This is a genomic window from Paenisporosarcina sp. OV554 (assembly GCF_003058165.1).
GTDB lineage: Bacteria > Bacillota > Bacilli > Bacillales_A > Planococcaceae > Paenisporosarcina.
Map to the genome: position 1 here is coordinate 1 of NZ_QBUC01000017.1, position 57,671 is coordinate 57,671.

The 57,671-nt window shown below is 35.8% G+C and carries 57 protein-coding genes and 5 pseudogenes (1 of these 62 running past the window's edge); 30 read left to right on the plus strand and 32 right to left on the minus strand.

Annotation, left to right across the window (positions count from 1 at the left end):
* Window positions 1-171 (plus strand): IS3 family transposase (locus tag C8K15_RS13810; RefSeq protein ID WP_146173659.1); only part of this gene is annotated, 171 nt, incomplete at its 5' end.
* A 55-nt stretch (window positions 172-226) separates the two neighbouring features.
* On the opposite strand, the gene mscL is transcribed toward C8K15_RS13810, so the two are convergent.
* Entirely contained in the window at window positions 227-610 is a 384-nt protein-coding gene (gene mscL, locus C8K15_RS13815; protein ID WP_108586981.1) for a large conductance mechanosensitive channel protein MscL, read from the minus strand.
* Window positions 611-824: 214 nt separating this feature from the next.
* On the opposite strand from mscL, the gene C8K15_RS13820 reads away from it, so the two are divergent.
* Window positions 825-1,511, plus strand: coding sequence for a lytic transglycosylase domain-containing protein (locus C8K15_RS13820; protein WP_108586982.1), 687 nt, complete (start codon window positions 825-827; stop codon window positions 1,509-1,511).
* Window positions 1,512-1,545: 34 nt separating this feature from the next.
* Here the strand turns inward: C8K15_RS13820 and C8K15_RS13825 are convergent, their stop codons facing one another.
* Window positions 1,546-1,791: a GlsB/YeaQ/YmgE family stress response membrane protein gene (locus tag C8K15_RS13825; protein WP_108586983.1), complete on the minus strand. Its 246-nt coding sequence runs from the start codon at window positions 1,789-1,791 to the stop codon at window positions 1,546-1,548.
* Window positions 1,792-2,251: 460 nt separating this feature from the next.
* Here C8K15_RS13825 and C8K15_RS13830 point away from each other — a divergent pair, with 460 nt between their 5' ends.
* From C8K15_RS13830 to C8K15_RS20880, 8 genes and pseudogenes are all read left to right on the plus strand, one after another.
* Window positions 2,252-2,926, plus strand: coding sequence for a DNA alkylation repair protein (locus C8K15_RS13830; RefSeq protein ID WP_108586984.1), 675 nt, complete (start codon window positions 2,252-2,254; stop codon window positions 2,924-2,926).
* 386 nt (window positions 2,927-3,312) lie between these two features.
* Window positions 3,313-3,837 (plus strand): cysteine hydrolase family protein, encoded by a 525-nt coding sequence (locus tag C8K15_RS13835; RefSeq protein WP_199224118.1) that lies wholly within the window; start codon window positions 3,313-3,315, stop codon window positions 3,835-3,837.
* A 176-nt stretch (window positions 3,838-4,013) separates the two neighbouring features.
* Entirely contained in the window at window positions 4,014-4,487 is a 474-nt protein-coding gene (locus tag C8K15_RS13840; RefSeq protein WP_108586986.1) for a DUF4306 domain-containing protein, read from the plus strand.
* A 152-nt stretch (window positions 4,488-4,639) separates the two neighbouring features.
* Window positions 4,640-5,263 carry an NUDIX hydrolase gene (locus C8K15_RS13845; RefSeq protein ID WP_108586987.1) on the plus strand — a complete coding sequence of 208 codons (624 nt, stop codon included), beginning with the start codon at window positions 4,640-4,642 and terminating at the stop codon, window positions 5,261-5,263.
* Window positions 5,264-5,350: 87 nt separating this feature from the next.
* A pseudogene (locus tag C8K15_RS21515) lies at window positions 5,351-5,656 on the plus strand (MafI2 family immunity protein).
* A 213-nt stretch (window positions 5,657-5,869) separates the two neighbouring features.
* The gene (locus C8K15_RS13850) at window positions 5,870-6,655 is read left to right on the plus strand and encodes a DUF817 domain-containing protein (RefSeq protein ID WP_108586988.1); all 786 of its coding nucleotides are present in this window, start codon (window positions 5,870-5,872) and stop codon (window positions 6,653-6,655) included.
* A 205-nt stretch (window positions 6,656-6,860) separates the two neighbouring features.
* A pseudogene (locus C8K15_RS13860) lies at window positions 6,861-7,187 on the plus strand (YnfA family protein).
* Between the two features lie 149 nt (window positions 7,188-7,336).
* Entirely contained in the window at window positions 7,337-7,477 is a 141-nt protein-coding gene (locus C8K15_RS20880) for a hypothetical protein (protein WP_233260498.1), read from the plus strand.
* A 160-nt stretch (window positions 7,478-7,637) separates the two neighbouring features.
* Here the strand turns inward: C8K15_RS20880 and C8K15_RS13865 are convergent, their stop codons facing one another.
* Complete coding sequence (locus C8K15_RS13865; protein WP_108586989.1) at window positions 7,638-7,886, minus strand: hypothetical protein; 249 nt, start codon at window positions 7,884-7,886, stop codon at window positions 7,638-7,640.
* Between the two features lie 520 nt (window positions 7,887-8,406).
* On the opposite strand from C8K15_RS13865, the gene C8K15_RS13870 reads away from it, so the two are divergent.
* The 3 genes from C8K15_RS13870 to C8K15_RS13880 all read left to right on the plus strand — a co-directional run bounded on the left by C8K15_RS13870 (window position 8,407) and on the right by C8K15_RS13880 (window position 9,643).
* Complete coding sequence (locus tag C8K15_RS13870) at window positions 8,407-8,640, plus strand: hypothetical protein (protein ID WP_108586990.1); 234 nt, start codon at window positions 8,407-8,409, stop codon at window positions 8,638-8,640.
* A gap of 113 nt (window positions 8,641-8,753) precedes the next feature.
* Window positions 8,754-9,032 (plus strand): hypothetical protein, encoded by a 279-nt coding sequence (locus C8K15_RS13875; protein ID WP_108586991.1) that lies wholly within the window; start codon window positions 8,754-8,756, stop codon window positions 9,030-9,032.
* 185 nt (window positions 9,033-9,217) lie between these two features.
* Entirely contained in the window at window positions 9,218-9,643 is a 426-nt protein-coding gene (locus C8K15_RS13880; protein ID WP_108586992.1) for a GNAT family N-acetyltransferase, read from the plus strand.
* Between the two features lie 118 nt (window positions 9,644-9,761).
* On the opposite strand, the gene xerA is transcribed toward C8K15_RS13880, so the two are convergent.
* Window positions 9,762-10,601: a site-specific tyrosine recombinase/integron integrase gene (gene xerA / locus C8K15_RS13885; protein ID WP_108586993.1), complete on the minus strand. Its 840-nt coding sequence runs from the start codon at window positions 10,599-10,601 to the stop codon at window positions 9,762-9,764.
* Window positions 10,602-10,809: 208 nt separating this feature from the next.
* On the opposite strand from xerA, the gene C8K15_RS13890 reads away from it, so the two are divergent.
* Window positions 10,810-11,355, plus strand: coding sequence for a VanZ family protein (locus C8K15_RS13890; RefSeq protein WP_108586994.1), 546 nt, complete (start codon window positions 10,810-10,812; stop codon window positions 11,353-11,355).
* Window positions 11,356-11,465: 110 nt separating this feature from the next.
* On the opposite strand, the gene C8K15_RS13895 is transcribed toward C8K15_RS13890, so the two are convergent.
* Window positions 11,466-12,689 carry a hypothetical protein gene (locus C8K15_RS13895; RefSeq protein ID WP_108586995.1) on the minus strand — a complete coding sequence of 408 codons (1,224 nt, stop codon included), beginning with the start codon at window positions 12,687-12,689 and terminating at the stop codon, window positions 11,466-11,468.
* A gap of 401 nt (window positions 12,690-13,090) precedes the next feature.
* The gene (yfkAB, locus tag C8K15_RS13900; RefSeq protein ID WP_108586996.1) at window positions 13,091-14,206 is read right to left on the minus strand and encodes a radical SAM/CxCxxxxC motif protein YfkAB; all 1,116 of its coding nucleotides are present in this window, start codon (window positions 14,204-14,206) and stop codon (window positions 13,091-13,093) included.
* Window positions 14,207-14,318: 112 nt separating this feature from the next.
* On the opposite strand from yfkAB, the gene C8K15_RS13905 reads away from it, so the two are divergent.
* The 6 genes and pseudogenes from C8K15_RS13905 (at window position 14,319) to C8K15_RS13930 (ending at window position 19,782) form a co-directional block, all read left to right on the plus strand.
* Window positions 14,319-14,720 (plus strand): thiol-disulfide oxidoreductase DCC family protein, encoded by a 402-nt coding sequence (locus C8K15_RS13905; protein WP_108586997.1) that lies wholly within the window; start codon window positions 14,319-14,321, stop codon window positions 14,718-14,720.
* Window positions 14,721-14,737: 17 nt separating this feature from the next.
* Window positions 14,738-15,226, plus strand: coding sequence for a DinB family protein (locus tag C8K15_RS13910; protein WP_108586998.1), 489 nt, complete (start codon window positions 14,738-14,740; stop codon window positions 15,224-15,226).
* Window positions 15,227-15,362: 136 nt separating this feature from the next.
* A complete protein-coding gene (gene acnA / locus C8K15_RS13915; RefSeq protein ID WP_108586999.1) occupies window positions 15,363-18,071 on the plus strand; it encodes an aconitate hydratase AcnA in 2,709 nt (902 codons plus the stop codon).
* Between the two features lie 184 nt (window positions 18,072-18,255).
* Window positions 18,256-18,981: pseudogene (locus tag C8K15_RS13920) on the plus strand (SDR family NAD(P)-dependent oxidoreductase).
* 73 nt (window positions 18,982-19,054) lie between these two features.
* Window positions 19,055-19,480, plus strand: a complete 426-nt coding sequence (locus tag C8K15_RS13925) for an acyl-CoA thioesterase (protein WP_108587000.1) — start codon at window positions 19,055-19,057, stop codon at window positions 19,478-19,480.
* Window positions 19,480-19,782, plus strand: coding sequence for a hypothetical protein (locus tag C8K15_RS13930; RefSeq protein WP_108587001.1), 303 nt, complete (start codon window positions 19,480-19,482; stop codon window positions 19,780-19,782). The genes C8K15_RS13925 and C8K15_RS13930 overlap by 1 nt, the downstream gene beginning before the upstream one ends.
* 40 nt (window positions 19,783-19,822) lie before the next feature.
* Here C8K15_RS13930 and C8K15_RS13935 read toward each other — a convergent pair whose 3' ends face one another.
* Both C8K15_RS13935 and plsY read right to left on the minus strand, forming a co-directional pair.
* Window positions 19,823-20,113, minus strand: coding sequence for a HesB/YadR/YfhF family protein (locus C8K15_RS13935; protein WP_108587002.1), 291 nt, complete (start codon window positions 20,111-20,113; stop codon window positions 19,823-19,825).
* 36 nt (window positions 20,114-20,149) lie between these two features.
* Window positions 20,150-20,755 carry a glycerol-3-phosphate 1-O-acyltransferase PlsY gene (gene plsY, locus C8K15_RS13940; protein ID WP_108587003.1) on the minus strand — a complete coding sequence of 202 codons (606 nt, stop codon included), beginning with the start codon at window positions 20,753-20,755 and terminating at the stop codon, window positions 20,150-20,152.
* 208 nt (window positions 20,756-20,963) lie between these two features.
* On the opposite strand from plsY, the gene parE reads away from it, so the two are divergent.
* From parE to C8K15_RS13970, 6 genes are all read left to right on the plus strand, one after another.
* Window positions 20,964-22,937 carry a DNA topoisomerase IV subunit B gene (gene parE / locus C8K15_RS13945; RefSeq protein ID WP_108587004.1) on the plus strand — a complete coding sequence of 658 codons (1,974 nt, stop codon included), beginning with the start codon at window positions 20,964-20,966 and terminating at the stop codon, window positions 22,935-22,937.
* Window positions 22,934-25,378 carry a DNA topoisomerase IV subunit A gene (gene parC / locus C8K15_RS13950; protein ID WP_108587005.1) on the plus strand — a complete coding sequence of 815 codons (2,445 nt, stop codon included), beginning with the start codon at window positions 22,934-22,936 and terminating at the stop codon, window positions 25,376-25,378. Before parE ends, parC begins: the two co-directional genes overlap by 4 nt.
* Before the next feature lie 54 nt (window positions 25,379-25,432).
* Window positions 25,433-26,653, plus strand: a complete 1,221-nt coding sequence (locus C8K15_RS13955) for an MFS transporter (RefSeq protein WP_108587006.1) — start codon at window positions 25,433-25,435, stop codon at window positions 26,651-26,653.
* 832 nt (window positions 26,654-27,485) lie between these two features.
* Window positions 27,486-27,734, plus strand: a complete 249-nt coding sequence (locus C8K15_RS13960) for a hypothetical protein (RefSeq protein WP_108587007.1) — start codon at window positions 27,486-27,488, stop codon at window positions 27,732-27,734.
* Window positions 27,735-27,942: 208 nt separating this feature from the next.
* The gene (locus C8K15_RS13965; RefSeq protein WP_146173660.1) at window positions 27,943-28,260 is read left to right on the plus strand and encodes a TVP38/TMEM64 family protein; all 318 of its coding nucleotides are present in this window, start codon (window positions 27,943-27,945) and stop codon (window positions 28,258-28,260) included.
* A gap of 473 nt (window positions 28,261-28,733) precedes the next feature.
* Window positions 28,734-29,318 carry a YdhK family protein gene (locus C8K15_RS13970; RefSeq protein ID WP_108587009.1) on the plus strand — a complete coding sequence of 195 codons (585 nt, stop codon included), beginning with the start codon at window positions 28,734-28,736 and terminating at the stop codon, window positions 29,316-29,318.
* Window positions 29,319-29,682: 364 nt separating this feature from the next.
* Here the strand turns inward: C8K15_RS13970 and C8K15_RS13975 are convergent, their stop codons facing one another.
* From C8K15_RS13975 to C8K15_RS14070, 20 genes are all read right to left on the minus strand, one after another.
* Window positions 29,683-29,949, minus strand: a complete 267-nt coding sequence (locus C8K15_RS13975) for a prolipoprotein diacylglyceryl transferase family protein (RefSeq protein ID WP_108587010.1) — start codon at window positions 29,947-29,949, stop codon at window positions 29,683-29,685.
* Window positions 29,950-29,989: 40 nt separating this feature from the next.
* Window positions 29,990-30,724, minus strand: coding sequence for an urease accessory protein UreH domain-containing protein (locus C8K15_RS13980; protein ID WP_108587011.1), 735 nt, complete (start codon window positions 30,722-30,724; stop codon window positions 29,990-29,992).
* Between the two features lie 22 nt (window positions 30,725-30,746).
* A complete protein-coding gene (locus tag C8K15_RS13985) occupies window positions 30,747-31,667 on the minus strand; it encodes a F510_1955 family glycosylhydrolase (protein ID WP_108587012.1) in 921 nt (306 codons plus the stop codon).
* Window positions 31,668-31,680: 13 nt separating this feature from the next.
* On the minus strand, window positions 31,681-32,358 hold the full coding sequence (locus C8K15_RS13990; RefSeq protein WP_108587013.1) for a response regulator transcription factor: 678 nt from the start codon (window positions 32,356-32,358) through the stop codon (window positions 31,681-31,683).
* Window positions 32,359-32,374: 16 nt separating this feature from the next.
* On the minus strand, window positions 32,375-33,736 hold the full coding sequence (locus C8K15_RS13995) for a sensor histidine kinase (RefSeq protein ID WP_108587014.1): 1,362 nt from the start codon (window positions 33,734-33,736) through the stop codon (window positions 32,375-32,377).
* A 595-nt stretch (window positions 33,737-34,331) separates the two neighbouring features.
* Complete coding sequence (locus tag C8K15_RS14000) at window positions 34,332-35,939, minus strand: multicopper oxidase family protein (RefSeq protein ID WP_108587015.1); 1,608 nt, start codon at window positions 35,937-35,939, stop codon at window positions 34,332-34,334.
* A gap of 457 nt (window positions 35,940-36,396) precedes the next feature.
* Window positions 36,397-38,766 (minus strand): heavy metal translocating P-type ATPase, encoded by a 2,370-nt coding sequence (locus C8K15_RS14005; RefSeq protein WP_233260505.1) that lies wholly within the window; start codon window positions 38,764-38,766, stop codon window positions 36,397-36,399.
* 115 nt (window positions 38,767-38,881) lie between these two features.
* A complete protein-coding gene (copZ, locus tag C8K15_RS14010; RefSeq protein ID WP_108587017.1) occupies window positions 38,882-39,091 on the minus strand; it encodes a copper chaperone CopZ in 210 nt (69 codons plus the stop codon).
* Between the two features lie 15 nt (window positions 39,092-39,106).
* On the minus strand, window positions 39,107-39,430 hold the full coding sequence (locus tag C8K15_RS14015; protein ID WP_108587052.1) for a metal-sensitive transcriptional regulator: 324 nt from the start codon (window positions 39,428-39,430) through the stop codon (window positions 39,107-39,109).
* 280 nt (window positions 39,431-39,710) lie between these two features.
* Window positions 39,711-40,319 (minus strand): NAD(P)/FAD-dependent oxidoreductase, encoded by a 609-nt coding sequence (locus C8K15_RS14020; RefSeq protein ID WP_108587018.1) that lies wholly within the window; start codon window positions 40,317-40,319, stop codon window positions 39,711-39,713.
* Window positions 40,316-41,341 carry an ABC transporter ATP-binding protein gene (locus tag C8K15_RS14025; protein WP_108587019.1) on the minus strand — a complete coding sequence of 342 codons (1,026 nt, stop codon included), beginning with the start codon at window positions 41,339-41,341 and terminating at the stop codon, window positions 40,316-40,318. Before C8K15_RS14025 ends, C8K15_RS14020 begins: the two co-directional genes overlap by 4 nt.
* On the minus strand, window positions 41,319-42,305 hold the full coding sequence (locus C8K15_RS14030) for an ABC transporter ATP-binding protein (protein WP_108587020.1): 987 nt from the start codon (window positions 42,303-42,305) through the stop codon (window positions 41,319-41,321). The genes C8K15_RS14025 and C8K15_RS14030 overlap by 23 nt, the downstream gene beginning before the upstream one ends.
* Window positions 42,306-42,308: 3 nt before the next feature.
* Complete coding sequence (locus C8K15_RS14035; protein ID WP_108587021.1) at window positions 42,309-43,166, minus strand: ABC transporter permease; 858 nt, start codon at window positions 43,164-43,166, stop codon at window positions 42,309-42,311.
* Window positions 43,156-44,136 carry an ABC transporter permease gene (locus tag C8K15_RS14040; protein ID WP_108587022.1) on the minus strand — a complete coding sequence of 327 codons (981 nt, stop codon included), beginning with the start codon at window positions 44,134-44,136 and terminating at the stop codon, window positions 43,156-43,158. Before C8K15_RS14040 ends, C8K15_RS14035 begins: the two co-directional genes overlap by 11 nt.
* 65 nt (window positions 44,137-44,201) lie before the next feature.
* Complete coding sequence (locus tag C8K15_RS14045; RefSeq protein WP_108587023.1) at window positions 44,202-45,998, minus strand: ABC transporter substrate-binding protein; 1,797 nt, start codon at window positions 45,996-45,998, stop codon at window positions 44,202-44,204.
* Window positions 45,999-46,017: 19 nt separating this feature from the next.
* Window positions 46,018-46,770 carry a PIG-L deacetylase family protein gene (locus C8K15_RS14050; RefSeq protein WP_233260500.1) on the minus strand — a complete coding sequence of 251 codons (753 nt, stop codon included), beginning with the start codon at window positions 46,768-46,770 and terminating at the stop codon, window positions 46,018-46,020.
* A 275-nt stretch (window positions 46,771-47,045) separates the two neighbouring features.
* Window positions 47,046-48,353 carry an MATE family efflux transporter gene (locus C8K15_RS14055; RefSeq protein ID WP_108587054.1) on the minus strand — a complete coding sequence of 436 codons (1,308 nt, stop codon included), beginning with the start codon at window positions 48,351-48,353 and terminating at the stop codon, window positions 47,046-47,048.
* Window positions 48,354-48,664: 311 nt separating this feature from the next.
* The gene (gene copZ / locus C8K15_RS14060; RefSeq protein ID WP_108587024.1) at window positions 48,665-48,874 is read right to left on the minus strand and encodes a copper chaperone CopZ; all 210 of its coding nucleotides are present in this window, start codon (window positions 48,872-48,874) and stop codon (window positions 48,665-48,667) included.
* 16 nt (window positions 48,875-48,890) lie between these two features.
* Window positions 48,891-49,226, minus strand: coding sequence for a metal-sensing transcriptional repressor (locus tag C8K15_RS14065; RefSeq protein WP_108587025.1), 336 nt, complete (start codon window positions 49,224-49,226; stop codon window positions 48,891-48,893).
* A gap of 97 nt (window positions 49,227-49,323) precedes the next feature.
* The gene (locus C8K15_RS14070; protein ID WP_108587026.1) at window positions 49,324-50,250 is read right to left on the minus strand and encodes a cupredoxin domain-containing protein; all 927 of its coding nucleotides are present in this window, start codon (window positions 50,248-50,250) and stop codon (window positions 49,324-49,326) included.
* Between the two features lie 180 nt (window positions 50,251-50,430).
* Here C8K15_RS14070 and asnB point away from each other — a divergent pair, with 180 nt between their 5' ends.
* Window positions 50,431-52,251, plus strand: coding sequence for an asparagine synthase (glutamine-hydrolyzing) (asnB, locus tag C8K15_RS14075; RefSeq protein WP_108587027.1), 1,821 nt, complete (start codon window positions 50,431-50,433; stop codon window positions 52,249-52,251).
* Between the two features lie 104 nt (window positions 52,252-52,355).
* Here the strand turns inward: asnB and C8K15_RS14080 are convergent, their stop codons facing one another.
* The gene (locus C8K15_RS14080; protein WP_108587028.1) at window positions 52,356-52,994 is read right to left on the minus strand and encodes a TraX family protein; all 639 of its coding nucleotides are present in this window, start codon (window positions 52,992-52,994) and stop codon (window positions 52,356-52,358) included.
* 404 nt (window positions 52,995-53,398) lie between these two features.
* Window positions 53,399-54,415, minus strand: a pseudogene (locus tag C8K15_RS14085) (metal ABC transporter solute-binding protein, Zn/Mn family).
* Window positions 54,416-54,537: 122 nt separating this feature from the next.
* On the opposite strand from C8K15_RS14085, the gene spoIIP reads away from it, so the two are divergent.
* Window positions 54,538-55,371, plus strand: coding sequence for a stage II sporulation protein P (gene spoIIP, locus C8K15_RS14090; RefSeq protein WP_108587029.1), 834 nt, complete (start codon window positions 54,538-54,540; stop codon window positions 55,369-55,371).
* A 420-nt stretch (window positions 55,372-55,791) separates the two neighbouring features.
* Complete coding sequence (locus C8K15_RS14095; RefSeq protein ID WP_233260501.1) at window positions 55,792-56,655, plus strand: C39 family peptidase; 864 nt, start codon at window positions 55,792-55,794, stop codon at window positions 56,653-56,655.
* A gap of 193 nt (window positions 56,656-56,848) precedes the next feature.
* Here C8K15_RS14095 and C8K15_RS20885 read toward each other — a convergent pair whose 3' ends face one another.
* A complete protein-coding gene (locus tag C8K15_RS20885) occupies window positions 56,849-56,977 on the minus strand; it encodes a TlpA family protein disulfide reductase (protein WP_233260502.1) in 129 nt (42 codons plus the stop codon).
* Window positions 56,978-56,993: 16 nt separating this feature from the next.
* Window positions 56,994-57,263, minus strand: a pseudogene (locus C8K15_RS14105) (stage II sporulation protein P); the annotation flags it as partial.
* Window positions 57,264-57,540: 277 nt separating this feature from the next.
* Here C8K15_RS14105 and C8K15_RS21200 point away from each other — a divergent pair.
* Window positions 57,541-57,671, plus strand: the 5' portion of a protein-coding gene (locus tag C8K15_RS21200) for a hypothetical protein (protein ID WP_255421120.1). The gene runs 4 nt beyond the window's last position; the window shows 131 of its 135 coding nt (coding positions 1-131); its start codon is at window positions 57,541-57,543; the stop codon falls past the right edge of the window.

Sequence of the window (57,671 nt, forward strand, 5' to 3'; positions counted from 1 at the left end):
TTTGGTTTATTGAAATCTGAGTTATTATATCTTAAAGAGTTTGAAAGTATCGATCATCTCAAGCAAGAATTAGAACAATATATTGATTACTACAACCACAAACGGATTAAGGCAAAATTAAAAGGCATGAGTCCGGTTCAATACCGAATTCATACCTCATCAGCCGCCTAATATTCGTGTCTAACTTTTTGGGTTCAGATCAAATGCAGTGCTTTTTATGTCTAATCTATAGAGGCTTTTGGTTTTTGAGTAAATCACGAATTTCAACAAGTAATGCTTCTTTAGCATCAATAACTGGACTTTCTTCAACCACTTCTTCTTTTTTACGCTGGAATTTCAGCATAATACGAATAACCATAAAGATTGCTAAAGCTACAATGATAAAGTCGAAGATTGATTGTATAAAGTTCCCGTACATAAATTTAGCTTTGCCAACTTGAAATACTAAACCAGAGAAATCCACTCCACCCATTAGGACGCCAATTAAAGGTGTGATAATGTCTGTTACAAGGGAAGTTACGATTTTACCGAAAGCTGCGCCGATTACTACTGCAATTGCCAAATCCATGACATTACCTTTAAATGCAAACTTCTTAAAGTCTTGCCACATAATTCCTCATCTCCTTTAACTAGTAAGTGTACAAAAAGAAAAACTTTCTGTATATGAAAAATTTGTTTTTATTCGTCGAAATCGCCCAGTTGGTTATAAATTTTTAAGTCTTCTTATATAAGATAGATTGGATCTCACCACAGAGCATTTTTAAAATGAAGTGACTGACTTAGAATATGTGTGATAAAATGAAGAAAAAACAGGATGCGACAACATGAAAATACAAAAGAAAAAGAAGCCCATATCCATTGTGACAAAAAGCCTTGTCATTATTCTTATGGTTCCAATCACGATGACGATTTTCGTCTTGGCAAGTGTGTACTGGGGAGATTTGAAAAGAATTCCAATCATCCACATAGTGAAAGATTCCATTCAAGATGCCCCAAACAAGATGATGGATATCAAAATTCCGGAAGAATATATACCCATTTATCAAGAAGCAGCAGATAAATATGAAATACCCTGGACATTATTAGCTGCACATCATCGTATTGAAACGAAATTTTCAACAATGGATCCACTTCTTTCTCCAGTAGGAGCTGAAGGACATATGCAATTCATGCCATGTACATTTGTTGGCTGGGAACATCCAAGTTGCTCAGGTAAAGGAAAAGGTGCTATCTCAGACGAAGATAAAACGAATCCAAAGATAATTGCTAAATACGGGGGATACGGTGTAGACGCTAATGAGGATGGTAAAGCAGATCCCTTTCAAATGGAAGATGCCATGCATAGTGCTGCAAAATATTTAGCCAGTAATGGTGCAGCATCCGGTAATATAGAAAAGGCTATCCATATGTACAATCATAGTGATGAATATGTAGAAGATGTTCTTTATTATTACAATAAATATGAAGAAGAACAGAGGACAGAGGGACAAGCTCTGTCTTCAACACAATAAAAAGAGTCGTTCGAATTTCGAACGACTCTTTTTATTATTTACGTAAAGCTTTTAAAATCATGCTTACGATGAATATTAAAATAACTGCTCCGATTAAAGCTGGAATGATTTGAATACCGGCAATTGCTGGTCCAAAACTGAATAACATCCCGCCAATCCAAGCGCCAATAATACCTGCAATAATGTTACCAATAATTCCGCCTGGTACATCTTTACCAAGAATCAGTCCAGCTAACCAACCAATAATACCACCGATAATAAGATATAAAATGAATTCCATGTTTGTCCATCTCCTGTTCAATAATTGTTTGTCTTGCTTACTTAATAGATAGCCTCAATTGAATAGGTTCAAACCACTTTTGAAAAATTATTTCATCAAGGTTAAGCCGATTTACCTATAAATAAATGAGCTATGTAAATATGATTTCCAAATGTTCATTTTTTATGTATTTCGACATAAAATAACAAAGTAAATACTCCTTTATTTATAAAGAAAGTTGTAAAAATATTTTGCGAATTCTAAATTTGAGGCGTATAATCTAAGAAAGGGAGATGGTTGAGATGGATCAAATCATGATGAAAAAACTAAATAAACAGGCACTATGGTTTGTAGTTATTCATACAGTATTTATCTTTAACCTCGTATTCGATGTAATTGAATTTTTATAAAAAAAGGTGGATAGGAAATCTATCCACCTTTTTTAGCAGATTAATAAGGTCAGTGTAAAAGGAGCAATAAAGTGAAACAACCATGGAATCGTCATACATATGTTCAATTATTTAAAAATCTTAGTAATGATCAATTAGCTGAGCCGATGAAAGCTTATATGAAACATCATTTTCCCTTTTTAGGTATTAAAAGCCCTGCTCGAACGGAAGCATTAAGAAATTACTTCTCAACACATGACATTCCTGAAAAACCTGAGTTGCTTGAGGAAGTTTGGAATATTTATCAATTGCCTGAGCGAGAGTATCAATATGTGGCGATCGCTTTACTTAGCAAAAAACTAAAAACATTATCTGTTGACGATTTGGGGTTTCTTGAGAAACTGATAACCAAAAAGTCATGGTGGGATAGTGTGGATTCCATTGCACCGACTATTGTTGGAGATATTGTCAAAAGAGACCGAAAGAATGGAGAGAAGGTCATGCTCCAGTGGTCAGATTCTGATAATATGTGGTTAAATCGTGCAGCCATCCTTCATCAATTAAAATATAAAAAAGACACAGATGAAAAAGTATTAATTGAAATTATAACAAAACATAAAAATTCTAATGAATTCTTTATACAAAAAGCTATTGGTTGGGTGTTAAGAGAATATGCAAAAACCAACCCTGTCTTCGTCCAACAATTTGTTGCATCACATGAATTAAAACCATTAAGTAAACGTGAAGCCTTAAAGCATCTAAAATGAAAAAGCGGCCAATATGGTAACGGGTTCTGTTTTCGAGTACAAAACATTAAATAGCAAACCAATTAGCAGACTAATTAGAATCTGATTTGAACTGCTTCTTTGTATTGATTTGACAGGGTTTATAAACTAAATAAAAGAAAATTAGCATATCAAATAGCACCTTATTTTGCAAGATGACAGAAGTTATTGTAGTGTTGCGAATTCATGTTAAAACACTTACGAGTTACTATGCCCAATAAAAGGATAAATGGATATTTATGTTAAAGTTAAGATGAACATTATTGAACTAAAACGGCAAGTTAGTGGAAGAATCTGTGTGATTTTCATTTGATTAGGCCTACAATTAGAAGAGAACATACGTCGTCTCTTGTTAGGGGGAGAAAATAATGAAAAAAGCATTATTGATTATTGACGTTCAAAATGGAATGTTTCCAGAAGTTAATGAAGTGTATAAAGGCGATTCGTTGCTTGAAAATTTAAACGAGTTAATAACCCAAGCACGTTCTACAAACACCTCAATTGTTTATGTACAACACAATGCAGCTGTTGGAGAATCTTTAGAATATGGAACAAAAGAATGGGAAATTCATTCCGATATTTCTCCACAAAATGAAGATGTTATAATACAAAAAACAACTCCAGATTCTTTTTTTAACACTCCTTTAGACGAGGAATTGAAAAAACGTGGTATTGAGCATGTATTTATAACAGGAATTCAAACAGAAGTATGTGTTGATACAACGTGTAGAAGGGCTTTTAGTATGGGATATAAAGTAACTTTAGTTACTGATACACATAGTACATGGAGTTCGGAGGAAATTACTGCTCAGCAAATTATTAACCATCACAATAGCGTATTACGTTGGTTTGCAGATGTTTTTCCGAGTCGTGAAATTATATTCTATTCATAGCTTGGTCATACAAATGTGAAAAATTTTTACATTAACTAAAGGGTGCTTTAGTTAATGATCAGTGAGCTACTAATGTAGCTCTTTTTTCTTCTTCGCTTATTCAATTTCACCTCCCCTTGTAAGTTTTCTGTAATGTAAATTAATGTTAATATTGAGTATATCTTGGAGGTGTAAAAATGTCTTTTAAAATTATTATCCAATTATCTTTAGCTTTAATGGCTTTTATATTTTCTGCTCTTGCTACGTGGTATGAGGGAAGTGCAATATTACATGTCACATGGGAATGGAAACATACTGCTATCTTTTCTGAGATAGTAAATGGTCCTGTGAAGCAAGCAAGCGATATTTTACCTATTGACTATTTTGTATATGCAGCTAAATTTTTACCTACATTTCCTTTAATTATGTTACTAAGTGGTACGTACCTTCTAATCCTTATAGGATATATTCTACTTAAACGTAACGATAAGATGTTTTCGTATTTCCTAACATCTATTGGCATATTATTCTTGGTATTAAGTGGTTTTGTATCAAATTCTCCAACTATTGGTTTGAAAATTTTTTTCATTAGTTTTTTATTAATAGGGATGATATCAATTCTTATTGCGTTGGTAAGAATTTTTAACAATAAGACTAAAGAAATATATTAAATTGTATTTCTTATTCAACTAACAGGTGCTTTAGTTAAAGATCATCGGGCTGCTTAAGCAGCCCTTTTTTATTGAACTAACGGGGCAGGTTAGTTCAATAAGGAATGTAAGCCAGATAAGGTGTATTTAAAAGTTTGAGGAGTAAAAAACGTATGGAAAAGGAACATTTAAAAATTTTTGATGAATGCAGAAACCAATTAGGCGTAGCCACTCGAGAAGAAGTACATAGAATTGGCTATTGGCATGAAGCTTTTCATTGTTGGTTCGTTAGTGAAGAACAGGGTACAAATTATATCTATTTGCAACTACGTAGTGACACTAAAAAAGACTATCCAAATTTATTTGACATTACTGCCGCTGGACATTTACTTGCTAATGAAACAGTTCAAGACGGTGTAAGAGAGATTAAAGAGGAAGTAGGAATTGATGTTCCTTTCCAAGAATTAGTACCGTTAGGTGTAATTGATTACTGTGTAATAAGAGAAAATTTTATAGATAGGGAATTAGCAAACGTATTTTTATATAAAAGTGACAAAACCTTTGATGACTTTATTCTTCAAGAGGAAGAAGTTTCGGGGATTGTGAAAGTTGAATTGAACGATTTTATTGATCTTTGGTTAGGTGAAAGAGAAACAATTAAATTAAAGGGCTTTAAAATAAATATAGATAGAAATAAAATCTTAATTGATGAGTATGTTGGAAAAAGTGAATTCGTACCTCACCAAATTTCATTTTATAAAACTGTTATCAAAAAAATAAAAGAACATATTAAATAGAACTAATCATATGCAATTAACCAGTTCAGCTAACGAGGTAAGGTACTGGTTTTCAATAACGAAGTTTAATGAAACTTTTTGGTTTAAGTGTCGTTTTATTTATTAATTTCCAAATATTATTTGACTATTTGTTGCCATTACGCCCTACTAGAGCCAATACCCTACAAATTAAGAGGACTTACAGTGAAATTAGAAAACGAAACGATGTACAGGAGAGGTTACTTTAACGAGGAACCAACTAAGGAAGAAAAAGAGATATTAAGCATAGCTTGAGCTGAGGTAATAGCCGATTTCCCTATAATTAAAACCGTTAATGAGGAATACTTGCATGTTCCATACCCTTTAAGAATGGAGAAGTTGCACTTTTGGGCTTTTTTAAGATGGGAAGATTAAAGGTAAACTCATTTTACCTAACGGGAGCTTCACATGAAAATATTTTGCTTCTAGTACAAAATGCTTTGCACCTAAAGATAACTCCTTTAAATAACCTTTTTAAATAAAAGAAATTAATCTACGGTAAACCTATGTACATACCCTAAATCTATTTAGCTACTATACTAAGCAGGACTTACATATATTCAGAAAAAACCTTTGGAGGCACAAATCATGAGAGCACTAAAACAACTCGTACGTTTTGGTTGGGATCAGGCTCTATCATGTTTGTTTCCTGTCGTTATTTTTGCCTCTTTGGCTTTTACACAAATCATGCCAATTCCCTTCCTACCACGTTATGACTGGCTGTTCATCATCTGCCTTCTGATGCAGTGGTGGATGGTGCGTTCTGGGCTTGAAACACGGAATGAACTAAAGGTTATCACATTGTTCCACCTTATTGGACTTGCTCTTGAACTTTTCAAGGTACATATGGGCTCCTGGTCTTATCCAGAGGAGGGATATTTCAAAATTTTTGGAGTTCCTTTGTATAGCGGATTCATGTACGCAAGTGTAGCGAGTTATCTTTGCCAGGCGTGGAGGAGGTTTAAGGTTGAACTGGTTAAGTGGCCACCGTTTTTGGTAGTTGTACCTCTTGCAGCTGCGATTTATTTAAATTTTTTCACCCACCATTATTGGATTGACGTTCGTTGGTGGTTATCTGGACTTGTAATTATCGTCTTTTGGCAATCATGGGTCACTTACGAGGTTGATGGAACTCGTTACCGTATGCCACTCGCTCTTTCTTTTGTGCTCATCGGATTTTTTATATGGATAGCCGAAAATATCGCAACGTTCTTCGGAGCTTGGGAATATCCAAACCAAATCGATGCATGGAGTCTCGTTCATCTAGGAAAGGTGAGTTCATGGCTCTTATTAGTGATTGTTAGCTTTCTTATAGTAGCGACGTTAAAGCAGGTTAAGGGAAAAACTCCACTAGGCCGTGCACCGAGGGAATAGACGTTTTTAGGGTATCTAGTGTATCTAAACTAATAGCAGATTTTCCAAGTGTTCTGAATTAGAGAAACAAAAGGAGCACATTAATGCTATGTTGGATGTATTAAAAAATGGATTGAAGTGTCACTGTCTTACGTGGTCAGAGTGTTTTACAAAGGTTAATTCAAATGCCACTGATAGTTAAAGAGCACGGAAAGGGTGAGGTATTTTGTTTACAGTAATCGTTCTTTTTTTATTTGCTGGCTTAGCTGAAATTATTGGCGGATACCTCATATGGCTTTGATTAAGGGAAGACAAGTCTGCTTATTTAGGAATATTTGGAGGAATTTCGTTAGCTCTATACGGGGGTATTGCTACTTATCAATCATTTCCATCTTTCGGCAGAGTTTACGCTGCTTATGGTGGTGTATTTATTATATTGTCTGTCCTTTGGGGATGGGGAATCGATAAAAAAATGCCTGATACATACGATTGGATAGGTGCTTTGATTTGCTTAACTGGGGTATCTATTATGTTATTTATTCCTCGTAATTAATTAATAAATCTGTGGCCATGTATCATCAGCATTAGTTCAACAAGGAGCATAGACGACTGGAACAAACAAACACAAACATTGGAAAAATTGGAAGCCAAAGATCTTTTATCCAATCACAAGCGTAGCCAGTAAGTAGAAGTTAAGGCATATTGGATGCAATGCTACAAGGTAGGGAACAAGCTAGCCGAGAAGCAAATAGACAACAAATGCAAAGACAGCAGCAACAGACTAAAGGAAAAAGGAAAAGCAGATTCAGATGGGATTCGATGGAAAGAGGGTACGAACGATAATAAAAAGCCACTACCAATTTTGGTATTGGCCGTTCTGTGTTTTATTGCTTGTTCATCATTAACAAATTTAAGGTGACTGGTACTTTTTTTTATTTAAGTGTAGTGTGATTCTTACTATATGTATTAAAAGCTAAGCTCTGCTGAGGTACCCCAAGTGGAGTTAAGGATGAAAGTGTATCTTTTTTGGGGTTTTAAATAGCAGGCAATGCGCATTCCCCACTTTTTCTTCTATATAGTCGAGTGAATAATCACCCAATGGATCTGATAAATCGCCGATTGCGCGGGATAGATTATCAATCACAAGTCTTAATGTATCAAATTGTCTTAGCTCTTTCCTTACATTCATCTCATCCATAATTTCATGAGCAAGATGTTGGATTCGCCGTAAGCGCATTTCTTTTGTTTGCATGATCTACTCATCCTCCTTATATTGTTTAAATATATGGCTAACAAAAGGGATTAATGAGTAGATGCTTTGAATGGAGTTCATCAAATATCCCGGTGCTCCGGTAGATTATCGTCTTATCTGGACGGTTGCCTTTTTTGACAACCCATTCGAACCGAAGGTGATCACATCCTAATCCGGATGTTATGTCAACCTATTATGTAGGCTATATAAAACCCGGTTCAGCGATTGAATAGATGTTTGACGGACGAATCATCCAGTTTCTTGTTCAACTAACGGGGCAGGTTAGTTGAATAAGAGAATGATGCTTTATGTAGCTTTTGACACAAGAAACTTAATAAGGAGGAATAGAAATTGAATAAAGACAATCGTAAAAATTAATGGGAGTTATATCATTTTATAGATGAAATAACTTACCGTTACACATATCGAAAATAATATGCAATAGAATATGCTTACTCAACTTAGTTGAAGAGTAGGTATCCAAAGAGTTAGGCTTTCAAAAGCTGAATGGAGGGTTAATGTGTATTTGCTTCTTTCAATAGTTTTGAGTGCGATTTTAGGACTTGTTTTATTTACTATGGGACCACTTGTAGGAGCGGTCATTGCTTTTGGAATAGTTATGGGTTGTATATTTAGAGGATTGCATTTACTAAATGACATACATATAAGTATTTTATCTACATCTCCCCAAAAAGATAAAGTCCAAAAGGCTTACGAAAATTATTTAATGGAACGAGATAAAGGTTCTAATTAAACTAATGGGGCAGATTAGTTGAACAAGAATGTTGATATGTCAAACCAAAAATTACCACTTTATATTATACTTAAAGAAAAAGGAATAAAATAAAATGAAGGTGGGGTTCTAAAATGGGATTATTTCCTGAAGAAAGTGAAAAAAAGAAAAGAACAAAACCATTTTTTATTATAAAAACTTTAATCAAAATAGCAATGATGTTCATGCTTGTAATGGGCTTTATCAGTGAAAATACTGATTTCTTTTTCGGTTGGTTATTCGTCTTATTAGGGGTTAATGCAATTATAGATGGGATTGAAAGTTATTTTCAAAAAGAAGATAAATGGGTCTATCTACGTGATTTAGGATTTGGGGTTATAGTGATTATTATATCTTCTCAAGTTTTTTACTAACGGGTGCTTTAGTTTAATAAACATAATTCAAGTCAACAGTGATCTGTTGGCTTTTTCTGACGCATTCCGAACTATAAATGCGCAGCTAATCTAGCGCTTTTTTATTGTCTGTGATAGCTTGTTAAATGGTGATACAATTGAACTATAAACACTAATTAATTGGTTTATAGGAGGTAATATTACAGATGGAAAACTTAAAACTTCATGTTGGATATGATAAAAAGGAAGCATTATATGTTAGAGAAAGTCTAATCAATTACAATAAGAAACAAGTTGCTTATACTGAAGAAGAAAAAATAAATATTATTATTAAAGATGACAATCACAACATATTAGGTGGAATATTAGGGAATATAGATTGGAAATGCTTTCACATTGAGATTCTTTGGATTGATGACGTGTTACGCGGACAAGGTCAAGGAAGAGAGTTAATGAAGGAAGCAGAGAAAGTAGCTATAGAAAAAGGGTGTAATTTAATTAGATTGGAGACTTATAGTTTTCAAGCCCCTGATTTTTATAAAAAACTTGGTTATGAAGTTTTAGGTAAACTTGAAAACTATCCAGAAGGTTTTGATCATTATTATTTATTTAAAAGATTGAACAGTCTTTGATCTGAAAGTTAAATTCATCTTCACTTTAGGACCATGATCGCATGACCTTAATGAACTAACGGGTGCTTTAGTCAAGGCAAGTAGGGCAACGTCATTTAAGACGTTGCCCTTTTTACATTTAAAAGTATTTCTGATAATACTCCTTCCTTAGTCTTCCACTTAGTTGAGCATAAATCCGGGTAGTTTCGCTCTTCTCGTGTCCTAGAAGACTTTGAATAACTTCAATTGGTGCTCCATTATTTAACAAATGAGTAGCATAGCTGTGTCTGAGTTGATGTGGATGGATCTCTTTATTAATTCCAGCACGATTTGAAATCCTCTTGATGATGTATCTCATTTGGGCGACACTCATTATATGTGGGTGCCTTTCAGTGACGAAGATGGCTGGATCATTGTCAGTGCGACTGTCCATATAGCGTTTCAGCCATATGTCGCAGCGTATATTAAAATAAACTTCTCTCTCCTTATCGCCTTTTCCTCTAACTATTGCAGATTGATTGGACCAATTAATATGGTTCTTTTCTAACGAAACGATTTCTCCGATTCGACAACCGGTAGAAAACATGAACTCAAAGATCGCTTTCTCTATTGGTAAATGACAGGCTTCACGCAAAAGTTCGATTTCCCTTTCGGTTAAATACTTAGGAATTCGCTTGCCCACTTTAGGTTCTTTAATTTTCGCAGCTGGATTCTTTCGTATGTTGCCTTCTTCATGGGACCAACGGAATAACGATTTCAGAAATCGGATTCTATGTGCAAGACTGGCTGGTTTTAAATGTTTCCCTGAAATTGCAAGGTATTCTTTCAATTGATTTGTGTCCAAAGTTGTTATTTCAACATCCTTAAAATAATCAATAAGTAATGATAATTGAAGCAGATAAGCCTTTAATGTCTGTGGAGAAAAGCCTTGGATCCTTTTATCCGATTCAAATGCTTCCCATGCTTTTGACAGTAGCAATTTTGTTCCCCCTCAAAAAAGTCTTGTTAAAGGAAATATTGCCATTTCTATCGAAATTAAGACATATTGATATTTTAATAACGAGGCAGGTTAGTTGAATAAGAATATGATAATTAACTTATATTTTAAAACGTAAAACGTTATCGGACTACTAATGGTATAATTTGTGTATTATGTAATTTTTAAGATAAAAAAAGGATGTGTAATTTTGAGAATTCATTTTCTCTACCCCGCGGTAGCTATCACGATTATATGGATAATTTTCAAGGTTTTTAACATTACCTATGTTAAAAAGAAATTTGATATTAAACGAGAAATTGTAAATCTTCTTTACTTTGTCAGTGTGATGGGAATCATAGGACTAACAATTTTCCCACTTGAAATAGCTTTTGGTCCTGAATACGATTCACCTAATAATTTTGTGCCGTTTGCAAGTATTAATGAATTATTAAATCACTTTTATTATATGGTTCCCTTAAGAAATATTTTAGGAAATATCATTTTATTTACGCCTTTAGGTTTCATTCTAGTATTAAAATTCAAGAGACTAAACAATATGATGAGTGTTGTTTTAGTCGGTTTATTAAGTTCAACGTCAATAGAGTTTATTCAACTACTACTCCCCAACAGGGCGTTCGATATTGATGATATTATATTAAATACTTTAGGTACTATGATAGGTTTTCTTATACTTAAAGCGACTAAAATTGAAAAAAAACTAACGGGGCAGGTTAGTAGAAGATATAACCATTAGTTGTGAATGGGAGAATTGGCGATAATATAAAAAAAGACACAGAGGAAGTGTCTTAAGTGTTTTCAAATTAGCTCACCGATTAATTGGGATTTAGTTTAATCTACTTGAATTCATTTTATATATGCTTCATTACTGGTTACAATTAATTCAAGACGTTTATTATAAGCAGTATCTATTTTATTTATTGCTTCAATTTGAAACTTCAAAGGTTCTAAATCAGAATAAGGTTTAATTACTAATTCCAATTCATCAATTATATCTGTTTTCTTAGCATTTTTTTTAGTTTTTTCGTGTTTATCTAATCCGTCTGCACTCATATCTAGAAAAATTCCGACACCCTTAAAAAATGGACTGCTCCCAGGACTATTTACAATTTCGCCTACATTTTTCATAACTTTCGCTGGTATATCATTAGTTTTTAATGCCTTCACTTCATCAATATATTTGTTAATTAAACCTTTAATAACGTCATATCCTTCTTGATACATATTAACAATCTTCTCCATTTCTAAAATTACTTTTTGTAAGAAAGAAGAATCAGTAATATTTGATAGATACACTTCCAAATGATATGCCATTACATATAAATAAACTGAATACCAATACTTAGGTAAATAACCTTTATATTTATTAAGTTTTTCTGTTGTTTCTTTGCTATTATCGTTTTGATTGAGCGTTGTTTTTAAATTTTGTAATTGCTCATAATATAATTTGATATTAGCTAGAGCTGTTCTCCTTATAGATTGGACATTTATAAGTGTTGCCTGACTATATGTTTCATTATTTAAAATATATTGAGCATTGTCTCGTACTTCTTTTAAGAATTCACCATCTGCCCATAGCTGACTTTCTTTATCAATCTCTAGAAACCTTTGAATTTCATTCACTTTTTTTTCGACTGATTCTAATTTGTTATCAATTCTTGCTAGGAAGTATTGGTTTGTAGCAATAGAAGCAACTGTAAAAGAAGCAATTGCTAAATTAGATAGTGTCATAATCTCGGGATTTAATTCTTGAAGCAATGCTTGCCCTGTAATATCATTATTTGTTCCAGGAGCAACAACATTAGCTCTAAATATGGTTGGATCTTTTGCTGACCTTTGCAACCCACCTAGTCCTTTGTCATATACAACTTTATATGTTCCAGAATAATAGTTAGCATCATAAAATTTTTTTAAGGCAAATGGAACATTTTGAAAGCAGGCATTAATTTTTGCAAAGTCATCATTACTAATCTTTAAATAGCTATCATATTTTTCAGTATCTTCTACAGGTGTAATTGATACACCGTATTTATCATCTAACACTTTCAATAAGTTAACTTTATTGTCCATATCAAAATCTCCTTTCTAAATTTCAAACTCACCGATAAATTGTAAAATATTTGCCTGTATAATATCATATGTTTGCAAGAAATAACACATAAACTACCAGGGGTTTTGATCCAAGAAGGATAGATGCCTTTTTATTGAACTTCTTAATGAAGTAAAGGGACAGCATCTTGTAAAATTGAAGAAGAGTTTCAAGTTTGTGAAGTTTAGCACTTAAACTAACGGGTGCTTTAGTTCAATAAGCCGAAAAATAAAAAAACTCAGAGCTTCTATGCTCTGAGTTTTTTAAAACCAAGTCTTGTGTTAATTGCTTGTTAATTCTGGTGTTAATTTTATTGCGACTACACTTGCTAATTGTGATTTTGTACTTCAAAACGGAACACGTTATCAAATTAGCTGTTTTTTCACTTTACAGAGCCACTTTCAAATATGTGGTCCTTGTAATACATGTTTTTCACTAATACGTTAGGACCTAAGCATTTGACGGCTGGACAATGGCAATTTAACTCTTTAGCAAGAGGGGAATCTAACCATTGATCGAATATAGCTGGCAAAGAATCATCTTTTAGATTGCCTAGTACAGGCGCGTCACCGAAGTCAGTGACAATGACTTCGCCAGAAAAGATATTGATATTTAAACGGGAACGGCCATCTGGATCATTTCGAACCGTTACATTCAACTCGTCTTTTAGTCTTGCTTGAAGGTTGCGATCCTCAGCACTTGAGCTACATGGATAAAATGGCAATGTACCAAACAGCATCCAAGTGTTTTTATCTCGAACATCAAGCAAATGATGAATTGCTTGTCGTGTTTCTTCAAGTGTCAAAGATGTCAAACTACTAGCGAAGTCAGATGGATACATAGGATGTATTTCGTGTCGAGCACATTTCATTTCTTCTACCACTTGTCGGTGTATATGTTCTAAATAAGGTAAGGTTTTTTTGTTTAACATAGTTTCTGCAGAAACCATGACACCAGCTTCAGATAACATACGACTATTTTCAATCATGCGATTAAAAAGTTTAGCACGTTGATCATAGGAAGGTTTACGTTCCATAACTGCAAAGCCCGTTTCAACAAACTCGTCCACCGTTCCCCAGTTATGAGAGATATGTAATACATCTAAATAAGGAGCAATTAACATATATCGCTCTGGGTCTAATGTTAAATTCGAGTTGATTTGTGTGCGAACACCGCGCGAATGTGCATATTTTAACAGTGGAAGGACATAATTTGTCACCGATTTTTTGGATAACATCGGTTCGCCACCAGTTATGCTGAGCGTCTGTAAATGCGGAATTTCATCTAAACGTTGACGTAAAAGATCAAAAGGCAATGCCTCTGGGTCTTTCGTTTGTAATGTATACCCTACTGCACAATGTGCACAGCGCATGTTACAAAGTGTCGTTGTTGTAAATTCAATATTAGAAAGTGTAAGCTTTCCGTGATTTTCTATATCTGAATAAGCTTCCCAAGGATCGTACGAAGGGGTAAGTTTTTGAAGAGTAGTGTTTATCATTAAGTAATCGTCCTTTCTACCAAATCATTGTCGCATACCAAGTGAAGATTGAAAACGTTATATTGTCGTTTATTTGTCGATTCAAGTAATATAAGAATAAAAGGTGAAATTTATGGAAACTAAATCCCCAGTTCTTTTTTATGATGGAAGCTGTGGTTTTTGTCAACAATCAGTCCAATTCATTTTACAACATGAACGGGCTGAAGAAATCTTTTTCGCAGCACTTGATAGTGAACTTGCCTATCAATTAAAAAAACAACACCCCAATCTAAAATCGATTGATTCAATTGTTGTTCTTAAGGGAAAAGAGCTATTAGTTGAATCTGATGCAGTGTTTGCACTTACAACTTATTTGAAAGCACCATACCGTTATGCAAAATACGCACACTTTGTACCAAGGACGTTATGCGACTATGTTTATCGATTGGTTGCAAAACATCGACATCGCTTAATTCGTCAAAACGAATCGTGCTTTTTGCCTTCACCACAACAAAGGAAACGCTTTTTGTATTAGTCAAAGGAGAGATAAAGATGTTTTTAGAAGATAATAATGAAATTCGTAAAGAGCTATTTCAAACCATTGATGGATTAACAGATGAGCAATTCAACAAGAATCCATCAAATGAAGGATGGTCTCCAAAACAAATATTTGAACATCTAGTTCGAATGGAAACAGTCATTGCAACCAATATTGCGAGGGAATTAAAAAACCCAGAGAGTCCTAAATCGATGAAAAAACCGATAGCACTTTCTACAAACCGCTTAATAAAAGTAGAGGCGCCAGGGTATACTGTGCCAACTGAAGATTACAAATTAAAATTAGAGATGAAAAAAGAGCTTCATGATTCACGTCTCTTCCTATTAGATGTATATGAATCAAGCACAAAAGAAGTATTCCGTGAAAAATCATTCAAACATCCTGTTTTTGGACACGTACCATTAATACAGTGGTTTCCATTCGTTGGACTTCATGAAAAAAGACATTTAAAGCAATTGAAAAAAACAATCGAAATGTTGTAAGGTCATAACAATTACTTATCACATCCTATAATTTTAATGTAATTTACTTATAAACTAGACTACGTTATGATTAGAACTGGAGAAAAGTCGCTACCAATAGATGAGAGCCTTTTCATAAATAAAAGGAGGAATAGACATGGCAAAAAGTAACTTGCATAATAGCCGTACTTCTTTCGACTTAAACGGGAAAACATATAACTATTACCGTTTAGCAGCGTTAGAAGAGGCAGGGATCGCAAATGTTTCCCGACTTCCTTATTCAATTAAAGTATTACTTGAGTCCGTTTTACGCCAACACGACGGATATGTCATCAAAGATGACCACGTAGAAAAATTGGCAAACTGGGGTAAAGACGTTGATCCGGAGGCGGAAGTTCCGTTCAAACCATCACGTGTTATCCTTCAAGATTTCACTGGTGTACCAGTAGTAGTAGACTTAGCAGCACTTCGTTCAGCAATGGCTGAAATGGGTGGGGATCCGGATAAAATCAACCCGGCAATACCGGTTGACTTAGTTATTGACCACTCTGTACAAGTAGACAAATACGGTACAGCTGATTCACTTCGTATTAACATGGAATTAGAGTTTGAACGTAATGCAGAGCGTTACCAGTTCCTTAGCTGGGCTCAAAAAGCATATGATAACTACCGTGCTGTACCACCAGCAACAGGTATTGTTCACCAAGTTAACTTAGAGTATTTAGCAAACGTTGTTCATGCAGTTAAAAATGAAGAAGGTACATACGAAACGTATCCAGATACTTTAGTAGGTACTGACTCTCATACAACTATGATTAATGGTATCGGTGTTCTTGGATGGGGCGTTGGAGGGATCGAAGCTGAAGCAGGAATGCTTGGTCAACCGTCATATTTCCCAATTCCTGAAGTTATCGGAGTTAAATTAACTGGTGATCTTCCAAACGGTACAACAGCTACTGACTTAGCACTTAAAGTAACTGAAGTACTTCGTAAAAAAGGTGTAGTAGGTAAATTCGTTGAGTTCTTCGGAGCTGGCGTAACGAACCTTCCACTTGCTGACCGTGCAACAATTGCTAACATGGCTCCTGAGTACGGCGCAACTTGTGGTTTCTTCCCAGTTGATGAAGAAGCACTTGATTACATGCGTTTAACTAGCCGGGACGCTGAACACATTCAAGTAGTTAAAGAATATTTAACTGTTAACGGAATGTTCTTTACAGTTGATAATGAAGATCCAATTTACACGGATGTTGTGGAACTTGATTTATCAACAATTGAACCAAACATGTCTGGACCTAAACGTCCACAAGACTTAATTCCATTGTCTGAAATGAAACTTGAGTTCAATAAAGCTGTAGTTGCTCCTCAAGGCAACCAAGGATTCGGTTTATCTAAAAAAGAATTTAATAAATCTGCAACAGTTACACTAGATGGTAATGAAGTGACAATTCCTACAGGCGCTATTGGAATTGCAGCCATTACATCTTGTACAAATACTTCTAATCCATTCGTTATGATTGGTGCCGGTCTTGTTGCAAAAAAAGCAGCAGAAAAAGGCTTGCGTCCACCAGCATACGTGAAAACTTCACTTGCACCAGGTTCAAAAGTAGTAACAGGTTACTTACGTGATGCTGGACTTCTTGAGCCATTAAGTGCTGTAGGATTTGACTTAGTTGGTTACGGTTGTACGACTTGTATCGGTAACTCAGGTCCAATGCTTCCTGAAATCGAAAAAGGGATCATCGAAAACGACTTACTAATTACGTCTGTTCTTTCTGGTAACCGTAACTTTGAAGGTCGTATTCACCCATTAGTGAAAGGAAACTACTTAGCTTCACCACCACTTGTAGTTGCCTATGCATTAGCAGGTACAGTTGATATTGATCTTCAAAACGAATCACTTGGTAAAGATCAAGCAGGAAACGATGTATTCTTTGCTGACATCTGGCCAACAACTGAAGAAGTTAAAGAAGTTCTTCTTAAAACAGTAACACCAGAATTGTTCCGCAGTGAATATGAACGTGTATTCAATGAAAACGAGCGTTGGAATGCGATTGAAACATCAAATGATTCATTATATACTTTTGATGAAGATTCAACGTATATTCAAAACCCTCCTTACTTTGAAGGTTTAGCAATTGAGCCTAGCCCTATTCAGACACTAGCTGGACTTCGTGTAGTTGCGAAATTCGGTGATTCAATTACGACTGACCATATTTCACCAGCAGGTGCGATTGGTAAAGATACGCCAGCAGGTAAATACTTGCGTGAACGCGGCGTAGCTGTACGCGACTTTAACTCATATGGTTCACGTCGTGGTAGTCATGATGTTATGATGCGCGGTACATTTGCGAACATTCGTATTCGTAACCAAATCGCAGCTGGTACAGAAGGTGGATTTACAACTTACTGGCCAAATGGCGAAATCATGGCTATCTATGATGCAGCAATGAAATACCAACAAGACGGCACTGGCTTAGTTGTTTTAGCAGGTAAAGATTACGGTATGGGATCTTCACGTGACTGGGCAGCAAAAGGCACAAACCTTCTAGGTATTAAAACAGTTCTTGCTGAAAGTTACGAACGTATTCACCGTTCAAACTTAGTTATGATGGGTGTTTTACCTCTTCAATACTTGGCAGGTCAAAGTGCAGAAACACTTGGTTTGACAGGAAAAGAAGAAATCAGCGTAAACATTGCTGAAGGCGTAAAACCTCGTGATATCTTAACAGTTAAAGCTGTTTCTGCTGACGGTTCTGTAAAAGAATTCGACGTATTAGCTCGTTTCGATTCAGAAGTAGAAGTTGATTACTATCGTCATGGTGGTATCTTACCAATGGTATTACGTGACAAATTGAAAAACTAAAGTATTTTAGAAGACTGTCCTTTTTGGACAGTCTTTTTTTTGTTTAGAATGACAACCTTACAAATGTGCCTAGACATGCCTCATACCGAGTATTTCCTCTTGTGAATAAATTATCATTCATTTTGAACATCGCTATGCTACACTTTTTACAGGCTTTTTATGTGGATATATAAGGGGGAATATGATGAGGTTACAAAATCAAGTAGCGATTATCACAGGGGGTGCTAATGGGATTGGATTAGCAGCATGCGAACGCTTTGCAAAGGAAGGCGCAAAAATCATTATGTCAGATTTTGATGATAAACGGGAATTGAGCAACAAAAAATCTTAGTAAGATATAGGCTATGACATTCCGTATATCCAAGTAAATGTAGCAGACAGGGATAGTGTAGACAACCTTGTTTCCAAAGCAGTTGAAACATATGGAGGAGTAGATATTCTAGTAAACAATGCAGGAATTACTCGTGATGCGATGTTGGATAAAATGGCTTCTACTGATTTTCAACAAGTTCTTGATGTAAACGTTACTGGGTTTTTCAATTGCACGCAAGCTGTTCTTCCGTATTTATTAGAAAAAGGGAGAGGGAAAATCATTAATACCTCGTCTGTAAGTGGAGTTTACGGAAATGTGAATCAACCCAATTATCTGCATCAAAAGCTGCTGTAATAGGTATGACTAAATCATGGGCTAAAGGGAATCAACGTAAATGCGGTTTCTCCAGGATTTACACGTACCGCTATGGTTGAAAAGATACCTGAAAACATAGTGGCACAAATGTCTTCAATGATTGCACTGCAACGTCTTGCAATACCAATAGATATAGCCAATGCTTATTTATTTTTAGCATCAAGTGACTCAGATTATGTTCAAGGTCACGTCCTACAAGTAGATGGCGGGATAATGATGTAAAGTAGAAGCGACAAGCATTATCGCACCATTTTGTCGTCGTATTTTGTATAATGGGACTAGAGGTGACTTAATAATGTTTATTAGTGAAAAGGAAATAGAAATACGTTATGCCGAAACAGATCAAATGGGTGTTGTCTATCATGCCAACTATTTAGTATGGATGGAAATTGGTCGTACAGCATTAATAGAGGACTTGGGATACACGTATGCTGGATTAGAACAAGAAGGCTACTTATCACCTGTTATTGATTTATCGATACAATATAAAGCGTCGATGAAATATGGTGAAAAAGCGACCGTTCGAACATGGGTGGAGTCACATGGTAAACTTCGCACTACGTATGGTTATGAGATTTTACACAAGGATGGAACCATAGCGGCAACAGCTAAATCAGAACACGTATTAGTAAAGAAAGACACGTTTCGACCGGTCTCATTGAAAAAAGTGGATGCCGATTGGGATGCTAAGTATACCGAAATAGCTATGGTGCAAGAATAATGGCTTTTGGCATAAAACGACCTGAACTCGTGTCATGGAAGGAAACTGTAAGCAGAGGCGAAATAGCGTTCCTAACTCATTACTGGGTAGATGAGCGATTCCCTGGATGTAAGACGGTGACGAAAGTTGGTTGTTCAGATATTAATCGACTTATTACGTGGGGGACTCAATACGGATTAAAACCAGAGTGGATTGATTACAAAGAAGCTTATCCTCATTTTGATTTGTTTGGACAGCATCAACAAACGATTATGAAAAAAGAAGGCATGTTGAATCAATTAAACCGATTTGAACAAAAATAATAATCCACTAAGAGTAGTCACTCTTAGTGGATTATTAACTTTACTTCTTATATGAATACGTAAGCTCTTGTAATTTCGAGTCAACATTGACGTGGAGATCATGACCGTCAAAATACCATACATCGCGATCTTCAATATAAAAATGGATGTTTTCTTCTATACGCTCAACAGACAGGTCCATGGGTTCTTCTTTCGTTACACCTAATGAGAAACCTTCATGTAAAGGGCTTGAACCGCCGTATCGAGCATAAAATCGAACGTATTCTCCAGATGTGGTTTCCATTTCTTCTTTAAACCAGGTCATCGCTTCATTTGAAATGATAATTTTCATGTGAACATCAACCTTTCGTGGACTAATCTTATTGTATTATATCCACTTTACTTTTGGCTCGGTTCCTGCTTTGATGCGGATAATATTCGCACGATGACGATATAATATAAAAGAAGATAATAAAACAATAACGACTAATAATGGAATATCTACTTCAAAGAATATATTATATGCAAGAGTATAAATGAGTGCTATTACTCCAAGAACCATTGACGTAAAAGAAACCATTTTGGATAGTTTCAACACGATAAAGAAAGACACAATCATAAGAAGGAATATCGGCCAGTGATACGCCAGTAACACACCTCCAGAAGTCGCAACAGCCTTGCCACCCTTGAAGTTAGCAAATATCGGATACATATGACCAATTACTGCGACTACCCCTAAAACGAGCGGGTGGATGTCTGTATCACTAAAGAAAGGAAGAAGCGGTAGTAAAGTAGCTGCTGTTCCTTTTAAAATGTCCATAATGGAAACAATTAAACCTGCTTTAAGTCCTAATATACGAAATGTATTAGTTCCGCCTAAGTTGCCACTTCCATGTTCGCGAATATCGATTTTATAGAAAAGTTTACCTATCCAAAGTGCTGAAGGTATCGATCCTAGTAAGTAAGCTAGTAATATGAGAATAACAATATTCATAAAGTGCTCCTTTAAAATTAATTAGTATGTACTCTTAATATGTAAAACTAGTTTATCACTAGTCACAATCCGTCACAACGCATTATTTGAACTTTCATTCAAACAAGTTTAATAGTCGAAGTACTGTATTATAGCTAGAGACACATTGCAAAGGCAGCATTCATTCTATACAATGAAAACATCTGTTTGTTTTTTGGAGGAGAAAGATTTGGCGAAAAATCAATCATTAACAACTTATAACGACGATGCAATTCAAGTACTCGAGGGACTTGAAGCGGTACGAAAACGTCCAGGAATGTATATTGGTTCTACTGATGCTAGAGGTTTGCACCATTTGGTGTATGAAATAGTCGACAACTCTGTAGATGAGACATTAGCAGGATATGGTCATCACATCATCGTAAATATCCATGAAGATCAAAGTATCAGTATTAGAGACTTTGGACGTGGAATGCCTACTGGGATACATAAGACAGGAAAACCAACTCCGGAAGTCATCTTTACTGTACTTCACGCAGGAGGAAAATTCGGTCAAGGCGGTTATAAAACAAGTGGCGGCTTACACGGTGTTGGTGCTTCAGTAGTGAATGCCTTATCCTCATTTTTAGAAGTCACCATTCATCGTGACGGTAAAAAGTTTCGTCAACGTTTTGAAAATGGCGGACACCCCGTAACAACACTTGAACATATTGGTTCAACAAAAGAATCTGGAACGTCTATTCATTTCCTACCCGATCCAACCATCTTTTCGGTAACTAAATACAACTATGAAACGATTTGTGAGCGATTACGTGAATCTGCCTTTTTATTAAAAGGATTAAAAATAGAGTTAAATGACTTACGTAACGGCACACAAGATATCTTCTTTTATGAAACCGGAATTGAAGCATTCGTCGGTTATTTAAACGAAGAAAAAGATGTCTTACATCCAGTTTCATATGTTGAAGGAACTCAAGATGAGATTGAAGTTGAATTCGCTTTCCAGTTTAATGATGGCTATTCGGAAACGATTCTATCTTTTGTAAATAATGTGCGAACACGTGACGGTGGAACGCATGAAACTGGTGCAAAATCAGCATTAACACGTGTCTTTAATGAATATGCACGAAAAACTAGTTTATTAAAAGAAAAAGATAAAAACCTAGAAGGAGCAGACATTCGTGAAGGGATTGCTGCAATCATCTCGGTACGTATACCTGAAGGAATCCTTCAATTTGAGGGACAAACGAAAGGTAAACTAGGAACGAGTGAAGCTCGTGCAGCGGTTGATTCTGTAGTATCGGATAAACTCTTATATGTATTAGAAGAAAATGCAGAATTGAGTGCATCACTTGTTCGTAAAGCCATTCGTGCACAACAAGCACGTGAAGCGGCACGCAAAGCCCGTGAAGATGCTCGTAGTGGAAAGAAATCAAAAAAATCTAGCTCGATCTTATCTGGGAAATTAACTCCAGCCCAATCTCGAAATGCTGCAAAAAATGAACTGTATTTAGTCGAGGGAGATTCTGCGGGTGGTTCTGCTAAACAAGGACGTGACCGCACTTTCCAAGCTATTTTGCCTCTTCGTGGGAAAGTAATCAATACGGAAAAAGCGAAACTTGCAGACATTATGAAAAATGAAGAAATTTCGACGATTATTCATGCTATTGGTGGGGGAGTAGGCGCTGATTTCTCTGTGCCAGACATTGCCTATGACAAAATTGTCATTATGACAGATGCCGATACAGATGGAGCACATATACAAGTGTTGTTGTTAACATTCTTCTATCGATACATGAAACCTTTAATAGAAGCGGGAAAAGTATATATCGCATTACCTCCACTGTATAAAGTTTATAAAGGGGTAGGGAAGAAAGAAGTTCTTATTTACGCATGGACTGAAGCCGAACTTGAAGTCGCAATTAAAAAAATTGGCAAAGGGTATTTGATTCAACGCTACAAAGGTTTAGGAGAAATGAATGCTATTCAATTATGGGAAACCACAATGAATCCTGAGACCAGAACGTTAATTCGAGTAGAGATTGATGATGATGCTCGTGCTGAAAGACGTATCACAACGTTAATGGGTGACAAAGTAGAACCTAGAAGACGTTGGATTGAAGGAAATGTTAATTTTGGTTTAGATGAGGACAGTAATATCTTAGAGAATGATCTCATCCATGCCGAGGAGGATTCAGAATGACACAAACCGAACGTTATCAAGATTTACCACTAGAAGAAGTCATCGGCGACCGGTTTGGCCGTTATAGTAAGTACATTATTCAAGATCGTGCCTTACCAGATGCACGAGATGGCTTAAAACCAGTACAACGTCGTATTTTATATGCAATGTTCCATGAAGGTAACACGAACGAAAAGCCTTTCCGTAAATCGGCTAAAACCGTTGGTAATGTAATCGGTAACTATCATCCGCACGGTGATACATCCGTTTATGATGCTATGGTGCGAATGAGTCAAGACTGGAAAGTACGACATATGTTGATCGAAATGCACGGGAATAATGGTTCGGTAGATGGAGATCCTCCAGCTGCAATGCGTTATACAGAAGCACGTTTATCTGCTATCGCAGGTGAAATGTTACGAGATATCCAGAAACAAACCGTAGATCTTGTACAAAACTTTGATGACTCGGAACTAGAACCTACTGTATTACCTGCTCGTTTTCCTAACTTATTAGTCAATGGAGCATCAGGTATTTCTGCAGGGTATGCAACAGACATGCCACCACATGCACTTCATGAAGTGTTAGATGCCGTATTAATGAGAATGAATAAACCTGAATCTACGGTTGATGACCTAATGACTGTTTTAAAAGGACCTGATTTTCCTACTGGCGGTATTATTCAAGGTGTCGACGGCATCAAAAAAGCATATGAAACCGGTAAAGGGAAAATTGTTGTTCGTTCAAAAGCCGACATTGAACCATTAAAAGGCGGAAAAGAGCAAATTGTCATTACCGAGATTCCTTTTGAAGTGAATAAAGCGGTGTTAATTCGAAAAATCGATGATCAACGTTTGGACAAACGGTTAGATGGTATTGCAGATGTTCGTGATGAATCGGATCGAACTGGTTTGCGTATTGTTATAGAATTAAAAAAAGAAGTAGATGCACGAGGAATTCTTCAATTCTTATTTAAGAATACAGATTTGCAAATTGCCTACAACTTTAACATGATTGCCATTCATAATCGTCGTCCAACCATGATGACACTTCCATTACTGCTAGATGCCTACATTGCACATCAAAAAGATGTCGTGACAAGACGATCTAATTTTGACTTACAAAAAGCAAAAGATCGTATTCATATTGTAGAAGGTTTAATGAAAGCATTGTCGATATTGGACGAAGTGATTATTACCATTCGTCAATCACAAGACAAACGTGATGCGAAAAATAATTTAATTCGTGCATTTTCTTTCACTGAAGAACAAGCCGAAGCGATTGTTTCTCTACAACTGTATCGATTAACTAACACAGACATTACCGATTTGAGAAATGAAGAAGCAAGTCTTCAAAAATTAATTGGTGAGCTATTAGCCATCTTAAATAACGAATCCCAATTGGCAAAAGTTATCAAACAAGAGTTGCAAACAATACGTAAGCAATTTGCTGAGCCAAGAAGATCTATTATTGAAGATGAAATCGAAGAAATTAAAATAACATTAGATGTAATGATTCCAAGTGAAGAAGTCGTCGTTACTGTAACGAAGGATGGCTATGTAAAACGTACAAGCTCGCGTTCTTATAGCGCTTCAAACGGTAAAGACTTCGCGATGAAAGAATCGGATTATTTGATATTTGAATCGATGATGAATACACAACATCACTTATTATTATTTACAAGCTTAGGCAATTATATTTATCAACCTATTCATGAGTTACCTGAAATTCGTTGGAAGGACTTAGGTCAACATGTTTCAAGCATTGTATCGCTTGATTCAAATGAGACCATTATTAAAGCGATTCCAATCGACAAATTTGATGACACTCACTTTATTTTAGCTGTTTCCAAACTAGGTCAAATCAAACGTTCATCGCTTGCAGAATATCAGGTACAACGCTATTCTCGTGCGTTAAATACTATGAACTTGAAAAAAGGCGATCAAGTCGTTTATATAGATTTAGTTACACAAGCGGATGATGTCTTTATTGCGACTTTAAATGCTTATGCCGTTAGATTTAATATGGATGAAGTACCTGTAACTGGGGTTAAAACGGGTGGTGTGAAAGGGATTAACCTAAAAGACGGCGATGTTGTCGTAAATGCAACTACTATACCAGCTGATGCCCGTGGCGATCTATTCTTAGTCACACATCGTGGAGCCGTTAAAAAAATGTCCTTAAAAGAATTTGAGCAAGGCACTCGTGCTAAACGTGGAATTGTAGTATTACGCGAATTGAAATCGAATGCTCACCGAGTTAGTGGCGTATTCTATGTACAAGACAATGAACAAGTGATTATCGAGACAGCAAAAGGAGTTCGTGAAGTAGTTGATACGAAACCTATCCGATTATCCGATCGTTATTCTAACGGTTCATTTATTGTCGATACAGATAAAGATGGAGCTGTCGAACGTATTTGGAAAGTCCTGAAGAAAACCATCGAAAGCAAGAAATCTTGAAAGGGTACAACTAGGGAGCTATTATAGCTTCCTTTGTTGTAAACAGGGGAATGTATGTGGAAGAATCGAAATGTGTGGATTATTTTAGTTGGTGAAATGATTGCCGGACTTGGGTTGTGGAGCGGAATCATTGGGAATTTGGAGTTTATGCAAGTACGAATTCCTTCAGATTTCTTGAAATCTGTTATTATGGCCATTGGTTTGTTAGCTGGTATTTTAGTTGGGCCACTAGCTGGAAAAGTTATTGATCAATCGAAGAAAAAGACTGTCCTATTAATTTCAGGATTTGGTCGAATGATTAGTGTTAGTTTTATGTTAATAGCTATTGGTACGGGCTCTATATGGTGGATGGTCGCATTTATGATTAGCATCCAACTGTCAGCAGCATTTTATTTTCCAGCTTTGCAAGCCACGATTCCATTAGTCGTAAAAGATGAAAATTTACTACAAATGAATGGATGGCATATGAACGTAGCAACGATGGCACGCGTTATAGGAACAGCGCTTGCTGGAGTAGTATTAGTTTATTGGTCGTTAGATTCACTTTATTACATGTCAATCATTGCTTATGGTGGCTTGTTAATCACTACCTATCTGTTACGTATCGATGAGGAAGAGGGGAAAGAGGCAAAAGTAAAAGTTTCTGCACCTGGTAAGGGCGGATTTATGGAAGTCTTTCCAATATTAAAATCGTACCCAGCTGTCATGATGACGTTAGTAATGACTTTAATTCCATTGTTATTTATCGGATCATTTAACTTACTTGTCATCAATATTAGTGAAATGCAAGATTCAGCATCGATTAAAGGAACCATTTACGCTGCAGAAGGAATTGCGTTTATGATTGGTACAATTGTTGTGAAATATATCGCTAAAAAATGGAGTACAAGTACGATATTATTTTTCTTTGCATTTATTATCGGTTTAGCAGAGCTAATTTTAATATTTGCTGCTAGTCCAGTATTATCGGTAACAGCTTTTGCAGTGTTCGGATTTGCAGTTGGTAGTTTTTTCCCAACAGCAATGACAATTTTCCAGAAGCAGATGCCAAAAGCGTTCCATGGAAGATTTTTCTCATTCCGAAATATGTTGGAGCGAGTGATTTTTCAAGTAGTTTTGTTAGCAACAGGAGCATTATTAGATTTAATTGGCTTACAATGGATGGTCGTCGTGTTTGGAGTACTCAGTTTATCACTAACAACGATTTTCTTAATTCAAATGAAGCAAAGAAATATTAAACTAGATACAAATGATCAAACCATCGAAATTGCTTAATTTCGATGGTTTTTTCTGTTTTGTCTCACTGTTACAAGTATACTTGGTTACTGAGATGCAACTTCCTATAATTTATATTATGTCAACTAAAATATAATTAATAAAATAAGGAGTTCTCATTTTCCTTTGAGACTGACGAGTGACACAAAAGCTTAGACTCTCACTCTTTGCAACACAGTCTAAACTTTTGTGTCAAAAAAATTACGAACTCAAGTTCACCAGATCTTCTATTTATGGTTGTAATTTTGGTACTTCCAATTGAATCTTTAATGTTAACAAATTGATGCATACCTAATACACAACAAAGGTTAGTTTCTTTATTGATTATTAAAACGATGTTAATTTCATTTAGAATATTGTTGTTAAGATGGTTTTTGTAATTTGTATTTATTAATACTCTGTTAGTAAAAACAACTAATACTGAAAAGACTTGAAGAACAAAGTTTAAAATATCTTCTAGATTTATTCGTTCTTTATTCATTATATTAAAAATCGAATTAATTACAGAATCAAAATACTTTGCTGCAGTCTTAATTTCATCAATGTAATCAGGAGTTATATTAAAGCCATTATCTATTTCTTTAACGGAACCTAAACCCTCGCATATTTTACGCCAAAGTAAGTAACAACATATATTATCATTTACATCTTGTTCTAGACCTCTTACTAATAATTTGATTGCATAAAATTCTTTTTTTGATAAAGCTTTTTTTATATCTTTAACTATTGATGAATAAATGTACTTGGATTGTTTATATAGGTTTCTTAATTCCCCCTCCCCATTGTATCCCTGCCATTAATATCGGGTTTTACACTCCTGATTGCGGAAATTGTGATTGCTGTATATAAACGTGGTGTATCACCTAAACAAATGATGCATGAACTCGAATCTCTTAGTCATCATGAAAAATGTATAATAATTCCTGATCGAACACTTGCCATTAAACAGGCATGGGACCAAGCACAGAATCAGGGTTGGATTGTGATAACCGGAAAAGGAAATGAACTTTATCGACATAGATATTCCTTACCGACGACTTCTGATTTGAATACATTGAACTATTTAAATGATACTTTCTAAAAACAAAAAAGTTTGATCGTAGAACTTCCCAGAACAGGTTGTACAAGAATGGATTAACACCAAACCACTTAAGGGTTTTAAATCGTTCTTTGGTGGTCACAGTTCCACCGGGTACCTCAAGTATTTCCGTGTCGGTCACAGGGGGACATTAATTTTGGAAAAGGCGGTCATTTTTGATTGCCTTTTCTTAAAAACAGGAGTTAGATTCGTGCAAGACTACATGGAAATTTTAGAGCACTCCCAAGCAATATTTAAATTTGTCTTATTACTACTTACTAATTTGATTATCAATGCAATCGGCTTTATTCCGAGTGCATTTCTTACAGCCATTAATCTTTCTATATATGGTACATTTCTTGGCGCTTCATTATCCTTAATTGGAGAAGTTATCGGCACTCAAATTGGATTTCACTTATATAGAAAGGGTCTCTCAAAAATTAATCCTACTTGGAAGGCCCATTCTTACTGGATTAGAATGCAAAGTAGTTCCTTTCGATTGGTATTTATATCTATTATTTTCTTTTGACTCCTCCCTTTTGTCCCATCCGGTCTTGTTACTGCAGGAGCTGCGATGACTTCTATCGGAAAGTGGAGTTTTATGCTTGCAAGTACAATCGGAAAAATTCCGTCTATCCTTATTGAAGTGACTATCATTAATGGGTTAATACAAACCTTAAATCTATCTATTTACTTAGTAATTTTTATTTTAATTTGCTTAGTTGTCTTGACCTCTTTATTTAGAAGGAAAATTTAAATGAACGATTTCTTTATTCCCCTTCCAGAAACAAAGAAATCCTAAAACCGGATAATAGGAAAAAGTCTTGAATTTTCCCATTAATAATAAAATAGCAATATACTTAGACGAATGATTCTTGTTAAAAATTTACCTATTTAAATCCTTTTTGTTTATAGATTGAATTGCAAAATTTGGTGTTCTGCATAGATTTTGCATAATTAGTTGGTATGCTCTTTACATCACACTTAAGGAGTGACTTATAGATGAAAAACACGTATAAAAAATTATTACTTGTTCCTACTCTAGCGCTTGCGCTGAGTGCATGCTCAGACTCATCTCCCGAAAAAGATGATATGGATGCCAAGGATCATGAAAACATGGATATGAATTCTAGTTCTGAAGAAAGTATGGATATGGACCATTCCGGCTCTGGTGAAGTTCCTGAAGATTTGGCAGTGGCAGAAAATCCAACTTATGCAGTTGGAAGTAAAGCGATTATCGAAACAGATCACATGGAAGGTATGAAGAGTGCTGAAGCAACGATTGTAGGTGCCTATGATACTACGGCCTATGCTATTTCGTATACTCCGACTACTGGTGGAGAAAGAGTGGAAAATCATAAATGGGTTATTCAGGAAGAAGTTAAAGAGGCTGGTTACGAGCCATTTGAACCAGGAACGAAAGTTAACGTAGAGGCAGAGCATATGAAAGGGATGGATGGTTCAACTGCTGAAATTGATTCCGCCGAACCAACTACTGTATATATGATTGATTACACTCCGACTACTGGTGGAGAAAAAGTGACCAATCATAAATGGGTAACAGAAAGTGAACTGTCTGCTGAATAAAGTTTGAACAAAATGAAATATATTTTTAACCATTCAAAAAGAGCTTATTCCTATATGGAAAAGCTCTTTTTTCTTTAAAGATAGAAAAAGTTTACAAAAAAATTTGTGTATCCATAATTGCTAAAAGAGAGGTGAAGATTACTAGTGAAATGTTTTTTTCCTTCCATTAGTAATTAGCCATAATTTATCAGAAGATGAACATTTGTTCTGAGCTATAGAAAACATGAAAGTAAAAGTAGTAACTCCGAATACCCAAATGTACAAAGCTTGTTTATCACTATGTACTAGTCCCCTTTCTGGCAATTTATTCGCATCTGAGGGGTGATATTTGGTTTAAATCTATCGTAATATGTGTTCAACTTCCTTACTGTTTAGCAACCTTATAACGGATTGCCTTCTTAATCATAACTCTTCTATATACAAAGATTATTGTCGCAACGGCTATCGATAGAAGTGACACCACTTGAGCAGTACGAAGATCACCAATTAAATATAAGCTGTCCGTTCGTATCCCCTCAATGAAGAAGCGACCGGTTGAATACCAAATGACAGAAAATAAGAACATTTCTCCCCGAAGTAAATTCACACGACGGAGGAGAATCGAGAGAACAACACCTGTAAAGTTCCACAACTCTTACCCCCTGTTAAAATTAGAGTAAGATCAGCCCTATTTAAATACCCCAATAAGTTATCGTATCAAATAGGCCAACTATGATCAGTAAAATACCCGTAGATTTTTGAACAACAGATCCAATATTTTTACTATTTTTTAATGTACGTTTATCTAATTCAAGGAACCCCATGATAGCAAGAACAATCAATACAGGTAAGGTTGTTGCCACTCCAAACACCGCCGGTAAGATGAAACCGTAAGGTGCCGTTACTACCATGGGCATTAGAGATACAAAGAAAAGAACAAACATGGTAGGGCAAAAAGCAATTGAGAAACTGACCCCCATTAAGAAGGAACCCAGCTTTCCTTTTTTAAATCGAAGTGGAATTCTACTTGTAAGTCGATTAATCAGGTTAAGCTTGAAAACGCCTAGCAATACTAGACCCACGAAAATGATTACCGGACCAATAATTTTTCTTAAAAAAGGAAAATACGATATCATGCTTTGTTCAAACGTTTGACCAATCAACCAAACAAATAGACCTAATATACTGAACACGGTAATTTTTCCGAACATAAATGATAGAATATCTGACCAATCTGTTTTGTTTTGTATTGTTCTGTTTCCATAGTAAGTAATAGCACTTATATTTCCTGTTAATTGACATGGGGCAACAGCGCCTACTATTCCCAGGAAAATAGTGACTATGATAGGGTATTCAGAATAGGAATGAGCAAAAATGCTAAAGGGTTCACTGATTGTATTGCTGATTTTAGACAATAAACTATACATGCTCCTTCAACTTCCTTCCCCCCTATTCTTGCAAAGTCCCTTTATCAGCTATTATTTTCCAATCTTCACCTAAATTACGAGTTTGATAAATATCATTTCCCATTGTTGCAATTGTTATTTCTTTTTCATCTGTCGGATTCACAGCAATCTGGACAATGGGATTGTTAAAGTTGATTTCAGGTAGTTTAATGTCGATTAATTTACTGTTTTGTAAATTAAAAGAGACTAATTTTAATGCTTCACTTTCAATACTGGCGTAAACACCACCAGTTTCGGTTAATGTTGTAAATGTAATCATTGTCGGATCCCCTAGAAGTTCAAATGATTCCCCATAATCACTCGAAATGAACAAGCCATCTTGACTTCCAATGAAAAGTTTTGAACTTTCTGAAGGATGGGCGGAAAGATTTGAGATATATTTGGAGTTAAAATTCTTCATTGCTGATTTTGTCCATGTCTTGCCATCATCATCTGAATAATGAAGACCTGCAGTCAAATCATTATTTGGATTTTCATTAATGACATAAATCACATTAGACTCATAACCAACCGTCATATAATGAAAGTCCGTCTCCCCGTAAAATGCCAATTGTTCAAAACTCTCTCCTTCATCCTCACTTTTTATTAGTCCCAAGGGATTTTTATAATCAGAGTTTGGCTCAGGATGACCACTTGAGTAAAACCCCTCTTTAACAGCGGAAAAACCCATGTAATCGTGTTTTCTACTGGTTGCTTCTTTCCACTTATCAGCATACTCGTACAACCCCTCGTGTGTAGCAATGACCATCTTATCTTCGCCATTCGGGTATCCAAGTCCGTGAAGATGCCCTATCTTTTCATTTTCCACTTCATCAAATGAATAAGGTGCAGCATTATTTGAACTACAAGCCCCTAAAATTGTTATTAACGATAGCAACCCTATATTTCGAAATTTTTTCTGCATTTTAATTCCTCCATTATTTCCATTTGTAACCGATTCCCCAAACCGTAATTAAAAATTGATCAGTGGGAAATCCTGATTTCTTAAGTTTTTCACGTAAATTGCGTATATGGGAGTCGACTGTTCGAATGTCTGTGGATGAATGATAATCCCAAGCTACTAATAATAACTGCTCTCGAGTAAACGTTCGCATAGGGTTCTTAATTAGCGCTTCAATAATTTTGAACTCTTTCATTGTTAGCAATACGCGTTTCTCATAGAGGTTTAATGTGTACGAATTAGTATCCAGTTCATATTCATCTCTTTTGATTATCGTTTGTTCCACTTTTTCAATTGGTATACGTCTAATAAGAGCGCTAACTCTTGCAAGTAGTTCAGAGTCATCAAAAGGTTTCGTCAAATAATCGTCTGCACCTACATTTAAACCTTTCACAACATCTGATTTATCTGTTCTTGCGGTTAACATTAGAATTGGAACTACTGATAATTTCCGGATTTCTTTACACGTTTCCCATCCATCCATCACTGGCATCATCACATCTAAAATGACTAAACTAACTTCTTTATCTGTAATCATTCTTAAGGCTTCTTTCCCATTCTGGGCTTTTAAGCATTTATATCCTTTCGGAATTAAAAATAACTCCAGTAATTCCAACATTCTTATCTCGTCGTCTACTAATAATATAGTTTGCATCATTACTCTCCTTTCCCTAGATAACTACTGTGAATTTACTACCTTTTCCAAGTGTACTTTCTACTTCAATACTTCCTCCATGTGCTTCCACTAACTCTTTTACAATGGAAAGACCTATACCAGATCCCCCATATTCACGCGAACGTGATTTTTCCACTCTGAATAATTTTTCGAAGATAATCTCATGATTTTCTTCATGAATGCCGATGCCTTGATCGATTACTTGAATCACTGTTTTATTATTTATTCGAGTAACTTCTAAGCTTGTTGTTGTTCCTTCATTAGAATATTTAAGTGCATTATCCAATAAGTTCACCACGATTTGTTCTAGACGCAATGGATCTGCGAATACTTCAAAGCTCTTTGCACAATTCAATTCCAAATGGATGTTCTTTAAGTTAAACGACGGCAACATTCGTTCATAAAGATGAGAAAAGAAAGGCATCCCTTGAAATGATTGTTTGGAGACCGTAAAACTGGTCTCATCCATTTTGGCTAAATCAAAGAGATTCTTCACCAATTCCGTTAACCGTATAGATTCCTCATCGATAATTGAAAGATATTTTTGACGATCATCCCCATTTAATTCTGCCCTCATGGCAACCTTTGAGTAACCAGATAAATAAGTAAGTGGTGTCCGTAATTCATGTGAAATTGATGCCAAAAATTCAATACGGTCTTTCTTCACTCGCTCCAAATCGGAAGCCAATTTTTGAATAGAATTTGATAAATCTCCCAACTCGTCGTTACCTTGGGGAGGGAGTTTAACATTAAAGTTACCTTTACTTAGTTTCTCTGTTGCTTCTTTCATCCGTATTAAAGGACGTGTTAAAAACCTAGAAAGAATAAGATACACAACAAACAAGGAAACTAGACTGGCAAAGCCAGCAAGTAAAAAATGAAAATCCAGTTTGTTTACAAGGGACTGAATAGTTTCAGTGCTTTGAAACAAAATTAAATATCCAGCTTGTTCACCATTTACCTGGTATGGGTGCAAACTGGCGATAAAATCTTCATCTTCCCAGTTACTTTGAATTACTTGATCCTTATTAGGTTTTTGACTAGATATCCTGTTAACTACAGCCTTGAGGTTTGAACTATAACCATCTGAACTTATCATCATGTTGAATTCTTTATCTGTGATTACAACACGTCGCATACTATCCGATTCCATCAACACAATGTGACGCATGGTATCTTCCGTATAATTGTCTTCAAGTATATCTCGATGATTTGATCCTTTTGAAACCAATTGAGAAAATTCCTCATCAATTCTGGTATGTACAATCGTTTGGTGAAGATACAACATGAGCAGCGATTCCATAATCAGAAACGTAACAATAAAATAAATAGCCATTTTAATAGATATTTTATTCATAAACACACACATCCCTTTGTCCATGTAATAATGATACTTGAAAATTATGAAGAAATTATGCAGACACAATAATATCATTTAATAGTTTGGTAAATTCAACTTGGATAACAATAACATTTTTCGCAACACTCCAAACAGACAATTCCTTAAAATGCGTTAATAACTACTAACAAAGCCTATTAAAAGAGCAGTAACAATATTATCTAAGCTTAATTAAAGACATTTACTTATAAAAAAATTAGTAAGGACTTGGAAGCTAGAAAAGGTCTCAGATTTGATTTCAAAATAAAAAACGCTATACCCTTCCCTCCCTTTTAAAAGTACGTTTAATACCCAACTGTGTTTCAATTAAGCAAAATAACCGCCAAAGAGTGTGAGAACACTTTTTGGCGGTTATTAATAGAAAGATTATTTCCCCTAAGGTTTCATTTTTAAGAGATTCCCTGTTTTTTCATCGTAAAAACGAAGTAAGTCTCCATCAACGATTTCATCCGAATATTCAAGTTCTGCACTCTCAATATAAGAAAAAATAATTTTTCACATAGGTCCTTACGCCAACTTTCTGATTGAATGACACTCGCATTTTACCAGTATCTTATTCTGGACGATTATTCGCATTAGGATCAGGCGTGAAATCAGGCTTAAATCCATCATAAATTACATGCGTTACCATTCCAGCCGATGCATGATGCAAATCATGGCAGTGGAACATCCAATTACCTGGATTGTCTGCTTTAAATGCTACAACATATTCTTCGCCAGGTTTCAAATTCAAAGTATCTTTAATAATTGGAGACCCTTGAACTGCCTTGCCATTTTTGCTCAATACTTGGAAGAAGTGACCATGTAAATGCATCGGGTGATCATCACTTTTAGAGTTATTGATCAATTTTACTTTTACCAAGTCTCCTTCTTTAACTTGAAGATTATCTGTATTTGGAAATGTTTTATCATTAATTGTATACTTTTTCTGCATTTTATGGGAATCAGTGTTTAAATCCATGGTGTATTCTAAATCATATTTCTGGTCAAGTGAAAACTCTGCTTTCTTCTCTTTACCGTATGAAATTAGATCGAATATTGGTAATTTTTCTTTCTCATCGGATTGATCAACACTTTCACCCGAAAATCCTTCGTACTTAATTAATGCTTTCATTCCTTGAGTAGCTTCCATATCTCCATGACATTCTAGATACCAATTACCAGGGTTGTTTGCATTAAATTCTATATCGTAACGTTCGCCAGGAGCGATAGATATTAATTCATCTTTAATTACCGCTGGATCATTTATTTCTTGTCCATCAGTACCGATGACTTTAAAGTCATGACCGTGTAAGTGAATCTTGTGGGACATAAAACCAGCGTTAACCAGTCGAAGTCTCACTTTATCCCCTTCTTTTACAGGTAAAGGAGTAACATCCTTCCCACTTTTCCCGTTTATGATAAACGTATCATACATGCTGCTCATGTCATGTCCCATATCAGCATCATCAGATTTTTCTTCTTCTTTCATATCCGTACTGCTATGGTCCATGCCCTCCATGCTACCGGAATCAGTGCTCTCGTCCATCTGCATTGACCCCTTGTCACTCATCCACTCATCTAATACCAGAGAATAGTCTTTATCGAATTTCCCATCATTTTTACCTTCAATAATAAATGAACCATAAAGGCCCTTGTCTACTTGGTTTACTCCATCTTGATGAGAATGATACCAATACGTTCCAGGAACAGAGGCATTAAACTCATAAGTAAAACTCTCCCCGGGTTGTACTGCATTCATTGTTAACCCAGGTATTCCATCCATATTATTAGGAACAGGTATACCGTGCCAATGAATTGTCACAGGATCTTGCAACTCATTTTTAAGATTGATTTTAACATCTTCCCCTTCTTGAACTCTAATCTCAGGTCCAGGGACCGAGCCATTAAAAGTCCAAGCCGTTATATCTTTTCCCTCTGTTAATGTGTGTTTACGTACTTGTGCAACTAATGTAAATTCATTTTTTTCTATTTTTTCAGTGGAGACAGTTGGTTGTAATCCCTTAGTTGTTGTGTCTTCAGCTTTTCCTTCTTGTTCTTGTTTCTCTCCCATATCCATGTTGCTGTGGTCCATGCCGTTCATTGAATTTGAATCTGAACATGCACCTAATATTAATATGAATAGGAGAAGGCTAAAAATCTGTATTAGTCTTTTTGTCAAAGTTGACACCTCCGTGTAATTTCTTAATCAATACTACACCTAAAGTATGGAGAATCTATGCAGATAACTTGGTGGACTTATATATTTATTAATTCTCCCCAAATTATAGGATTAATTAGTATTCTATTTAGACAATAAATAAGGTGTTAAAGTTTTTGTAGAATAAAAGAGGCTAACCCTATTTCTAAACTAATTAAAATTCGAATAAACCTTATCAAAGCAAAGTGTTTCTATATCGAAACTTAATGTTTCATATTACTTTGGTTCAAAAAACATAGGTGCTAAGCCTGTTGCAATAGTATCCCAAGTAGCCACAGCTAAAAAATAAACTTACATTATCCAACGCCTTTGCGATAAGGGTTTTTAATTTGAAATACAATAGGATATAAGTGTAATAATACATTTTACTTAGACGGAAAATAAAAAACGAACCACTTAAGTAAGTCGTTTCAACGTCTTAGTTCGAAATTTTTGCGCGTTGTAAACGTAAAGCATTTAATACAACCGATACAGAACTAAATGCCATTGCAGCTCCAGCTAGCCAAGGTGCCAAAAATCCTGCAGCTGCGATAGGTATTCCTACTGCATTGTAGGCTAACGCCCAGAATAAGTTTTGTTTAATATTACGTACAGTTAAACGACTCATTTGAATCGCATCAACAGCACGCATTAAATCTCCTTGCATCAATGTAATATCCGCGGCTTCCATCGCAACCGATGTACCTGTACCCATAGCCATACCAACATCTGCCGTTGCTAAAGCCGGTGCATCATTTAGTCCATCACCTGCCATTGCCACCCGTTTGCCTTGAGCTTTTAGCTTCGCCACAACGTCTGCTTTTTCAGTTGGTAAAACACCAGCGAATACTTCTTCTATCCCTACTTGTGCTGCAATCGCTTGTGCAGTTCGCTCCTGGTCTCCTGTTAACATAACGACATGCAATCCTAATTTTTTCATTTCTGAGATAGCCGTTGCTGAAGAGTCTTTTACTGTGTCTGCAACTGCTATTAATCCGGCGTATTTACCTTCTACGGCTATAAACATAACGGTTTTACCTTGCGATTCTAATTCACTTGCTTCTGTTTCATTGAAAGATACCTTCGACTCGTTCAGTAACTTTCGAGTACCAATCAATAGATTTGAACCATCAACTACTGCACGAATTCCGTGCCCAGGGATGGCTTCAAATGATTCTACCGAAAGTTTTCCATCATCGCCATACGCAGTAATTGCAGTAGCGACAGGGTGCTCAGATTGACTTTCGGCTGCAGCAGCAAGTGAAACGATACGGTTGTGTTCAAATCCTTCTGCTACTACGAATTCAGTCACTTCCGGTCGACCATTCGTGATTGTACCCGTTTTATCTAAGACAATCGTATCGATGTGTTTTGTGTTTTCCATAGATTCTGCAGTTTTAAACAAAACTCCTAGTTCTGCAGCTCGACCAGATCCAGCCATAATAGATGTAGGTGTTGCTAATCCAAGTGCACATGGACATGCAATTACAAGCACGGCAATTGTGCTTTCTAACGCATTTGCAAATTCTCCTGGAGAGAAAATGAAATACCATGCGATAAAAGTCAGTACAGCTATACCCACAACGATTGGCACAAAAATACTTGAAATTTGGTCAGCTAATCGTTGTATTGGTGCTTTTGATCCTTGTGCTTCTTCAACTACACGGATGATACTCGATAGCACAGTATCTTTACCAATATTCTGTGCTTTTACACGTAAATTTCCATTTGCATTAACGGTTGCTGCATAAACAACGTCACCTGTCGCTTTATCTACCGGCAAGCTTTCACCCGTTAACATTGATTCATCTACTGCAGAATTTCCTGAAATGACTTCTGCATCAACCGGAATAGATGAACCTGGTTTAATCATCAGGATGTCTCCTATTCGAACTTCATCAATAGGAACTTCTTGTGTAATGCCATCTCGCTCCACGAATGCCATTTTGGGTTGAAGTTTCATTAGCTTTTGAATGGCATCGGAAGAACGACCCTTTGCTCGAGCTTCAAAGACTTTACCAAGAATGATTAAGGTGATTAACACTGCACTTGTTTCAAAATACAAGCCAATACTATGGGTACCTATATGCTCTAAATTTATTAATACTAGATAAACACTGTAAAAATAGGCAGCTGATGTTCCTAAAGCAACTAGTACATCCATGTTGGCACTTTTATTGCGCAGTGCAAAGTAGGCACCTTTATAAAATGTCCACCCTATCCAAAACTGTACAGGAGTTGCTAGTGCCCATTGCACAAAAGGATTCATTAAAAATTCTGGTACGTACATCCATGAAGTGAATGTAAAGTGAGCCACCATAGTCCATAAAAGTGGAAGAGATAACAGCGCTGAGATTAGAAATAGACGAGTTTTCTTTTTAATTTCCACTTTACGGTGATCTACTTTTTCACCCTTTTGTTCATTCTTAAATTCAGCGTCGTATCCAAGGGATTGAATTTTCTTTATAAAATCATCCGGTGACAAAACGGTTGGATCAAATGAAACACGACCTGTTTCTAAAGCCAAATTGACCGTTGCGTTTTGTACTCCCTCCATACGATTAAGTCCTTTTTCAATACGCGTGGAACAAGCTGCACAAGTCATACCTATTATATTTAAATCTACTTCTTCCTTCATTACGTCATAACCAAGAGTTCTAATTTTATCTTGTAAAGAAGATACGTTTGTTTCCTCTTCGTTAAACGAAACACTCGCTTTTTCAGTTGCAAAATTAACCGTCGCACCAGAGACACCATCCATACGTTGTAATCCTTTTTCTATTCGATTCGCGCAAGCCGCACAGGTCATACCCGTTATCGCAATATCGGTCTTTTTTTCAGCCACTTTATTTCATCCCTTTCATACCATGGTAGGGTATATTTGATTTAAAAAAATTACTGCGATTTACGCAGCAATTTTCTTATTAAGCCCCTACAGAGTATCCTTGATCTTCAATCGTATCTGTAATTTCTTGAACATCAACCTTGTTATTAAATTCAATATCTACCGTACCGTTGTTTAATTGTACATTCACTGTCTCCACGCCGTTAATTGCACCTACGCTATTTTCAATTGATTTTACACAATGTCCACAAGACATTCCTTGTACTTGTAAAGTAACTTGATTAGCCATTTTAAATTCCCCCTCTTATTTTCTCATTAATTTTTGAAACGTAACTAACAATTCATCGAGCACTTCTTCATCACCTTCAGTTAATCGGTCAACTACACAGCCTTTTAAATGCCCTTTCAAAAGCACTTTAGCTACACTGTTCAATGCACTTTGAGTGGCAGAAAGCTGAGTGATAATATCATCACAATAAACGTCTTTATCTACCATGCCTTTAATGCCTCGAATTTGACCTTCAATACGGTTTAATCGATGAACTAAATCTGTTTTTACAGTTTCAGGATGATGACTTTTTCTACACGATTCATTAGAGACCACAGGACTCAATGATGATTCTTCCATTATATTACCCACAAACCAGCCTCCAAACTTTATTACATTCATTATATGATACCTACTAGGGGTATGTAAAGGATATTTAATAATTTATTTTTAAACTCTAACCATAAAGAGCGATCATAGTCTATATTTGACTCATAAATCCTCTATTTCACTACACACTCCTGTTCTAATTTCTTCTTACATAAAAAAGACAAAAGGCCAGCTGAATTATTTCGGCTAACCTCTATACAAGAATTGTTTTTATTAGTGATGCTTTTACCAACAAAGTTGAAGTGTTATTTTAAAAATTCTCTAGTCCGATACGTTGAATAAATTTATGAAATGGCTCTCTCTTTTTACCATTCTCCGAATAATAACACACCATTTTGTCAATACGAGTATACAACTCTTCAGGTGTTAACTTTTCACCCACAAGTTTTCCTACCTCTGCATCAAAACCTTTTGACTTTCCTCCTATATATAAATTGTACGTGTCTTTCATTTTCATAATACCAATATCCGATACCATCGGTTCACCGCACCCGATAGGACAGCCAGTATATGCTGGTTTTAAGGTTAGTGGGACAGGAATTCCTGATATTCTACGATTAATTTCTTTCGCCACAGGCATACCTTCCTCTTCAGATCCTTTACAAAAGTTACAAGTCCGCAAGCTTTTTACAAAGTTACCCACAGGATAACAATGAAGACCAACTTGTTCAAACTCTTTTTTGATTTCTTCGAACTTATCTTCCTCAATTTCCAGATACAACTGTTGGAATGTGGTCAGTTCAATTTCGGCATCTTGCGGTAAGTATGACGCCAAAGTCATCAGCTGTTTTGCATTTAATTTGGCGCCAAATGCGATCCCACCATTTACAGCAATTTGAATAGTTTTAGATATACTCATACTAATGCTCCACTTCGTTCAGAAATTCCCATTTTCGAACTACCAAAACAATGGCATGCAACAGATTGTACTTTATCAATTTGTTCAAGAGAAGGTACGACATTGTGACAAACTGCCTCTTGATGCGGACACCTTGAAACAAAAGCACACCCTAAAGTTTTTTTCGTCGAATCGACTTCTCCATCCAAAATCATAGTTTCACGATTTTCAATAAAGGAATTTAAGTCTTTCACTACAGACACGAGGGCTTTTGTATATGGATGAGTAGGAAAGTCGATAATTTTCTGTGTTTCACCTATTTCAACTATGCTCCCTTGGTACATAACCGCAATACGATCACACATATAACTAGCAGTAGATAGATCATGCGTTATGAACAACATTGTCAACCCCATCTTTTCACGTAAATCTAACAATAAATTAAGAATTCCAGCTCGAACTGATACATCAAGCATGGATGTCGGTTCATCGGCAGCAATAAAGGAGGGTTCCAAAATAACTGCTCTCGCAATTGCAATCCGTTGTCTTTGCCCACCACTCAATTGGTGTGGAAACCGATTCAAGAAATCTTCAGCTGGAATCAGTTCAATTGCTTCCGTTGTTTCCTTAACTTTTTGATATTTCTCTTCCTTTGTCATATTAGGTTTATGTGCATGCAAAGGTTCCATCAGGATGTCGACGATACGCATCCCGGGATTTAATGTATCGTATGGATCTTGAAAAATCATTTGCATGTCTTTTCGAACTTTCGTTGTTTTCTCATCTGACAATCCACAGAGATTTTGACCGTTAAACAAAATCTTCCCATTAGATTCATTCATTAAGCGCATAATCATTCGTACGGTTGTTGTCTTTCCGCAACCACTTTCTCCTATAATACCCAAAATCTCTCCTTTTTCTATCGAAAAAGAAACGTTATTAACCGCATAAACATCTGTTTTCTTTGGCTTAAGAAAGGATCCCGAGCGCCGCACAAAGGTTTTCTTTAAGTTAACGACTTCAAGAAGTGTAGGTAAGCTCATGGTTTTCCTCCTCCAAGAAGCAAGCAGCGAAATGACCTGGTTTGACTTCTTTTAATTCCGGCTCCTCAACTTTGCATCGTTCAAATGCAAAAGGGCATCTTGTATGAAAACGACAACAAGATTTAATATTAACAAGATTCGGCACCGTGCCTGGAATAGAAACAATTTTTTTATCACGATTTATTAAATCAGGAGTTGCATCCAGTAATGCTCGAGAGTATGGATGACGGGCATCGTGCAAAATGTCATCTGTTGATGCCCATTCAACCAATTTACCTGCATACATAATCGCAATTTTATCTGATATGGAGGTCACCATCGGTAAATCATGCGAAATAAGTATAATCGATAAATTCATTTTTCTTTGTAAATCCTTAAGTAGTGCAATTACCTGGGATTGGGTCAAGACATCTAGTCCTGTAGTAGATTCATCAGAAATAATCATTTTTGGATAACAAGCTAGAGCCATCGCAATAGCAACACGTTGTTTCATCCCACCACTAAATTCATGCGGATACGATTTCCATCGCTCGCGATCAATTCCAACCAGTTCCAACAAGACTTTTGTTCGATCAAGTGCTTCTTTTTTCGATACATGCTCATGTATAAGGATGGCTTCCATAATCTGCTCTCCAATGCGATGAACGGGATTCAATGCATTCATTGCACTTTGAGGAATTACAGATATTTCGCTCCACCGTATATCATATAAGTCAGCTTCTGATGCACTAATTAATTCTTTTTCATGAAGAAAAACCTTTCCTTTCACAACTTTTCCGGGATATTCAATCAACCGTAAAATTGACTGTGCAACTGTTGATTTTCCACAGCCCGATTCTCCTATAAGTCCCAAAATTTCGCCTTCTTCAACAGTAAACGAAACATTCTCGACAGCCCTCGAAATCCCTTTATCTGTTTTATAAAACGTTGATAAATTTTCCACAGATAAGACCGTTTTACCCAAGATTTATCGCTCCTTTCTCAATCGAGGATTCATTATTTCTTCCAATGAGTAACCTGTAAATGCAAAGCCAATAACGAGTGTAGTAATCAGCAAACCAGGCGGTAATACCCACCATAACCAAGCTTCAGTTAAAAATGCACCACGAGCTTGAGCATAGTACAATATAGTTCCCCAGCTCTTTACAAATGGATCACCCAAGCCAAGGAAACTTAAAGAAGCTTCTATTAATATGGCACTACTTGCAGCCATTACAAATTGGGATAAAGCGATGGGAATCACCCCTGGCATGATGTGTTTCAACATTATTGTTGAGGCTTTTGTGCCTATTGATTTTGCAGCTTCGACATAGCCTTTAGTCTTTAAGTTCAATACTTGAGATCGAATCACCCTTGCAGGTGATGCCCAAGAAATTAAACTAATAACGAGAATGATATTCCAAAAGCTTGGTCCAATAAAAGCTGCTAAGAGTATCATCAACGGCAAAAACGGAACCACAAGTACCAAATCAACTACTCTCATCAAAAAGTTATCTACTTTACCACCGTAATAACCTGCTACGATACCGACGATTATCCCCAATACAATTGAAATCAACGCCGCAATCACGCCAATCATTAAAGATATTCGCGAACCATATATCAGTTCACTGAGAATATCTTGTCCGACATCATTTGTTCCTAACAAGAAAGTGGAACTTGGTTCTCCAAAGGGTTGACCTACTCTTTCCATTGGATTAAATGGTGCCAATAATGGAGCAAATAACGCAATGATTAAAAAAAGGCAAAGTATACTTAAACCAAATAACCCCAATTTGCTTGATGATAACGTCTTCCAATAATAGCCCCATCGATTACTTTTCACGTTGTCCACCCACTTTCGGATCAATAAATGGGTACAAAATATCAGCCAGTAGATTTGCGATAACCACACTGAACGTGATTATTAAAAATGTTGCTTGAATAAGTGGGTAATCTCGACTCACGACTGATTCAAACATTAAACGGCCAACGCCCGGATATGCAAATACGGTTTCTATCACCGTTGCTCCACCTAACATGAAACCAAGACTTAACATAAACACTGTAGCAACTGGTAGTAGGGCATTTCGCATGGCGTGTTTATATTTGATTACTCGATCTCGAACGCCTTTAGCTTTTGCCATCATAATGTAATCTTCACCCAGAACATTAAGCATCGAGTACCTCATAATCATAAAAGTGTTGGTGACTGAAATAAGAACCAAAGTAGTTAATGGTAATACTAGATGTCTTAAAATATCAAAAAAACGATCCATTCCCGTCAAATTAGACCACCCAGATTCCGCACCAAATACGGGAAACAAACCAAGCTGGGCAGAAAAAATTGATACAAGTATCATCCCTATCCAAAAAGAAGGCATTGCACTTAAGAACATAAACATCGTCAATAAATTAGCATCAGTAGATGACCCTCGACGCCAAGCAGATAGTGCTCCAAACATTACCCCAATGATGGTTGATATGACAAGACCAAGTCCTGCTAATAGAAGCGTCCAAGGCATTCGCTCTTTTAACAAGTCTGCAATGGATCGTTTTTGCTGGTACGAATAACCAAAATCTCCCGTAACAATATTTTTTATGTAAGAAATATATTGCTGAGGAATAGAGTCATTCAATCCATGCTTGTCCAAAATCTCATTCTTTTCTTCGCTTGTCATGAAACCTACATCTTCACCTGCTAGGAAAACCAGTGGATTTCCGGGCATTAAACGAGGCAACAAAAAATTAAGCGTCAACATAAGGACAATGACTAAAAAATATTGAAGAAACTTACCCACGTAGAATTTAAGCATTCCGTTCACCTCCGTACTTCAGGAGTATTCCTGTACATGTGAATGTACAGGAATACGAATGAAGTTTATACTTCAAATTCGTCTTTCGTACCAGACGTTTTACGTTTACGGATAAAGAGAATATACACGATAAATGCAACTACTAGTCCTGCAAGAATATATAAGAAGAGCATGTTTCCACCTTCATCGGCTTCACTAACAATCGATGCCTCTTCAGAGTCTTCTACAACTTCTTCCTGAACATCAACGTTTGGAGAAGATCCACTCCAATCACCAGCTACGAATGACATTTTATTAATGATCCCTTTCCCTACTTGGAAAACATATTGATCAAAAACTTCCGGATTGTAGGCATTTACGATTTCTTGATAGTAAAGGGTGGTAAACGGTACATCCTCCGAAACAAAAGCTTGCATATCTTTTATGATTTGCATTCGTTCTTCTTCTTCAAAAGTGTCCATTAATTGTTGACTCAGTTCATCAAACTTTTCACTTTTGTATCCACCGATATTTACCGATCCGATGGTTGGATCCGAATGGAATAATTCGACCATACGATCTGGGAACAATTGCATCGTATTTGACCAACTCCAAAGTCCCATATCATAGTCCCGTCCTTTACTTACATCAAAGTCCGGCCACATAAGTGAGTCCACCGTTGTCGCATCCATTGCTTTTACCTGATTTTTAATGCCAATTTCATTAAGTGCCTCAGAAACAAGTTCAGCTGTTCGAATTCGTATTGGACTACCGGAATAGACAAGAGTTGTAAGGTCAATTGTCTCCCCATTTTGACCTTCTACAAAACCATCTCCGTTTGTATCTACAAATCCTGCATCAGCTAAGGTTCTTTTTGCTTCGTCTACATTAAATGATACTTTCAACTCCGTATTATGGGCAGGTGAGGATGGATGGATAAATCCTGGACTCCCTACTTCTGCATAACCAAGTAATACGGTATCTACTAAATATTGTTTATCAATGGCCAAATCAATTGCTTTTCGGAACGGTGTTTCAGACATCGGATATTTTTCTGCATTCACTTGAAACAATGTCGTACTATAACCTGGACCTCTTGCAACTTTGATAGCATTATTAGACTCGAATTGTTCTACCAGTTCAGGAGAGATACTTGCTGATATGGCATCCAACTCCCCAGCTTGTAAAGCATTAAACATCGCTGTCGTATCTTCGATGATTGGAAAAATAATCTCTTTTGTTTGGGGTTCGCCCTTGAAGTAGTCTAGGTTCGCTTCAAATTTGTAGTATTGACCTGATTTATGTTCAACAAATTTATATGGACCACTACCTAAATTATTAGTTTCGTCATCTGGTGCCGTTATTGATGACCAAATATGTTCTGGTAAAATTGGCAAATCCGCTAAGGGTTGAATCATGAAGTTTGGATCTGCCTTTGAAAGTGTTAAAGAAAATTCTGTATCACTTGATACTGTAATTGATGAAATTTGACTTAAGGGATTTGTAAAACGTGACTTGGGATACTTTACAAAGTAATCCATTGTAAACTTAACATCATTCGCCGTTAGTGGTTCTCCATCATGCCATTTAACATCTTCGTGCAATACAAATGAGTAAGTTAAACCGTCTTCACTCATGTTATAATCTTTCACTAACCATGGTATGGGCTGATTATTTTCATCTAGTTGAAATAAATTGTCATAAAGAAGATTCACAAGGTCCAAACCCGGATAACCCGTTACATATGTATAGGGGTTTAGGGCATTTTCATCTTTCGTGATTCCAACTTTTAATGAATCGACGGATGAGGCAGCTTGAACAGATGCATTACTAAGTGCAAAAATGAGGAAAGCTGATAATAAGCTAATCAAAACCTTTTTCATATTTTTCACCTCTTCTTTTTTATACGATTAGCTGGTCTAGATGATAATTCCCATCTCTTCGATATGCCTCCGCTAAGGCAAAGCGACCATGGGAGGGAATTCCGTGATACATATGAACTGCTAAGTCTAGTACTTTATGAATCGCTTTTCCTTTTTCTGCGTCAGTTGTGAGTGTAGAATAACCAGGACTTAAAATCTCAGCTGTTTTTTCATCCAATATATGATCGAAATGAGAACCGCTGAATTCCATTTGACTTTCAAGTTGTGACATAGCCAGTTCTTTCTTATCCCAAACTTGTGAAATATCTAGTACCGTATTCGGATGATGAGGAGTCATGTAGTAAATTGTGGGAATTGAATGTGGCGCAAGACCTTCCATATCTTTCAAAGCAAAGTCTCTTGAAGCTAGAGCAATCGATTCAAGAATCAAAATCATTGCTGGTCTGCGGTCTGGGTCTAAATCATGATATGAATGTTCAGGATCTTGTGTAATGATGATGTCTGGTTTGACTTCTCGTATACGTTTTACTAGTTCTAATTTCATTTCAAAACTTAAGTCTACTGTGCCAGATTCAAAGTTAAAAAATGACACATCTTCAACTCCTAATACTTCTGCAGCTTTCCTAATTTGAGGTTGGCTTGTCTCACGACAAAGCATAATTGAAGCATAAGACTTTCCACCATTTAACACGTTTTTCGCTAAAGCTCCTCCACACTCAACAACTTCCATCCCATAAACTCCTAAGAACAATAAAGTTTTACTATTATCCAATCTATCTCCTCCTTAATATACAATACCCCTCTATAGTATGTTGGGGTTAAATGTATAATACAATTTTGTTATGTGAATGTAAACAAAATATTTAGATAATTTATATTAAAGTTCGTTTATTGCAGCTTTTGAATCAATCTAAGGTTAAACAAAAAAACCATAAATAGCCTGTATATTAACTACTAAAAGTCATCAATAGGAAGGTTTATCTATGGTGAAACGTTACGATTAAGTTTTTTGTTTTACCGTCAAATCTAGTCTCCATGTACTTTAAATTAATTTTTTAATAAACGTTCTGGTACTTGTTTCTCCTCTTTCATCAGACACAGAAAGAGTGAGCGATACCTCCAAGTCAAGAAAATAGCTCGAATTAATAAATCTAGAGCAATAGCGAGCCATATTCCAGCAATCCCCATTCCCAAATAAACTCCCATAATATAAACACCTATGATTCTGATTAGCCACATACCAATTGCTGTACTATACAATGGACTTTTTGTATCACCTGCCCCTTGAAGTGCCCCTGTTAATACAAGTCCAACTGCTAATGCAGGTTGTGCGAAAGCATCAATACGTAAAGCAGTGATAACCATTTGTATCGCTTCATTATCAGATGTAAACCAACTAGCCATCCAAGGAGCACAGAAAAACATGAATATCCCAACTATACTCATAAATACAATCGCAATTCCGGTTGTAATTATTCCATATTGATAGGCTTCTTTATATTTACCGGCTCCAATTTGCTGTCCCACTAATGTTGTGGCAGCAATTGCTAAACCATATCCAGGCATATATGAGAAAGTCTCGATATTACCGGCAATCGTATGAGCAGCAAAAGTTTCCGTACCAATATAGACGATTAGGCCAAAGTACAGAACCTGTCCAAAACGCATGATTAGTCGCTCTATCGCAGCAGGTGTAGAGATTTTAATTAACGAAGTAACTAAGGAACTTGAATTAATTGAGTCAAATAGGGAAAACGAGATACTGGATTTTCGAATGTAATAATAAAGTACCAAAGCACCTAGTATTCTTACGACGACAGTCGCCCAGGCAGCACCTGCAACTCCCCATCCAACCCAGCTACCTAACCCGAAAATCAGGACATAGTCAAGTCCGATATGTAAAATATTCATCCACCAACTTACATACATGGGCGTTTTAGTATCGCCGTATGCTCGTAATAAACTACCAAAGATAAGCATCAAAGCAATAAAAACAGATGGTATACCGACAATTCGTAAATAAGTTGCCCCTAGAGCAACCACTTTCGATTCAGCACCCATAAAACGAAGTAAAGAATCAGAAAAAAACAATGTAATTATCCCAAAAATGATCCCTACAATTATGGCGAGAATCGTAGATTGTTTGGCTATCGCTTTGGCTTTATCAACATCACCGGCGCCTATACTTCGAGCAATTAATGAGGAAGCACCCACACCGACAGCCATAAAAATAGCCATGTAAATAGCTAGGACCGCATTCGCTATTCCAACAGCTGTTACTTCTACTAACCCTAGTTTAGCTACAAAAAGTATATCTACGAATCCAACAATTGTTTGTAATATATTTTCAATCATGGCAGGGACAGCTAATACTAATATAGTCGACACCTGAACTTTTAAGTTTGATTTGTTTAGATATTTATCTTCAAACAAAAATATCACGTCCTTTTAAAGAAAATGGAAGTGCATTTTCAATGTGATATTAAAGAATTATTCACTATTATTAAGGATTTTCGTACACAGAATAAGCCTTAAGAGGGAGTTTTAGCTAAAAAATAAATTTTGTGTTTGTTAAATCACTTGAATTTTCAATCATTTCAATTTTATACCCATTAGGGGTATGTTATATTTAAAAAATTACTGCGATTTCCGCAGTAATTTTCTTATTAAGCCCCGACAGTGTATCCTTGATCTTCAATCGTATCCGTAATTTTTTGAACATCAACCTTGTTATTAAATTCCACATCTACTGTACCGTCGTTTAATTGTACATTAACTTTCTCCACACCTTCAATTGCACCTACGCTATTTTCAATTGATTTTACACAATGTCCACATGACATTCCTTGTACTTGTAAAGTAACTTGATTAGTCATTAATAAGTTCCTCCTCTTATTTTCTCATTAATTTTTGAATCGTAACTAATAATTCATCGAGTACTTCTTTATCACCTTCAGCTAATCGGTCAACTACACAGCCCTTAAGATGTCCTTGTAAAAGGACTTTAGCAACACTATTTAAAGCTGACTGCGTCGCAGAAAGCTGGGTAATGATATCGTCACAATATATATTCTTATCCACCATACCTTTAATGCCTCGAATTTGACCTTCAATACGGTTTAAACGATGAACTAAATCTGTTTTTACTGATTCAGGATGATGACTTTTTCTACATGATAAATCAGAAAACCCAGGATTCAATGTCGTCTCTTCCACTATATTACTCATCAAATCAGCCTCCATTCTTAATTACATTCATCATAACGTACCTACACGGGGTATGTAAAGTGATTGATAAATAAAAATCTCTTGTTTTCTATAAACTTCATTTGACTATCAGCTGTCCAATCATGCCTCCTTCTTTATGACCAGGAATTGTACAATAAAATTCATATGTTCCACCTTCATTGATAGAAAACGTCATTTCACTTGTTTTTTGGGGTTCTGCATGCAAATGAAGCACATTCTCCTCAATCCCATGTTGATGTTTAGATTCACTCACCATATTAAATGACACGTCTTTAATTTCTATATCATGTTCTATCTGATCCGAATTTTTCAATTCAAATGTAATGGGCATATTTTTTTCCACAACAACTTCCTGTGGGGAGTACCTCATTTCAGACGTTTCAATTACAATGTTTTGTGTTTTGTTTTGTGTTTTGTTTTGTGTTTCGGAAGTATTATGTGTATCTTGTTCGTCGTCACTAGAGAGGGATTTTGAAACTTCCTTCTCCATGTTTAATGAATTCCCTAAAAATAAAACCGTACATATCAAAAACGATGTTGAGATTGGCTTTAAGAACCAGCCCCTATTCTTTATAGTGTCCTTGTTTGGAGTAGTTAAGATAATCAATAATAGAATTGTACAAATCGAGAGGAGTAAAAAAATCTTGATGAACACATTTGCTTGTTCAACCGCAATCATTTCTCCTAGCATCGCCCCCATCATACCCCCCATCAAGCCAGACATTAACCCTTCAAGGAATGAGAGTAAACCAAAGCATATTCCGCATAGTGAACCTGCTATTGTACCGAAAGCCATTCCTAAAATAGTAGAAAGAAATAAATCGCCTTGGTATACAATTCCAAACGTAACCCCAGCAGTTAAGCCAACATTCATCCCTAAGAACATGGAAATGATCATACCCGTCATATGCGGGAAATGTTTCTTCCTTTTTAGACCTAATACCATGGATATAAGAGTTATAACAATTATTAAGAGTAAAACATATAAATGAAAGTCACTCAATTTTAATACCCCCTTTGGGTACAAGCTATGTATAAATAATCTAAATGATGCTTCCTAATGAAGAAAAAAAATGTATTTTTAACTTTATCTCCAATATCATTATTTCTGCATAGTTTCTGCATAATAAACGTTTACAATTTGAAGGTGGAAAATTTAAAGAATTGAACGGAGTTAAGACTTATGTGTGGATTTACTGGGTTTATAGGTGAGACAAAAAACTCATCAGCAGTTTTAGAAACAATGATGAACCAAATTATTCATCGCGGACCTGATTCATCAGGCATGTTTACAGAAAATAAAGCAGCCCTTGGCTTTCGACGTTTAAGTATTATTGATTTAGAGTCAGGCAGTCAGCCACTTTATAACGAAGATGAATCCTTCGTATTAATCTTTAACGGTGAAATTTACAATTTTATGCAACTACGAGAGGAACTCATTGCTAATGGCCACCTTTTTGTGACACATACGGATAGTGAAGTCCTCATCCATGGATATGAAGAATTTGGTGAAAAGTTGGTAGAGAAGATCCGTGGAATGTTTGCTTTTGTCATCTGGGACCGCAAAAATGAAAAAATGTTTGCTGCCCGTGATATGTTCGGCATTAAACCTTTTTATTATGCACAAATGAATGGAACTCTCTTATTCGGTTCTGAAATAAAGAGCTTCCTTCCGCACCCTCATTTTAATAAGGAACTAAATGAAAAGGCATTAAAGCCGTATTTAACCTTCCAGTATCCAGTATTAAACGAAACATTTTTTAAAGGTGTTTTTAAATTACCAGCAGCACATTTTATGACATACAAAAATGGACAAATTAATATCCAACGCTACTGGTCACCCAAGTTCAATCCAACAAAACAACCCCTCGAAGAGATTGTTGATGAAATTGATCAAGTTGTAAGAGAGTCTGTGGAGTTCCATCGAATAAGTGATGTGAAAGTTGGCTCCTTTTTATCAAGTGGCGTGGATTCGAGCTATGTAGCTTCCGTGTTAAAACCGAATAAAACCTTCACAGTTGGTTTCAGTGATAAAAACTTTTCTGAGATTGACAATGCGAAGGCATTATCCGATGAACTTGGTATCGAAAACGTAAATGAAATCTTAAGTCCAGACCTTTGTTTTGATAAATTAGAAGATATTCAATATATGATGGATGAGCCCCATTCAAATCCTTCAATCGTTCCATTATATTTTTTAGCAGAACTTGCAAAACGTGATGTGACAGTAGTACTTTCGGGAGAAGGTGCCGATGAATTATTTGGTGGCTATGCTGAGTATGACACGACAAATACTATGAAAAAGTACAAAAAACTTCCAACGTTAATTCGTAAATCTTTGGGTGTAATTGCGAAAAGACTTCCTGAAGTTAGAGGCAAAAACTTCTTAATAAAAGGTGGACTTTCTGCAGAAGAGTGGTTTATTGGTCAAGCAAAAATATTCGAAGAAAAAGAAGCACAAGGCATCTTAACAAATGGGTATAATAATGCTCCTACAGTTAAAGAAATCGTGAAGCCGTACTATGACCAAGTTAAACGAGAAGATGATGTTACGAAAATGCAACATTTAGACCTACATCTTTGGTTAGTAGATGACATTTTATTGAAAGCAGATAAGATGAGTATGGCACATTCAATAGAGTTACGAGTTCCTTTCTTAGACCGTGAAGTAATGAAAACGGCTGCCAAAGTACCTGTGAAATATCGGGTAAATGACCTTGATACGAAATTTGCATTTCGTTTAGCTGCAGGACGAGCACTTCCTAAAGAATCAGCAAACCGGAAAAAAATCGGATTCCCAGTACCTATTCGTCACTGGATTCGAGAAGAAAAGTACTATATGAAAATTAAATCTCATTTTGAAAGCCCACAAGCTGCACAATTCTTCGATCAGCAAGAAATCATGACTTTGTTAAATAGTCATTATGAAGGCAAAAAAAATAACGCACGAAAAATTTGGACAATATTCATGTTCTTGATTTGGTACAAGAAGTACTTCAATTAAAAGGTTCTTTGATGTGATGGAAACAGGTTCTTTAAGAAAGTAACCTGTTTCTAAGCTTCAATGAATAACTAAATAACAAAGATGGAAATTAACAATAAATTTCTTTATGTATAAAATAGAAACAAAACTATTCCAATCACCAATAAATGAACTGGATAAAAGGCTTTATAAAAATTTCGAGGTACTGATATTTCCGGTAGTTTATGACTGTACATAATGATGAATGTCCCGATTAGGCTTAACATTTGTCCGCTTACAAACAATCCCGTTTCAATATAATTATAAAAAATGTTAATTAACACATGGCTGACAATTAAGGTAATCGGTTTTTCTTTTAAAAAGTAATAGAGAAAACATAGCAATATTCCATAAATACCATAGCTCATGTAATCCGAATAAAACAAAATTGTTGAACTTACGCTGATCAATAGGATCCATTTTAACAAACCTTGAAATTCTTCATAAATCACAATGCAAACTGCTCCAAAAAAAAGCACAAATACTACATTTAATTGTATTTCTTGAAACACAAGATTGTATGGAACTTGTGAAAGTACGGCAATAAAGAACAATCGCTTAATGTATCTTTTTCTATTACTGGTTCTTTTGATTCCAATAACAATAAAGTAACAATACAATGGGAAAGAAATTCTTCCTATCACACGTAATATTGGATAATCCGAAAAAAAAGCATAGCCTAGATGATCAATTAACATTGTTAACATAGCAATCCATTCTAACAATCTAACTCCCCTTCCTATTTATTGCTTCTTTATTGACATATTTCCTCAGTTGTTGCCCAAACTGAAATTCCCCAACTTCCCTTTTTTTATTGATTTAATATAAGATATGTTGAAAATATGGAGAATTTATGCAGAATTAAATAATTCAAAAATATAAAATACCCTCACGTTCTTTTCTTATTTAGGTCTGGATATCCTTATTCGGGCCATCTTTTTATCTCAGAGGTATTGCTACCTCTTCCGACGCTTAATCCAAGAGAAGGGTTAGCAAGTAAAACACAGAAAAAAGTTGATGGTTTCATAGTAACGACAAAAATCAACATTTAAAACAGCCTATCAAAATACTGATAGGCTGTTTACGTTCATTCAATAAATTTCTTGACTCGATTTGTTTATGGCTAATCTTAGTTGAGTTCTTGTTTAAGTGATTCAATATTTTTTCTCATGATGGAGAAGTAATCTTCATTTGAATCCTGATCCTTTTTCGAAATCGATTCTAAGTTTTGTAATGTTAAAGTCTCGGCGCCTGTTTCATTTTTCACAGCTTTTGCCACTTTGTTTGTCAAGTTAGGTTCAAAATAGATGTATTGCAGATTGTTTTCCTTCACTAAACTAATGGTTTCTATTAATTCTTTATGTGACGGTTCATCCGTTGGATAAAGCCCACTGATGCCAATTTTATTAAGTCCATATACACCTTCCCAATATCCATATGCTGAATGGGAGACAATGAAGGTGTTATTCTTGGAACCGTTCACCATGTTGTTGAATTCAGTATCCAATTCCTCCAAATCATTTTTTAAGTTATTGAAGTTCTTTTCGAATTCCTCTTTATTATCTGGATCAAGTTCTACTAGTACATTTTTGATGTTTTCCGCCACAGTTACTGAACGAATAGGATCTAACCAAACATGGGGATCTACATTCATCTCGCTTCCCTGTTCATCATGGCCCTCTTCCTCTTCCTCAGCATGTGCTTCTTCTTTTGCACTGATTAGATCAATACCCTTAGTTGCATTTATAATTTTGATATCTTCCTTAATGATAGCTTCAGTTACGCATCCACAAAACCCTCAAGGCCTGTTCCTGAATGAATGAATGAATGCGTCTCCCTCTGCTAAGTTCACCATCTCTTTAGTAGTCATTTCAATTGAATGTGCATCCGATCCAGGGGGAACGATGTTTTCGGTTGAGATATGTTCTCCGCCTATTCTTTCCGTGAAATACTGAAAAGGATAGATGGTTGTATAAATTTTGAGCTTATCTTTGCTGTCGTTTTCATTTTTTGTGACTCCTTCTTGACCCCAAGCGCTCAAAAATAACAGTAATATACCAGAAACGGTAATAATCATAGTTCTCTTCATTTTTATTCTCCTTTTAATTTGTTTAAAAAAACACTTCATAAGTATAATGGTAATCATTACGATTTATAATGTTTTAATAAATGAATAATTTAATCCCATAAAACGCTCCTTTGTTTTAATATCCGATTCAATTCTATTGCTCCACACACACACATACGGTTGTTTGAGGGGGAATTAAAATGCGAAAAGATGCGCAGCTGTTTTTCGGAATAATTTTATTGTTATTTTTGTCCCCAATGATCCTGGATGCTTTTTCCTCTACACCTCAAAAAATAGTAATTGCAGAACAACCAGAACCTGAAGAGAATCAAGTCATGGTTACTGCATCTCTCCAAAATGAAGTACCCAGTATGATTGAACAAACCGAATATAAAAATGCTTTATTGCTATTTACACACTCTCATGAAGCTTTCGTGCCTATCGTAAAAAGCGCAACTGGTCAAACGGCAGTTTACTCTCCAACCTCGAATATCATGGGATTTGAAGATACTATAAAAAATCATTTTGCCTTAAACTTCATACAAACAGAATTCCTGGCTATCGATACTATGGACGAAATGAAAAAGACAAATCGTACTTTTTCTGAAGCATATGATGTCGTACGTCCTTTTCTTGCAGCCCAAGTTAAAGGAAAGGAATATGATTTAATCATTGATTTACACAGAGATTCAGCAACCAGAAATACCACTACAATTACTCGCAATAATCAGTCTTACGGAAAACTCTATTTTGTAGTAGGGGAAGATCATCCAAATTTCAAATTAAATAAATCCCTTGCTGAGAATTTGTCAGTTCAATTAAATGAAATGGTTCCTGGGATTTCTCGAGGAGTAATCGGGAAGAAAGGGGACAATGTGGACGGTATATATAATCAAGATTTGGCTAAGAACATGGTACTAATTGAACTTGGAGGGATTGAAAATTCACAAGAAGAAATCAATCGTACTATTTCAGTTTTAGCAAAAGCCATTTCAATAATCTTATATAATCAAACATCATTGTCTTCAATTTGAGTATTCCTGACACCCGATTTTAGCAATGAGAGAAATAGATGATGCAAGTAAAGACAGCACAAAAAGTACAACGACCTATCTATATTCATAGATAGGTCGTTGTACTTTTCACTTATATATGTGATACTCAATTTATTTATCACTAAAAATGGTTGGCTTTTTTGTTAGAAGTTAAAAAGTTGGGAAATAATAGTGTGGATTTTACAAGGAACGAACAACAGTTGAGTTATAAGTTTACATGGAGGTGAACGATATATTTTGAAATTTCCCACTAAATCTCTAAGTTTATTATATTTAATTTCAATTCCACTTTTAATCGTTGGATCCAGCACGCTTAATTCAGAGGATATAGATTTTGAGTCAGATAAGCTTTTGGGTAACCAGAATGAGACATTGAAGACATCAAGAAACTTTTTGTTAGTGAATAGCAGAAATGGACAACCCATACCTAATTATAAAATCTACATTTTAGATAGCCAGACTGGTGATCTAGTTACTTCAGCAAAATTTAATAATTCAGGTGAAACGAAGATAGATGGATTGATACCTGGCAAAGAATACATTATTAAAACAGCATATATAGATGACAGTGGGCAATCAATTGAAAATAAAGAAGAAAAATCATACATACACGAGTCAACAGATACTTTTTTCGGAGTCGAGACATACATAGAGCGTAAGGTAAATTACATTGATGTACCAGTTGTTATGCAGTATCCTGAACTGCCTAATGGATGCGAAATAACCTCTTTAACAGCTATTCTAAATTCGTATGGAATAGACGTTTCTAAAACTATAATGGCTGATAGATATTTGCCCAAAGTAGCTTTTAGCACTCAAGATGGCAAAAGATTCGGCCCTAACCCACATATAGCTTTCGCTGGTAATCCTCGTGACTTAAATGGTGGATGGTACGTCTTTGCCAATCCAATTGTGAAAGCTGCAGAAGATGTAATTGCTGCAAACAAAAAGGATTTATATGCAGAAAATGTGAGTGGAAGTACACGAGAAGAGATTCTATCTTATATTGATCAAAATATACCTGTGGTTATGTGGGTCACACTTGATTTGTCGCCCCCAATTAAGCGTGGTGGATGGTATATTGAAGGAACGAATGAATTTCATTCTTCTTTTACGAACCTACATGCAGTTGTCTTAGATGGCTGGGAAGATGGAAAAGTTCATATTATGAACCCACTCAAAGGTCGTGTAAGTCATTCGGAAGATGTATTCTTTGATAGTTATGAAGCACTTGGGAGTCAAGCCGTTATTGTCAAAAAATAACCGATGGTAAGAGGCTGTTCAGTCATTTTATTCTGCCCCCTTATCCTATATGTCTAACTCAAAGCGCTTCAGACATCTAATCCTGAAAATGAATCAAAGACCACCTTTTAAAGGTGGTCTTTGTCGTTTCAAGATAACTGTTTTCCATAAATAATCAAGCTTACTTTGCTTTAAATATTGCCATAAAGATTTCTTATTCAAGATTATTAACAAGTTCCTCCAACCGTGTCTCTTTTAGTGGACCTATGATCTTATGAGCAATTGTTCCATCTGTATTTAGTATATACGTTGTTGGTAACGTTAGTATCTGATAAGCGTCCATTACTTCCCCATTGTTATCAAACAGAATTGGAAATGGGAAGTATTCCTTTTGACAAACCAGGAAATTGTTTAGAAAGCTCTCGATCTAGCCCTTCTGCGAACGAAAGATTCCTTTCAAAGTCTTCATGGCCAGTTCCAACTACAAATAACAGACGAGCATAATCTTCTTCATTTATTTCTATGGTAGTAGAATTTTTTCTCAAAGAGTCGCGATGTATATCTAAAAAAATTTCTAATTTGCTGTTTTCATCACGTGCAGAACTTACTAACTCTCCCGATACATTATAAGAACTGGCCGGTTCCGTTTTCTCCTACGCTACTTCAAGGAGTATTTCGACGAAAAGCCTCTCATATGTTCTGGGTATCTACAATGGCGTCGTTAACTTCTTTGACAATCAAGCAAACTAGAAAAAACTCGTCCAAGATTCATATGGACGAGTTTTTTAGATACATTAGTTTTTTATTGAGTTTTGGAACAAAAAAAGCGTTTGACTAATTGATGTAATCATATACTTTATCGGTTCATAACGGATTTTCCAGAAGTTGAATCAATTTTCTTGAAGCTTGCAAGCCAAGAATCGTGCACTATATTACGATGCTCTGGATCACGCACATTCGACTGGCGATGATGAATCGTTTATTCAATTAGTCAGTGATTCTATAAGTGAAAGTTTAGATCTTTGGTTAAGTGTTAT

Bases quoted from the DNA above. Each gene is read 5' to 3' on its own strand.
- C8K15_RS13825 (WP_108586983.1), bottom strand. From the start codon at position 1,791: ATGGAATTCATTTTATATCTTATTATCGGTGGTATTATTGGTTGGTTA.
- C8K15_RS13850 (WP_108586988.1), top strand. From the start codon at position 5,870: ATGAGAGCACTAAAACAACTCGTACGTTTTGGTTGGGATCAGGCTCTA.
- asnB (WP_108587027.1), top strand. From the start codon at position 50,431: ATGTGTGGATTTACTGGGTTTATAGGTGAGACAAAAAACTCATCAGCA.
- C8K15_RS13930 (WP_108587001.1), top strand. From the start codon at position 19,480: ATGGCTTTTGGCATAAAACGACCTGAACTCGTGTCATGGAAGGAAACT.
- C8K15_RS13925 (WP_108587000.1), top strand. From the start codon at position 19,055: ATGTTTATTAGTGAAAAGGAAATAGAAATACGTTATGCCGAAACAGAT.
- C8K15_RS14055 (WP_108587054.1), bottom strand. From the start codon at position 48,353: ATGATTGAAAATATATTACAAACAATTGTTGGATTCGTAGATATACTT.
- copZ (WP_108587024.1), bottom strand. From the start codon at position 48,874: ATGACTAATCAAGTTACTTTACAAGTACAAGGAATGTCATGTGGACAT.
- C8K15_RS13845 (WP_108586987.1), top strand. From the start codon at position 4,640: ATGGAAAAGGAACATTTAAAAATTTTTGATGAATGCAGAAACCAATTA.
- C8K15_RS14045 (WP_108587023.1), bottom strand. From the start codon at position 45,998: ATGAAAAAGGTTTTGATTAGCTTATTATCAGCTTTCCTCATTTTTGCA.
- C8K15_RS14005 (WP_233260505.1), bottom strand. From the start codon at position 38,766: ATGACCTGTGCGGCTTGCGCGAATCGAATAGAAAAAGGATTACAACGT.
- yfkAB (WP_108586996.1), bottom strand. From the start codon at position 14,206: ATGATAAACACTACTCTTCAAAAACTTACCCCTTCGTACGATCCTTGG.
- C8K15_RS14065 (WP_108587025.1), bottom strand. From the start codon at position 49,226: ATGAGTAATATAGTGGAAGAGACGACATTGAATCCTGGGTTTTCTGAT.
- C8K15_RS13895 (WP_108586995.1), bottom strand. From the start codon at position 12,689: ATGGACAATAAAGTTAACTTATTGAAAGTGTTAGATGATAAATACGGT.
- copZ (WP_108587017.1), bottom strand. From the start codon at position 39,091: ATGGCTAATCAAGTTACTTTACAAGTACAAGGAATGTCTTGTGGACAT.
- C8K15_RS13990 (WP_108587013.1), bottom strand. From the start codon at position 32,358: ATGCAAACTATATTATTAGTAGACGACGAGATAAGAATGTTGGAATTA.
- C8K15_RS13995 (WP_108587014.1), bottom strand. From the start codon at position 33,736: ATGAATAAAATATCTATTAAAATGGCTATTTATTTTATTGTTACGTTT.
- C8K15_RS20885 (WP_233260502.1), bottom strand. From the start codon at position 56,977: ATGGACGCTTATCAGATACTAACGTTACCAACAACGTATATACTAAAT.
- acnA (WP_108586999.1), top strand. From the start codon at position 15,363: ATGGCAAAAAGTAACTTGCATAATAGCCGTACTTCTTTCGACTTAAAC.
- C8K15_RS13910 (WP_108586998.1), top strand. From the start codon at position 14,738: ATGTTTTTAGAAGATAATAATGAAATTCGTAAAGAGCTATTTCAAACC.
- C8K15_RS13875 (WP_108586991.1), top strand. From the start codon at position 8,754: ATGGGATTATTTCCTGAAGAAAGTGAAAAAAAGAAAAGAACAAAACCA.
- spoIIP (WP_108587029.1), top strand. From the start codon at position 54,538: ATGCGAAAAGATGCGCAGCTGTTTTTCGGAATAATTTTATTGTTATTT.
- C8K15_RS13905 (WP_108586997.1), top strand. From the start codon at position 14,319: ATGGAAACTAAATCCCCAGTTCTTTTTTATGATGGAAGCTGTGGTTTT.
- C8K15_RS13840 (WP_108586986.1), top strand. From the start codon at position 4,014: ATGTCTTTTAAAATTATTATCCAATTATCTTTAGCTTTAATGGCTTTT.
- C8K15_RS13935 (WP_108587002.1), bottom strand. From the start codon at position 20,113: ATGAAAATTATCATTTCAAATGAAGCGATGACCTGGTTTAAAGAAGAA.
- C8K15_RS13865 (WP_108586989.1), bottom strand. From the start codon at position 7,886: ATGCAAACAAAAGAAATGCGCTTACGGCGAATCCAACATCTTGCTCAT.
- C8K15_RS14015 (WP_108587052.1), bottom strand. From the start codon at position 39,430: ATGGAAGAATCATCATTGAGTCCTGTGGTCTCTAATGAATCGTGTAGA.
- C8K15_RS14025 (WP_108587019.1), bottom strand. From the start codon at position 41,341: ATGAGCTTACCTACACTTCTTGAAGTCGTTAACTTAAAGAAAACCTTT.
- C8K15_RS13980 (WP_108587011.1), bottom strand. From the start codon at position 30,724: ATGTATAGTTTATTGTCTAAAATCAGCAATACAATCAGTGAACCCTTT.
- C8K15_RS13835 (WP_199224118.1), top strand. From the start codon at position 3,313: ATGAAAAAAGCATTATTGATTATTGACGTTCAAAATGGAATGTTTCCA.
- C8K15_RS13985 (WP_108587012.1), bottom strand. From the start codon at position 31,667: ATGCAGAAAAAATTTCGAAATATAGGGTTGCTATCGTTAATAACAATT.
- C8K15_RS13955 (WP_108587006.1), top strand. From the start codon at position 25,433: ATGTGGAAGAATCGAAATGTGTGGATTATTTTAGTTGGTGAAATGATT.
- C8K15_RS13970 (WP_108587009.1), top strand. From the start codon at position 28,734: ATGAAAAACACGTATAAAAAATTATTACTTGTTCCTACTCTAGCGCTT.
- C8K15_RS14040 (WP_108587022.1), bottom strand. From the start codon at position 44,136: ATGCTTAAATTCTACGTGGGTAAGTTTCTTCAATATTTTTTAGTCATT.
- mscL (WP_108586981.1), bottom strand. From the start codon at position 610: ATGTGGCAAGACTTTAAGAAGTTTGCATTTAAAGGTAATGTCATGGAT.
- parC (WP_108587005.1), top strand. From the start codon at position 22,934: ATGACACAAACCGAACGTTATCAAGATTTACCACTAGAAGAAGTCATC.
- C8K15_RS13820 (WP_108586982.1), top strand. From the start codon at position 825: ATGAAAATACAAAAGAAAAAGAAGCCCATATCCATTGTGACAAAAAGC.
- plsY (WP_108587003.1), bottom strand. From the start codon at position 20,755: ATGAATATTGTTATTCTCATATTACTAGCTTACTTACTAGGATCGATA.
- C8K15_RS13880 (WP_108586992.1), top strand. From the start codon at position 9,218: ATGGAAAACTTAAAACTTCATGTTGGATATGATAAAAAGGAAGCATTA.
- C8K15_RS14020 (WP_108587018.1), bottom strand. From the start codon at position 40,319: ATGAGTATATCTAAAACTATTCAAATTGCTGTAAATGGTGGGATCGCA.